This window comes from Streptomyces sp. NPDC026500 (genome assembly GCF_055567635.1).
Map to the genome: position 1 here is coordinate 264,038 of NZ_JBVHQB010000010.1, position 55,078 is coordinate 319,115.

At 70.4% G+C, this 55,078-nt stretch carries 54 protein-coding genes and 3 pseudogenes (2 of these 57 cut by a window edge); 31 read left to right on the top strand and 26 right to left on the bottom strand.

The genetic code is table 11. The features are described 5' to 3' along the window. A protein-coding gene (locus ACZ4N5_RS20505) for an ROK family protein (RefSeq protein WP_467758481.1) crosses the window boundary here: on the bottom strand, window positions 1–566 show its 5' end (the start). 616 nt of this gene lie to the left of the window's left edge; only the first 566 of its 1,182 coding nucleotides appear in the window; its start codon is at window positions 564–566; the stop codon falls past the left edge of the window. Window positions 567–765: 199 nt separating this feature from the next. Here ACZ4N5_RS20505 and ACZ4N5_RS20510 point away from each other — a divergent pair, with 199 nt between their 5' ends. Further along, window positions 766–2,220: an APC family permease gene (locus ACZ4N5_RS20510; RefSeq protein WP_467758482.1), complete on the top strand. Its 1,455-nt coding sequence runs from the start codon at window positions 766–768 to the stop codon at window positions 2,218–2,220. Window positions 2,221–2,560: 340 nt separating this feature from the next. Here ACZ4N5_RS20510 and ACZ4N5_RS20515 read toward each other — a convergent pair whose 3' ends face one another. After that, window positions 2,561–3,133, bottom strand: a complete 573-nt coding sequence (locus tag ACZ4N5_RS20515; protein WP_467758483.1) for a GNAT family N-acetyltransferase — start codon at window positions 3,131–3,133, stop codon at window positions 2,561–2,563. Window positions 3,134–3,290: 157 nt separating this feature from the next. Here ACZ4N5_RS20515 and ACZ4N5_RS20520 point away from each other — a divergent pair, with 157 nt between their 5' ends. Both ACZ4N5_RS20520 and ACZ4N5_RS20525 read left to right on the top strand, forming a co-directional pair. Continuing rightward, window positions 3,291–4,826 (top strand): AMP-binding protein, encoded by a 1,536-nt coding sequence (locus tag ACZ4N5_RS20520; RefSeq protein WP_467758484.1) that lies wholly within the window; start codon window positions 3,291–3,293, stop codon window positions 4,824–4,826. A 190-nt stretch (window positions 4,827–5,016) separates the two neighbouring features. Then, window positions 5,017–5,781, top strand: a complete 765-nt coding sequence (locus ACZ4N5_RS20525; protein ID WP_467758485.1) for an ArsR/SmtB family transcription factor — start codon at window positions 5,017–5,019, stop codon at window positions 5,779–5,781. A gap of 52 nt (window positions 5,782–5,833) precedes the next feature. On the opposite strand, the gene ACZ4N5_RS20530 is transcribed toward ACZ4N5_RS20525, so the two are convergent. Together ACZ4N5_RS20530 and ACZ4N5_RS20535 are read right to left on the bottom strand one after the other, a co-directional pair. After that, the gene (locus ACZ4N5_RS20530; RefSeq protein WP_467758486.1) at window positions 5,834–6,274 is read right to left on the bottom strand and encodes an SPW repeat protein; all 441 of its coding nucleotides are present in this window, start codon (window positions 6,272–6,274) and stop codon (window positions 5,834–5,836) included. 191 nt (window positions 6,275–6,465) lie between these two features. Beyond that, window positions 6,466–7,068, bottom strand: coding sequence for a TetR/AcrR family transcriptional regulator (locus ACZ4N5_RS20535; protein ID WP_467758487.1), 603 nt, complete (start codon window positions 7,066–7,068; stop codon window positions 6,466–6,468). Window positions 7,069–7,188: 120 nt separating this feature from the next. Between ACZ4N5_RS20535 and ACZ4N5_RS20540 the strand changes: the two genes are divergently transcribed. The 5 genes from ACZ4N5_RS20540 (at window position 7,189) to ACZ4N5_RS20560 (ending at window position 12,313) form a co-directional block, all read left to right on the top strand. After that, on the top strand, window positions 7,189–8,025 hold the full coding sequence (locus ACZ4N5_RS20540) for an MBL fold metallo-hydrolase (RefSeq protein WP_467758488.1): 837 nt from the start codon (window positions 7,189–7,191) through the stop codon (window positions 8,023–8,025). 166 nt (window positions 8,026–8,191) lie between these two features. Then, window positions 8,192–9,517 (top strand): NAD(P)/FAD-dependent oxidoreductase, encoded by a 1,326-nt coding sequence (locus tag ACZ4N5_RS20545; protein ID WP_467758489.1) that lies wholly within the window; start codon window positions 8,192–8,194, stop codon window positions 9,515–9,517. Continuing rightward, entirely contained in the window at window positions 9,514–10,245 is a 732-nt protein-coding gene (locus tag ACZ4N5_RS20550) for a DUF1365 domain-containing protein (RefSeq protein ID WP_467758490.1), read from the top strand. The genes ACZ4N5_RS20545 and ACZ4N5_RS20550 overlap by 4 nt, the downstream gene beginning before the upstream one ends. Continuing rightward, window positions 10,242–11,510: a class I SAM-dependent methyltransferase gene (locus tag ACZ4N5_RS20555; RefSeq protein ID WP_467758491.1), complete on the top strand. Its 1,269-nt coding sequence runs from the start codon at window positions 10,242–10,244 to the stop codon at window positions 11,508–11,510. Before ACZ4N5_RS20550 ends, ACZ4N5_RS20555 begins: the two co-directional genes overlap by 4 nt. Then, a complete protein-coding gene (locus ACZ4N5_RS20560) occupies window positions 11,507–12,313 on the top strand; it encodes a DUF1295 domain-containing protein (protein ID WP_467758492.1) in 807 nt (268 codons plus the stop codon). The genes ACZ4N5_RS20555 and ACZ4N5_RS20560 overlap by 4 nt, the downstream gene beginning before the upstream one ends. A 127-nt stretch (window positions 12,314–12,440) precedes the next feature. On the opposite strand, the gene ACZ4N5_RS20565 is transcribed toward ACZ4N5_RS20560, so the two are convergent. The 3 genes from ACZ4N5_RS20565 to ACZ4N5_RS20575 form a co-directional block, all read right to left on the bottom strand. Beyond that, a complete protein-coding gene (locus tag ACZ4N5_RS20565) occupies window positions 12,441–13,193 on the bottom strand; it encodes an anti-sigma factor (RefSeq protein ID WP_467758493.1) in 753 nt (250 codons plus the stop codon). After that, on the bottom strand, window positions 13,190–13,774 hold the full coding sequence (locus ACZ4N5_RS20570; protein WP_467758494.1) for a sigma-70 family RNA polymerase sigma factor: 585 nt from the start codon (window positions 13,772–13,774) through the stop codon (window positions 13,190–13,192). The genes ACZ4N5_RS20565 and ACZ4N5_RS20570 overlap by 4 nt, the downstream gene beginning before the upstream one ends. A 153-nt stretch (window positions 13,775–13,927) precedes the next feature. Continuing rightward, on the bottom strand, window positions 13,928–14,557 hold the full coding sequence (locus tag ACZ4N5_RS20575; RefSeq protein WP_467758495.1) for a sigma-70 family RNA polymerase sigma factor: 630 nt from the start codon (window positions 14,555–14,557) through the stop codon (window positions 13,928–13,930). 110 nt (window positions 14,558–14,667) lie between these two features. On the opposite strand from ACZ4N5_RS20575, the gene ACZ4N5_RS20580 reads away from it, so the two are divergent. Then, window positions 14,668–15,666, top strand: a complete 999-nt coding sequence (locus tag ACZ4N5_RS20580) for a MerR family transcriptional regulator (protein ID WP_467758496.1) — start codon at window positions 14,668–14,670, stop codon at window positions 15,664–15,666. A gap of 186 nt (window positions 15,667–15,852) precedes the next feature. Here the strand turns inward: ACZ4N5_RS20580 and ACZ4N5_RS20585 are convergent, their stop codons facing one another. From ACZ4N5_RS20585 to ACZ4N5_RS20595, 3 genes are all read right to left on the bottom strand, one after another. Then, entirely contained in the window at window positions 15,853–16,590 is a 738-nt protein-coding gene (locus ACZ4N5_RS20585; RefSeq protein WP_467758497.1) for a DUF4142 domain-containing protein, read from the bottom strand. 242 nt (window positions 16,591–16,832) lie between these two features. Then, window positions 16,833–18,206, bottom strand: coding sequence for a cryptochrome/photolyase family protein (locus ACZ4N5_RS20590; RefSeq protein WP_467758498.1), 1,374 nt, complete (start codon window positions 18,204–18,206; stop codon window positions 16,833–16,835). A gap of 209 nt (window positions 18,207–18,415) precedes the next feature. Next, window positions 18,416–19,942: an SDR family oxidoreductase gene (locus tag ACZ4N5_RS20595; RefSeq protein WP_467758499.1), complete on the bottom strand. Its 1,527-nt coding sequence runs from the start codon at window positions 19,940–19,942 to the stop codon at window positions 18,416–18,418. 175 nt (window positions 19,943–20,117) lie between these two features. Here ACZ4N5_RS20595 and ACZ4N5_RS20600 point away from each other — a divergent pair, with 175 nt between their 5' ends. The 6 genes from ACZ4N5_RS20600 to ACZ4N5_RS20625 all read left to right on the top strand — a co-directional run bounded on the left by ACZ4N5_RS20600 (window position 20,118) and on the right by ACZ4N5_RS20625 (window position 26,369). Continuing rightward, window positions 20,118–20,639 (top strand): MarR family winged helix-turn-helix transcriptional regulator, encoded by a 522-nt coding sequence (locus tag ACZ4N5_RS20600; protein WP_467758500.1) that lies wholly within the window; start codon window positions 20,118–20,120, stop codon window positions 20,637–20,639. A gap of 184 nt (window positions 20,640–20,823) precedes the next feature. After that, complete coding sequence (locus ACZ4N5_RS20605; RefSeq protein WP_467758501.1) at window positions 20,824–23,085, top strand: MMPL family transporter; 2,262 nt, start codon at window positions 20,824–20,826, stop codon at window positions 23,083–23,085. A gap of 125 nt (window positions 23,086–23,210) precedes the next feature. Next, the gene (locus ACZ4N5_RS20610) at window positions 23,211–23,378 is read left to right on the top strand and encodes a hypothetical protein (RefSeq protein ID WP_261707043.1); all 168 of its coding nucleotides are present in this window, start codon (window positions 23,211–23,213) and stop codon (window positions 23,376–23,378) included. 824 nt (window positions 23,379–24,202) lie between these two features. Further along, complete coding sequence (locus tag ACZ4N5_RS20615) at window positions 24,203–24,280, top strand: putative leader peptide (RefSeq protein WP_356242872.1); 78 nt, start codon at window positions 24,203–24,205, stop codon at window positions 24,278–24,280. Window positions 24,281–24,582: 302 nt separating this feature from the next. Next, window positions 24,583–25,137, top strand: a complete 555-nt coding sequence (ssuE, locus tag ACZ4N5_RS20620) for an NADPH-dependent FMN reductase (protein WP_467758502.1) — start codon at window positions 24,583–24,585, stop codon at window positions 25,135–25,137. Between the two features lie 89 nt (window positions 25,138–25,226). Next, window positions 25,227–26,369 carry an LLM class flavin-dependent oxidoreductase gene (locus ACZ4N5_RS20625; RefSeq protein WP_467758503.1) on the top strand — a complete coding sequence of 381 codons (1,143 nt, stop codon included), beginning with the start codon at window positions 25,227–25,229 and terminating at the stop codon, window positions 26,367–26,369. 171 nt (window positions 26,370–26,540) lie between these two features. On the opposite strand, the gene ACZ4N5_RS20630 is transcribed toward ACZ4N5_RS20625, so the two are convergent. Beyond that, window positions 26,541–27,599: an acyl-CoA dehydrogenase family protein gene (locus ACZ4N5_RS20630; RefSeq protein ID WP_467758504.1), complete on the bottom strand. Its 1,059-nt coding sequence runs from the start codon at window positions 27,597–27,599 to the stop codon at window positions 26,541–26,543. Between the two features lie 102 nt (window positions 27,600–27,701). Here ACZ4N5_RS20630 and ACZ4N5_RS20635 point away from each other — a divergent pair, with 102 nt between their 5' ends. Continuing rightward, window positions 27,702–28,055, top strand: a complete 354-nt coding sequence (locus tag ACZ4N5_RS20635; protein WP_467758505.1) for a YciI family protein — start codon at window positions 27,702–27,704, stop codon at window positions 28,053–28,055. Continuing rightward, window positions 28,055–29,254 carry an RNA polymerase sigma factor gene (locus tag ACZ4N5_RS20640; RefSeq protein ID WP_467758506.1) on the top strand — a complete coding sequence of 400 codons (1,200 nt, stop codon included), beginning with the start codon at window positions 28,055–28,057 and terminating at the stop codon, window positions 29,252–29,254. The genes ACZ4N5_RS20635 and ACZ4N5_RS20640 overlap by 1 nt, the downstream gene beginning before the upstream one ends. A gap of 22 nt (window positions 29,255–29,276) precedes the next feature. On the opposite strand, the gene urtE is transcribed toward ACZ4N5_RS20640, so the two are convergent. The 6 genes from urtE to ACZ4N5_RS20670 form a co-directional block, all read right to left on the bottom strand. Continuing rightward, window positions 29,277–29,969, bottom strand: coding sequence for an urea ABC transporter ATP-binding subunit UrtE (gene urtE / locus ACZ4N5_RS20645; RefSeq protein WP_467758507.1), 693 nt, complete (start codon window positions 29,967–29,969; stop codon window positions 29,277–29,279). Next, a complete protein-coding gene (gene urtD / locus ACZ4N5_RS20650) occupies window positions 29,969–30,772 on the bottom strand; it encodes an urea ABC transporter ATP-binding protein UrtD (RefSeq protein WP_467758508.1) in 804 nt (267 codons plus the stop codon). Before urtD ends, urtE begins: the two co-directional genes overlap by 1 nt. After that, the gene (gene urtC / locus ACZ4N5_RS20655) at window positions 30,769–31,884 is read right to left on the bottom strand and encodes an urea ABC transporter permease subunit UrtC (RefSeq protein WP_467758509.1); all 1,116 of its coding nucleotides are present in this window, start codon (window positions 31,882–31,884) and stop codon (window positions 30,769–30,771) included. The genes urtD and urtC overlap by 4 nt, the downstream gene beginning before the upstream one ends. Continuing rightward, window positions 31,881–32,777, bottom strand: coding sequence for an urea ABC transporter permease subunit UrtB (gene urtB, locus ACZ4N5_RS20660; RefSeq protein ID WP_467758510.1), 897 nt, complete (start codon window positions 32,775–32,777; stop codon window positions 31,881–31,883). The genes urtC and urtB overlap by 4 nt, the downstream gene beginning before the upstream one ends. Before the next feature lie 61 nt (window positions 32,778–32,838). Beyond that, complete coding sequence (gene urtA, locus ACZ4N5_RS20665) at window positions 32,839–34,095, bottom strand: urea ABC transporter substrate-binding protein (RefSeq protein ID WP_467758511.1); 1,257 nt, start codon at window positions 34,093–34,095, stop codon at window positions 32,839–32,841. A gap of 247 nt (window positions 34,096–34,342) precedes the next feature. Continuing rightward, the gene (locus ACZ4N5_RS20670; protein ID WP_467758512.1) at window positions 34,343–35,455 is read right to left on the bottom strand and encodes a substrate-binding domain-containing protein; all 1,113 of its coding nucleotides are present in this window, start codon (window positions 35,453–35,455) and stop codon (window positions 34,343–34,345) included. 78 nt (window positions 35,456–35,533) lie between these two features. On the opposite strand from ACZ4N5_RS20670, the gene ACZ4N5_RS20675 reads away from it, so the two are divergent. The 5 genes from ACZ4N5_RS20675 to ACZ4N5_RS20695 all read left to right on the top strand — a co-directional run bounded on the left by ACZ4N5_RS20675 (window position 35,534) and on the right by ACZ4N5_RS20695 (window position 39,905). After that, the gene (locus tag ACZ4N5_RS20675; RefSeq protein WP_467758513.1) at window positions 35,534–35,980 is read left to right on the top strand and encodes a MarR family winged helix-turn-helix transcriptional regulator; all 447 of its coding nucleotides are present in this window, start codon (window positions 35,534–35,536) and stop codon (window positions 35,978–35,980) included. 237 nt (window positions 35,981–36,217) lie between these two features. Continuing rightward, window positions 36,218–36,841, top strand: coding sequence for a hypothetical protein (locus ACZ4N5_RS20680; RefSeq protein ID WP_467758545.1), 624 nt, complete (start codon window positions 36,218–36,220; stop codon window positions 36,839–36,841). 179 nt (window positions 36,842–37,020) lie between these two features. Continuing rightward, on the top strand, window positions 37,021–37,926 hold the full coding sequence (locus ACZ4N5_RS20685; RefSeq protein WP_467758514.1) for a universal stress protein: 906 nt from the start codon (window positions 37,021–37,023) through the stop codon (window positions 37,924–37,926). 60 nt (window positions 37,927–37,986) lie between these two features. Continuing rightward, the gene (locus tag ACZ4N5_RS20690) at window positions 37,987–39,009 is read left to right on the top strand and encodes a zinc-dependent alcohol dehydrogenase (protein ID WP_467758515.1); all 1,023 of its coding nucleotides are present in this window, start codon (window positions 37,987–37,989) and stop codon (window positions 39,007–39,009) included. After that, window positions 39,006–39,905: a universal stress protein gene (locus tag ACZ4N5_RS20695; RefSeq protein ID WP_467758546.1), complete on the top strand. Its 900-nt coding sequence runs from the start codon at window positions 39,006–39,008 to the stop codon at window positions 39,903–39,905. The genes ACZ4N5_RS20690 and ACZ4N5_RS20695 overlap by 4 nt, the downstream gene beginning before the upstream one ends. A 5-nt stretch (window positions 39,906–39,910) precedes the next feature. Here the strand turns inward: ACZ4N5_RS20695 and ppk2 are convergent, their stop codons facing one another. Further along, a complete protein-coding gene (ppk2, locus tag ACZ4N5_RS20700) occupies window positions 39,911–40,714 on the bottom strand; it encodes a polyphosphate kinase 2 (RefSeq protein WP_467758516.1) in 804 nt (267 codons plus the stop codon). 86 nt (window positions 40,715–40,800) lie between these two features. Between ppk2 and ACZ4N5_RS20705 the strand changes: the two genes are divergently transcribed. Continuing rightward, window positions 40,801–43,185 (top strand): phosphoketolase family protein, encoded by a 2,385-nt coding sequence (locus tag ACZ4N5_RS20705; protein WP_467758517.1) that lies wholly within the window; start codon window positions 40,801–40,803, stop codon window positions 43,183–43,185. A gap of 123 nt (window positions 43,186–43,308) precedes the next feature. Continuing rightward, window positions 43,309–43,717 (top strand): annotated as a pseudogene (locus tag ACZ4N5_RS20710) (glycoside hydrolase family 65 protein); the annotation flags it as partial. Window positions 43,718–43,756: 39 nt separating this feature from the next. On the opposite strand, the gene ACZ4N5_RS20715 reads toward ACZ4N5_RS20710, so the two are convergent. Next, a complete protein-coding gene (locus ACZ4N5_RS20715) occupies window positions 43,757–44,212 on the bottom strand; it encodes a universal stress protein (RefSeq protein ID WP_467758518.1) in 456 nt (151 codons plus the stop codon). Between the two features lie 157 nt (window positions 44,213–44,369). Continuing rightward, window positions 44,370–44,840, bottom strand: a complete 471-nt coding sequence (locus ACZ4N5_RS20720) for a hypothetical protein (protein ID WP_467758519.1) — start codon at window positions 44,838–44,840, stop codon at window positions 44,370–44,372. A 152-nt stretch (window positions 44,841–44,992) separates the two neighbouring features. Between ACZ4N5_RS20720 and ACZ4N5_RS20725 the strand changes: the two genes are divergently transcribed. Further along, a complete protein-coding gene (locus ACZ4N5_RS20725) occupies window positions 44,993–45,811 on the top strand; it encodes a hypothetical protein (RefSeq protein WP_467758549.1) in 819 nt (272 codons plus the stop codon). A 48-nt stretch (window positions 45,812–45,859) separates the two neighbouring features. Here ACZ4N5_RS20725 and ACZ4N5_RS20730 read toward each other — a convergent pair. Beyond that, window positions 45,860–46,603, bottom strand: a pseudogene (locus tag ACZ4N5_RS20730) (DUF6000 family protein); the annotation flags it as partial. 165 nt (window positions 46,604–46,768) lie between these two features. Between ACZ4N5_RS20730 and ACZ4N5_RS20735 the strand changes: the two are divergent. Beyond that, window positions 46,769–48,361 carry an ISL3 family transposase gene (locus ACZ4N5_RS20735; RefSeq protein ID WP_467758520.1) on the top strand — a complete coding sequence of 531 codons (1,593 nt, stop codon included), beginning with the start codon at window positions 46,769–46,771 and terminating at the stop codon, window positions 48,359–48,361. Window positions 48,362–48,417: 56 nt separating this feature from the next. Here the strand turns inward: ACZ4N5_RS20735 and ACZ4N5_RS20740 are convergent, their stop codons facing one another. Continuing rightward, complete coding sequence (locus tag ACZ4N5_RS20740) at window positions 48,418–48,942, bottom strand: hypothetical protein (protein WP_467758521.1); 525 nt, start codon at window positions 48,940–48,942, stop codon at window positions 48,418–48,420. A 290-nt stretch (window positions 48,943–49,232) separates the two neighbouring features. On the opposite strand from ACZ4N5_RS20740, the gene ACZ4N5_RS20745 reads away from it, so the two are divergent. From ACZ4N5_RS20745 to ACZ4N5_RS20755, 3 genes and pseudogenes are all read left to right on the top strand, one after another. After that, window positions 49,233–50,069, top strand: a complete 837-nt coding sequence (locus ACZ4N5_RS20745; RefSeq protein WP_467758522.1) for a hypothetical protein — start codon at window positions 49,233–49,235, stop codon at window positions 50,067–50,069. Continuing rightward, window positions 50,050–50,230 (top strand): annotated as a pseudogene (locus tag ACZ4N5_RS20750) (PhzF family phenazine biosynthesis protein); the annotation flags it as partial. The gene ACZ4N5_RS20745 and the pseudogene ACZ4N5_RS20750, both read left to right, overlap by 20 nt. A 197-nt stretch (window positions 50,231–50,427) precedes the next feature. Further along, window positions 50,428–50,811 carry a hypothetical protein gene (locus ACZ4N5_RS20755; RefSeq protein WP_467758523.1) on the top strand — a complete coding sequence of 128 codons (384 nt, stop codon included), beginning with the start codon at window positions 50,428–50,430 and terminating at the stop codon, window positions 50,809–50,811. Window positions 50,812–51,208: 397 nt separating this feature from the next. Here the strand turns inward: ACZ4N5_RS20755 and ACZ4N5_RS20760 are convergent, their stop codons facing one another. Further along, window positions 51,209–51,865, bottom strand: coding sequence for an excalibur calcium-binding domain-containing protein (locus ACZ4N5_RS20760; protein WP_467758524.1), 657 nt, complete (start codon window positions 51,863–51,865; stop codon window positions 51,209–51,211). 175 nt (window positions 51,866–52,040) lie between these two features. Next, window positions 52,041–52,493, bottom strand: coding sequence for a hypothetical protein (locus tag ACZ4N5_RS20765; RefSeq protein ID WP_467758525.1), 453 nt, complete (start codon window positions 52,491–52,493; stop codon window positions 52,041–52,043). Between the two features lie 550 nt (window positions 52,494–53,043). On the opposite strand from ACZ4N5_RS20765, the gene ACZ4N5_RS20770 reads away from it, so the two are divergent. Both ACZ4N5_RS20770 and ACZ4N5_RS20775 read left to right on the top strand, forming a co-directional pair. Then, complete coding sequence (locus ACZ4N5_RS20770; protein ID WP_467758526.1) at window positions 53,044–53,529, top strand: hypothetical protein; 486 nt, start codon at window positions 53,044–53,046, stop codon at window positions 53,527–53,529. 265 nt (window positions 53,530–53,794) lie between these two features. Continuing rightward, the gene (locus ACZ4N5_RS20775) at window positions 53,795–54,274 is read left to right on the top strand and encodes an SMI1/KNR4 family protein (protein ID WP_467758527.1); all 480 of its coding nucleotides are present in this window, start codon (window positions 53,795–53,797) and stop codon (window positions 54,272–54,274) included. A 277-nt stretch (window positions 54,275–54,551) separates the two neighbouring features. Here the strand turns inward: ACZ4N5_RS20775 and ACZ4N5_RS20780 are convergent, their stop codons facing one another. Both ACZ4N5_RS20780 and ACZ4N5_RS20785 read right to left on the bottom strand, forming a co-directional pair. Then, the gene (locus ACZ4N5_RS20780) at window positions 54,552–54,860 is read right to left on the bottom strand and encodes a hypothetical protein (protein ID WP_467758528.1); all 309 of its coding nucleotides are present in this window, start codon (window positions 54,858–54,860) and stop codon (window positions 54,552–54,554) included. 167 nt (window positions 54,861–55,027) lie between these two features. After that, window positions 55,028–55,078: the 3' end of an Imm32 family immunity protein gene (locus tag ACZ4N5_RS20785; protein ID WP_467758529.1), read on the bottom strand. Its footprint extends 189 nt past the window's final position; only the last 51 of its 240 coding nucleotides appear in the window; its start codon lies beyond the right edge, outside the window; the stop codon is at window positions 55,028–55,030.

Below are 55,078 nucleotides of genomic sequence, written 5' to 3' on the forward strand. Positions count from 1 at the left end.
TCCCGCATCCGGTCGAACAGCCCCGCCCGCCCCCACCCGGGCAGATGCATCGCGTACCGCACCCGGCGCTGCTTCTCGTCGTACACGCCGGGCGTGCCCACCACCGCGTGGGCCACCTCGTGCGCGCCGACACCGGAGTTGGCGACGACCTGGTGGGCGGTGGAGACCACGAGGTCGGCCATGGCGCCGGAGGTACGGGCGCGGTTGCGCACGTCGGCGCGCGCGACCACCGCGCCGTCGAGATCGGCGACCGCGACGCGCAGCCAGCTGCGGCCGATGTCTATGCCGAGCGCGTACCCGGCCGCGGGGTCGGGGGCGTACAGGACGGCCACTCTGCCGCGCTCCGGGGCATGCGTTCCGACCTCGTGGACGAGTCCCGCCTCCAACAGTGCGGCGAGCGCGCTGGAGACCGTCGGCTTGGACAGGCCCGTCTCGCGGGCGAGTTGCGCGCGCGAGGCGGCACCGCCGGTGCGCAGCCGGTCGAGGAGCAGTCGCTCGTTGGTGCTGCGCAGCCGCCGGCGGTTCCAGGGCTGTTCGGGCTGCTCTGCGGTGTCGCTGGCGGGCATCGGACCATTCTCACTCATTCCTGACGCCCCCTTGACGCGCTTAGTAAGGCTCCTTAACTTTATCGCCCAGTCAGCCTCGCCGGGCGAACCAAGGGGAGCCCAGCGCCGGCCGGTCACCCGCCGCCCTTGATCCGTCGGCCGCCGTCGAGGCCGGCCGTCACCTCGTACCTCTCCCCGCGTCCTGTCCTGAGGAGGACCCGTGTCCGGTACCCCGCCACCGACCGGCGGTTTCGTCCGCCGAGTCGGCCTGTTCCAGGCCACCGCCATCAACATGAGCCAGATGTGCGGCATCGGGCCGTTCGTGACGATCCCCCTGATGGTCGCAGCGTTCGGCGGTCCGCAGGCCGTCATCGGGTTCGTCGCCGGCGCTCTGCTGGCACTCGCGGACGGGCTCATCTGGGCCGAACTCGGCGCTGCCATGCCGGGTTCCGGCGGCAGTTACGTCTATCTGCGCCAGGCCTTCCAGTACCGCACCGGACGCCTGATGCCGTTCCTGTTCGTGTGGACGGCGATGCTCTTCATCCCGCTGATCATGTCCACGGGCGTGGTCGGCTTCGTCCAGTACCTGGGCTATCTGGCCCCCGACATGAGCAAGACCACCGGCGACCTCATCGGACTCGGCATGGTCGCCGTCGTCGTCGTCCTGCTGTGGCGGGGGATCGAGCACATCGCGCGGATCACCGCCGTCATGTGGGCCGTGATGATCACCTCGGTGTTCCTGGTGATCGTCGCCGCCGCCACCGACTTCAGCGCCGACCTCGCCTTCACCTACCCGGCGCACGCCTTCGAGCTCTCCGGCAGTCACTTCTGGATCGGCTTCGCGGCGGGCCTCACCATCGGCATCTACGACTACCTCGGCTACAACACCACCGCGTACATGGGGGCGGAGATCAAGGATCCCGGCCGCACCCTGCCCCGCTCCATCATCTACTCGATCCTCGGCATCATGGCGATCTACCTGCTGCTCCAGATCGGCACGCTCGGCGTCATCGACTGGCACCGGATGAAGGACCCCGGCGACATCGCCTCCACCTCGGTGGCCTCGGCGGTCATGGAGGAGACCTGGGGCAAGGGCGCCGCCGACACGGTCACCGTCCTTATCCTGATCACCGCGTTCGCCTCGGTCTTCACCGGGCTGCTCGGCGGCTCGCGGGTGCCCTACGACGCCGCCCGCGAGCGCGTCTTCTTCCGCCCGTACGCCAAGCTGCACCCCAAGCACCGCTTCCCGATGCTGGGACTGGCCACCATGGGCGTCATCACGGCGATCGGGTTCCTGATCGGCCGCCACACCGACCTCGCCACTCTCATCCAGCTGCTGACCACGGTCATGGTGATCGTCCAGGCGCTGGCCCAGGTCGTCGCGCTGTCGGTGCTGCGCAAACGGCAGCCGGGCCTGCGCCGCCCGTACAAGATGTGGCTCTACCCCGTGCCGAGTTTCCTGGCCCTCGCCGGCTGGCTCACCATCTACGGCTACGCGGACAAGAACTCCCCGGGCCGTCACCCCATCGAGTGGTCGCTGGCCTGGCTCGCCCTCGGTCTCGTCGCCTTCGTCGTCTGGGCGCGCCTGGAGAAGGTGTGGCCGTTCGGCCCGAAGGAGGTCACCGAGGAGTACCTGGCGGCGCCGGCTCCGGAGACGGCGCCCGCCGGGGCGTGACGGCCCCGGGCGCCCCCGGACGCGCGACACCGAGGGCGCCCACCGGACCACCGGGCATCCGGTCGGCGGCCGCCACGGTGGACGGGGTCGGCCATGGCAGTCGTCGGCCGACAGGCGCCCCGTGACGGCTGTTCGCCGGCTTCCGCTGCGGTCCGGGGCCGATGACCCGTCCTTCGAACCGTTCGGAGGCCGTGGTGCCGTTGTGGTCGGCGGGACGTGAGCGGAAGCGGCCGGCGGCTGTCTGAGGGGTCCTCTCCCCGAGGAGGGGGCTCCTCACCGGAGGGCCCCCTCGGCAGAGGCGTTTCCCCCTCCCGAGGGGCTCTCGTCCGAGATGGTCCCCTCACCCGGGGTACGGGCCGTCGCCTTCCAGATGGCTCCACGTTCGAAGGACCACGTCCCGGCCCTTCGCCGTGCGGAGGACGGGCTCGTCACCGGCGAGGACGAAACCCGCCGACGCGGCGACACCCTCGCTCGCCGTGTTCCCGTCCTCGATGCACAGCACGATGCGCCGTCCGCCGACGTGACGGTGGGCGAAGTCCACGACGAGCCGGACCGCGCGGCTCGCGAGCCCCCGGCCCCGGTACGCGGCCCCCACGCCGTAGGCCAGCTCGACGTCCCGGTCGTCGGCCGTGCCGGGGAACAGCAGGATCTCGCCCCGGGGCCGCCGGCCGTCCGTGGTGATGGCCAGCTGTACGCCCCGCCGCTCGGCGTTCTTCTGCTCCGCCGCCGCGAGGTAGGCGAGTGCCGCCTCGGTGTCGAAGGGAGAGGTGACCGGCGTCCATCGGTCGATCTCTGGATCGTCGTAGAGCGCGACGAGATCCGCGACATCGTCGTCGGACCACTCGCGCAGATGCAGCCCCAGCCCGTCGATGCGCAGCGGCCCGGGGAAGTCGAAGCTCGGTCGGCTGTCCATCGGACGATCGTGACGCGTCGGGCGGGCGACGGCCAAGGACGCGGGGACACGCACATGGATACGGACACGGCGGTCGACGCCACTTGGGGGTTGTCCGGGTGCGCGGGCGCGTGGCCGGGATAGAACTGGGACATCGTCCGATCGTCGGGAGGCCGTGATGCTCGTCCCCTTCGGGGCCCGTGATTTCCTGGACCGCGCCGTCACCGTGTACGGCGACCGCGTCGGCGTCGTCGACGAACCGGACCAGCCGGCCGAGTCCTGGGAGGGGCTGACCTACCGGCGCGTCGGAGAGCTGGCCAGAGCCCAGGCCGCCGGGCTCGACGCGCTGGACGTCCCGCACGGCGCGCGCGTGGCCGTCGTCTCGCCCAACAGCGCCAGGCTGCTCACCTCGTTCTTCGGCGTCAGCGGCCACGGCCGCGTCCTCGTACCGGTCAACTTCCGTCTGACGGCCGACGAGGTGAGTTACATCGTCGAGCACTCGGGCGCCGACGTCCTGCTCATCGACCCCGAACTGACCGACCGCTTCGCCGGGGTCGGCTGCAAGCACCGCTTCACCCTCGGCGCCGCCGCGGACGCCGAGCTGTACCGCTTCGACACCGAACCCCGCGCCTGGGAGGCGGACGAGAACGCCACCGCGACGATCAACTACACCAGCGGCACGACGGCCCGGCCCAAGGGCGTACAGATCACGCACCGCAACATCTGGGTCAACGCCACGACCTTCGCCCTGCACGCGGGTGTCACCGACCGCGATGTGTACCTGCACACCCTGCCCATGTTTCACGCGAACGGGTGGGGGATGCCTTTTGCGATGGCGGGCCTCGGCGTCCGGCAGATCGCCCTGCGCAAGGTCGACGGGGCGGAGATCCTGCGCCGGGTGGCCGAGCACGGGGGGACGGTGATGTGCGCGGCGCCTGCCGTCGTCAACGCGGTGCTGGCCGCCGCCGAGTCCTGGGAAGGAGAGATCCCCGGCCGCGACCGGGTCCGCATCATCGTCGCCGGAGCGCCCCCGCCCACCAGGACCGTCGCCCGCGTCGAGTCCCTGCTGGGCTGGGAGTTCATCCAGATCTACGGGCTCACCGAGACCTCACCCCTGCTCACCGTCAACCGCACCCGCTCCGAATGGGACGACCTCGACCCGCAGGCCCGCGCCGAGAAACTGGTGCGCGCCGGCGTCCCCGCGCTGGGCGTGACCCTGCGGACCGCCGGCGACGGCGAGATCCTCGCGCGCTCCAACGTCGTACTGGAGGGGTACTGGGAGCAGCCCGCGGAGACCGAACGGGCGCTGGCCGACGGCTGGTTCCACACCGGCGACGGTGGATCGATCGGCGAGGACGGATATCTGACGATCAGCGACCGCAAGAAGGACGTGATCATCACGGGCGGTGAGAACGTGTCCTCGATCGAGGTGGAGGACGCGCTCTTCAGCCATCCCGCGGTCGCCGAGGTCGCGGTGATCGGCGTGCCGCACGAGAAGTGGGGCGAGACCGTCAAGGCCCTGGTGGTCCTCGCTCCGGACGCGGAGGCGACCGAGAGCGAGCTGATCCAGTACTGCAAGGAGCGCCTCGCCGGGTACAAGGCGCCGACCTCGGTGGAGTTCCGGAGCGGGCTGGCCCGGACGGCCACCGGCAAGCTCCAGAAGTACAAGCTGCGCAAGCCGTACTGGGAAGGGCGCGACCGGGACGTCAACTGACCGTTTCCCCCGGTCTCCCGCCACCTGCCCTGCGACAGCCGGGCCGCAGGCTCCGCCGAAGGGCCGGCCCACAGGCGTACCGCCGAACCCCGGGCGCGTCGGCGACGGCAGGTCCTCGGATCTCCCGGAGTTTGACATGCAGGTGATTGCCTGCATAACTTTGGGTGTGCGATCAGGAAGCGACTCCGGAATGGACCAGGTCTTCAAGGCGCTCGCCGACGTCACCCGGAGGCGGCTGCTCGACCGGCTCCACGGCCACAGCGGCCAGACACTCGGCGAGCTGTGCGAACACATCGACATGACACGCCAGTCGGTGACGCAGCACCTGGCCGTCCTGGAGGCCGCCAACCTCGTCAGCAGCGTGCGGCGGGGGCGGGAAAAGCTGCACTACCTGAATCCGGTGCCGCTCCACGAGATCCAGGAGCGGTGGATCGACAAGTTCGAGCGCCCGCGGCTGCGCGCGCTCGGCGCCCTCAAGGAACGAGCCGAGGAAGCCATGACCGACAAGCCGAAATTCGTCTACGCCACCTACATCCGGAGCACCCCCGAAAAGGTCTGGGACGCGCTCACCGACGCCGATCTCACCGCCGCCTACTGGGGCCACAGCAATGTCTCGGACTGGCGGACCGGATCCCGCTGGGAGCACCGGCGCACGGACGGCTCCGGTATCGCCGACGTGGTCGGGACCGTCGTGGAGAGCGAGCGTCCGACCCGCCTCGTGACGTTGGCCGCTCCCGAGGGGGAGGGCGACGCGGACAAGCACTCCCGCGTCACCTTCGACATCCAGCCGCACGCCGACATCGTGCGGCTGACGGTGACGCACGAGGATCTGCCCGACGAGGACGCGCTGCGCGACGCCACCTCCGGCTGGGCCGCGGTGCTGTCCAACCTGAAGTCCCTGCTGGAGACCGGCAGTCCGCTGCCCCAGGAACCGTGGCTCATGCCGAGCCGCTGAACCGGACGCGGGTTCCCGGCCCCGGAGGCCGGGCGCCCGTACTGCCGCGGGTCTACCTCCGGCTGCCGTTTCTCTCCGCCGTGAGCGCGCACACCGCACCGAGCGCCACGGCCAGCGCGCCGATGATGATGCTGTTGAGCGCGACTCCGGTGTCCGGGCTGCTGCCGACGATCCACGGCGAGATGATCATCCAGGTGCCCATCGCGCAGATCGCCCAGCTGAGGCCGTACATCCTTCCCGGCGTGGCGGTGAATCCAAGAGCCAGCACACCGATCGCGATCCCCATGATCAGGTTGTGCGTCGCCAGGTCCGGCTGGCTCGTCGTGTAGTGGAGTATCCACGGGGACGCGGCGCAGTACAGGCCGAGCAGGAACACCGGCCCGTCCACGAGCGGCACGTCGCGACCACTGATCACGCGCTCGTACCGGGCGCGCATTTCGGATGCATCCGGGTGGCTGGTGATGTCGCCACGGGGATGTGAGACGTCGGCCATGACTCGGCTCCTTCGATCTGTTCCGATCCCACGGCCGGACCGCGCCCGAACCGGTGTGCGGTCGAGACCGCGTAGCACCATTCTGCGCTTATTTCATCCTTATGTGTAGAGAAGTCGCATAAGTGATGTCATGGCCGATCGGCTCGGCGAACCCGTCGTTCCGCGGGTTTCGCCGGTCCCGTGAGGTCGCGTCAGGGGGCGATGAGCAGGCGGGCGATGGCGCGGCGCGCCCGGGCCGGGGCCTGTGGGTCGCGGTGCAGCTTGATCGACTGGCCGGCCGCGAGGATCACGCCGCCCAGTTCGAAGGCGAGCTGGTCCACGTCGGTGCGTTCGGGGAGCTGGCGGGTCTCGACCGCCGTGTTCAGTTCCGCCAGGATGTACGCCGTCCACGCGCCCAGCGCGGCCAGGACCGCGTCGCGGACCGGGCCGGGGCGGCCGTCGAACTCGCTCGCCACCGAGGTGAGGAAGCAGCCCCCGTGCCCCTCGCCCTCGGCCATGTAGGCGATCCATTCGTCGTACGTGCGGGTCAGCCGCTCCGTGCCGGGCCTGGCCCCGACGGCCCGTGCGGGCACGCGCCGGGTGAACCGCTCGACCGCCGATTCCAGGACGGCGAGCTGGAGCGCCTCCTTGCTGCCGAAGTGACCGATCACGCCGGCCTTGCTCATCGCCAGGTCGGTGGCGAGGCGTCCGATGGTGAGGCCTTCGAGGCCTTCCGCGGAGGCCAGCGTGAGGGCGCTGTCGATGATCCGGTCGCGGGTGGCGGCGGTTTCGGCGACGGACTTGCGCGGGCTCATGCGGCCAGCTTAACCTAACGATCGTTCGCTATTAGCTTACGAACGTTCGTTATCTATGTTCGACGCGGCTCCGTGCCGCCGCCCAGGGGCATCCGAGGGCGGCGCCTGAAGGGACTCATCGTGAAGATCCACCACCTGAACTGCGGCTCCCTGCGGACGATCGACAGCGAGGAGGGAAGCCTGCCCGCTGTGTGCCACTGCCTGCTCGTCGAAACCGACCGCGACGGCCTCGTCCTGGTCGAGAGCGGCATCGGTACGACCGATGTGGCGCGCCCCGAGGAGAGCCTCGGCGTGGACTTCCTCGGCCGCGCCCAGCCGGTACTGGACCTGGCCGAGACCGCGCTGCACCAGGTCACCGCGCTCGGCTTCGGGCCCGAGGACGTACGGCACATCGTGCTCAGCCATCTCGACCTCGACCACGCCGGCGGCCTTCCCGACTTCCCCTGGGCCAAGGTCCATCTGAGCGAGGCCGAGCATCGCGCGGCCATGGCGGCACCCGGCGCCCACCCCGAGGACCGCGTCCGCTACCGCCCGGCCCAGTGGGCGCACCGCCCGCACTGGGTCACCTACGCGGAGCCCGCGGGGGACCCCTGGTTCGGCTTCGACGCGGTCCGCCCGCTGGAGGGCCTGGACGCGGAGATCCTGCTCGTCCCGCTCGGCGGGCACACCAGGGGCCACAGCGCGATAGCCGTCGAAGACTCCGGACGATGGCTCCTGCACTGCGGAGACGCCTACTACTTCCACCGCGAGATCGACCCCGACCGCCCCACCGGCCACCCCGGCATGGATCTCCTCCAGCAGATCACCGAGGTGGACCGGCCCCTGCGGCTCGGCAACCTCGCCCGGCTGCGGGAACTCGTCCGCCTGCACGGCGACGAGGTCGACGTCTTCAGCGCCCACGACCCCTGGGAACTGGCCCGGTACACGGGCGGAGCCGGGGACGAGGGCGTTCGGTAGCCACTGGTCCGGCAGGACGGCCCGGCGCCCTTCGGCGTTCGCCCGCGGTGCTGTCCGACCACCTCCCCGTCCGATCGGAGAAGATCGCGCCCCGGCCAATCCGAACGGACCACTGCTTCGGAATACCTCCGAGAGCTCCGATCGGGAGCCGGCCGGGAGGAAACCGATGAGGCACAGGTCCGCAGACGCTCCGGACAGCGGCGCGGGGCGCACCGAGCGGGAGAAGCGGGGGGCGCGCCGACGTACGGCCGTGATCGGCGGGGGAGTGGCCGGGCTCACCGCCGCGTACGTGCTGAGCCGTGAGCGGCCCGTGGCCCTCTACGAGGCGGACGACCGGCTCGGCGGACACGCGCACACCCATGACCTGACCTCGTCCGACGGACGCCTGCACCGCGTCGACTCGGGCTTCATCGTGCACAACCACCGCACCTACCCGAACCTGTTGCGACTGTTCGCCGAACTCGGCGTCGCCACCCAGGAGTCGGAGATGAGCATGTCGGTGCGGTGCGAGGGGTGCGGGCTGGAGTACGCGGGCGCGCGGGGCCCCGCCGGCCTGTTCGCCCAGCCGCGCAGCGCGCTGCGCGGCCCCTATCTGCGGATGCTCGCCGAAGTGCCGGCCTTCCACCGCGCCGCCCGCCGGCTGCTGGCCCAGGGCGGCGAAGACACCCTCACCCTGGGCGAGTTCCTCGCCCGGCAGCGCTTCTCGCCCTATTTCACCCGGCACTTCATGACCCCGCTCGTCTCCGCAGTCTGGTCCTGCGACGCGGCCACCGCCCGCCGCTACCCGGCCGCCTATCTGTTCCGCTTCATGGACCACCACGGCATGCTGTCGGTCGGCGACTCGCCCGTCTGGCGGACGGTGACCGGCGGTTCCCGCTCCTACGTCGACCGGCTGGCCAAAGAGCTCGACGCCGTGCACACCTCCACCCCGGTCCGGGCCGTGCGCCGTCATGCGGACGGTGTGGAGATCACCACCGAGGACGGCACGACCGCCTCGTACGGCTCCGTGGTCGTCGCGGTCCATCCCGACCAGGCGCTGCGACTGCTCGCGGACCCCACCCACCTGGAGCGCGAGGTGCTGGGCGCCTTCCGCTACTCGCGCAACAGCACCCTGCTGCACACCGACACGGCGCTGCTGCCGCGCGCCCGCGGGGCGCGGGCCTCCTGGAACTATCTGATGCCCGACTGCGAGTCCGACGCGGACCGGGTCCGGGTGAGCTACGACATGAACCGCCTCCAGCGGCTGGACGCCCCCGAGACCTACGTCGTCACCCTCGGCGGCGAGGACCGCGTCGACCCCGCCCGGGTGCTGGCCCGCATGGAGTACGAACACCCGGTCTACACCCCAGAGTCGGTCGCCGCCCAACGCCGACTCCTCGCCCTGAACAGCCCGGTGACCGCGTACGCCGGCGCCTACCACGGCTGGGGCTTCCACGAGGACGGCTGCCGGTCCGGCGTCGAGGCGGCCGAGGCGCTGGGGGTGACCTGGTGACCCACACCTCCGCCCTCTATCCCTGCACGGTCGCGCACATACGGACGACGCCCACCCGCTACGCGCTCCGCCACCGGACGTACATGTGGCTGACCGACCCCGACCACCCGCCCGAACTGCCCTACCCGCTCCGCCCGTTGGCCCGCTTCGATCCCCGCGACCACTTCGACGGCGACCAACCGAGCATCCGGGCGGGACTGGACCACTTCCTCGCCTCGCACGGCGTCGACCTGCGCGGCGGACCCGTGCTGATGCTCGCCCACGCCAGGGTCCTCGGCCACGTCTTCAACCCGCTGACCCTGTACTGGTGTCACGACCTCGACGGCACCGCGCGCTGCGTCGTCGCCGAGGTGCACAACACCTACGGCGAACGGCACTCCTATCTGCTGCACCCCGACGACAGCGGTACCGCGCGGACCCGCAAGGAGTTCTACGTCTCGCCGTTCTTCCCCGTCGACGGCGCCTACCGCATGCGGCTGCCCGAGCCCGACAGCCGCCTCGATCTGACGGTGCATCTGGAACGCGAGGGCTCCCGGCCCTTCACCGCCACGGTACGCGGAACGCGCGGGGCCGCGACCGTCGGCGCGCTGCTGCGCCAGGCGCTGCGCCACCCGTGGTCCACCGCCGCCGTGTCCGCCGCCATCCGGCTGCACGGCATCCGCCTGTACCTGCGCGGACTGCCCGTCCAGCCGCGCACCCCGCAACGAGCCCAGGAGAACGCGAAATGAGGACAGCCGAGTTCTGCCCCGTCGAGGCACCCCGACAGGACATCGACCCGCTCCGCTGGCCGGACGTGGTGACGCGGCCGCAATCCTCGCGAGCCCGCACCGCCGTCACCCGCGCCGTGCTGCGGCGAGCCCTGGAACGCCTGCCCCTGCAAGCACGGTTCGCCGACGGAACCCGCGTCGGCCTCGGCGGCCCCGTGATCGAGATCCACGATCCGTCCGCCTTCCACCGCCGGATCGGCGCCCAGGGCCTCGTCGGCTTCGGCGAGTCCTACATGGCGGGGGAGTGGGACGCACCGGACCTGGTCGCCGCGCTCACCGTGCTCGCCGGCAACGCGGCCGAGCTGATCCCGGCCCCGCTCCAGAAGTTGCGGGGACTCTGGGTGATGCGCCGGCCGGACGTCCAGCGCAACACCCCCACCGGTGCCCGCGACAACATCAGCCGCCACTACGACCTGTCCAACGACCTGTTCACGCTCTTCCTCGACGACACCCTCAGCTACTCTGCGGCGCTCTTCCGGGGCTTCCCCGCCTCCTGGCCGCTGCTGAGCACCGCCCAACACCGCAAGATCGACCGGCTGCTGGACCTCGCCGAGGTCGGACCCGGCACCCGACTGCTCGAAATCGGCACCGGCTGGGGCGAGTTGGCGATCCGGGCCGCCGTGCGCGGCGCCCGCGTCACCTCGCTCACCCTCTCCCGGGAACAACAGGCTCTGGCCCGTGGGCGGGTGCGCGACGCAGGGCTCGACGACCGGGTGAGCATCGAGCTGTGCGACTACCGCGAGGCCGCCGGAACGTACGACGCCGTCGTCAGCGTCGAGATGATCGAAGCCGTGGGCGAGGAGTTCTGGCCCGTCTACTTCGCCACCCTCGACGCCCGGCTCGCCCCCGGCGGCCGCGTCGCGCTCCAGGCGATCACCATGCCGCACGACCGTATGCTCGCCTCCCGCGACACCTTCACCTGGATCCAGAAGTACGTCTTCCCCGGCGGACTGCTGCCCTCCGTGGAGGCGGTGGAAGAGGCGACCCGGGCTCACACCGGCCTGCGCACCACCCGCAGGGACGCCTTCGGGGCGCACTACGCGGAGACCCTGCGCCTTTGGCGCGAACGGTTCACCGAGCGGGCCGACGAGGTCGCGGCGCTCGGCTTCGACGAGACCTTCCGCCGGATGTGGACCTTCTATCTCGCGTACTCCGAAGCCGGATTCCGCTCCGGCTATCTGGACGTCCAGCAGTACCTGTTCACGAAGGAGGACCCGGTCGGATGAGCGGTTTCCCCTGGGGAGCGTTCGCCCAGAACCTCGCACTCGCGGCCGTCGCGGCGTTCGCCGTCATGCTCGCCACCTTCGCCGTCGCCGTACGCAGGGGCCTGCACCGGATCGTGGACGTCGCCTGGGGGATCGGCTTCACCGCGGTGGCCCTCGTCACCTTCCTGGCGTCCGCCGGTGAGGGCGACGAGGCCCGGCGCGTGCTCGTCACCGTCCTCACCGCGGTGTGGGGACTACGGCTGGCCGCGCACATCGCGCGGCGCGGCCGCGGACACGGCGAGGACCCGCGCTACGACGCCCTGCTGGCCAAGGCCCCCGGCAACCGTGACCTCTACGCCCTGCGCATGGTGTACCTCCTGCAAGGGGCGCTGGTGTGGCTGGTGTCGTTGCCCGTCCAGGCCGCGCAGTACATTCCCGGGCCCCTGACCGGCTTCGCGTGGGCGGGCACCGCGCTGTGGGTGTTCGGCCTGTTCTTCGAGGCGGTGGGCGATGCCCAACTGGCCCGCTTCAAGGCCGATCCGGCCCACCGCGGCCGCATCATGGACCGCGGCCTGTGGAGCTGGACCCGCCACCCCAACTATTTCGGCGACTTCTGCGTGTGGTGGGGCCTGTTCCTGCTCTCCTGCGACAGTCCGCAGACGGCCGCGGTGACGGTGGTGTCGCCACTGGTGATGAGCTACCTCCTGATCAACGGCAGCGGGAAGCCCATGCTGGAGCGCCAGATGGCACAGCGCCCTGGTTTCACCGAGTACGTGGCGCGCACCAGCGGCTTCTTTCCGCGGCCACCGAAGCGTCGCGGCTGACCGGTCAGGAGTTCCCTCATCGGCACCGCGGCGTCGCCTGTGGGTCCCCTCCCGCCGGAGGGGACCCACAGGCGGTACGGCGAGCACCTCGTGCCCTCACCGGTGCAGCGAGTGAGGGCACGAACGCTCAGGCGGGGAAATTCAGCAGAGCCAGCGGATCGGAGGTGGGTTCGGCCGAACCACCGGCCGGCTCCACCGTGATCCCCATGCCGGACGCGCCGTCGACGGAACCGTCCATCAGCACCGCCTCGGTGGTGCTGCCCGGGTCCATCAGCCCGGCGGACCGCATGGTGCCCGCGTCGTCGAACCACAGCTGGTAGACCCTGCCGCTCGGCGGCTTCGCCATCCGTGCGGCGATGAACACCGCCTGGTCCCGGCTCTTGGACACGACGACCGTGCCGCTCGCCCCGCCCGCCAGCGTCGTCGTGCGCGACTTGGCGTCGGGAGCGGCGAGGACCGCGGCCACCTCGTCCGTACGCCGTTCGGCCTGCCGGGCCTGCTCCTGGGCGTCCTGGGCGCGCTCGTGCTGCCACACCGCCGTACCGCCCAAGGAGGCGGCGGCGGCCAGAGCGGCGGCGAGCGCCCATCGCGCGGGCCGGCGCCGACGGATGCCGATGCCTCGCGGCGCCGTGCGGGGAATCGTGCGCGGCGACTCCTGCCGGACCGTGGCGATCCGCCGCATGACGTGGTCCTTGAACGCCGGACTCGGCGAGGCGGTGACGGCCAGGCCCAGCCGCGCGGCCGCGGCGGTCAGCTCACTGACCTCCAGGGCGCAGTCGGCGCAGTCCGCGGCGTGCCGCTCGAAGCGCTCACGTTCGTCGTCGGCCAGTGCGTGCAGCGCGTACGCGCCGGTCAAGGTGTGCAGGTCCACCGTGGTCACGCCGTCACCCCCAGGCAGTCGCGAAGCCGGATCAGACCGTCGCGCAGGCGGGTCTTGACCGTGCCGAGCGGAAGCGCCAGCAATTCCGCCACCTCCCGATAGGTCAGCCCGCGGTAGTAGGCCAGCGTCACCGACTGACGCTGGAGCTCCGTCAGCGTGCGCAGACAGCGCCGTACCTGCTCACGCTCCAGACGCGCCTCGACCTGCTCGGTCACCTCGTCGAACTCGGGCGTCCGGTCGAGGAGAGCGGCCCTGTGCTCGCGCGCCGCCGAGGCCTCGACCGAGCGCACCCGGTCCACGGCCCGCTGATGGGTGAGGGTGAGGACCCAGTTCATCACCGACCCGCGCTCGGGCCGGTAGCGGGCGGCGGTCCGCCACACCTCGACCAGCACCTCCTGGGCGACCTCCTCGGACTGTGCCCGGTCGCGCAGCACCCTGCGCACGATGCCGAGGACGGGACCCGCCACGACGTCGTAGAGCGAGGCGAACGCCTCCTGGTCGCCCCGGGCGACCCGGGCCATGAGATCCGGCAGGTCCGGCTCCGCAGACGGGTTTCTCCCGATCTCCACGGCTTCCTTCACGGTGTGGCCCTCCAGGACGCTTTGTGGTTCGGATGTGATCCGAAGCCGGTCGGGCCGCGGATTGGCCCACGGCCCAGGAAAGTCCGGATCCGACGGAAGACATCGGCGCGGTGCGGTCCGGACGGCCCGCGGCCCGCGGCGAGCCGTCGGCGCTCAGACCTCCGCCGCCGACCGCAGACCGTGGCGCAGCTGGTGCAGAGCGCGTCGGGAGTGGCTCTTGACCGTGCCGAGCGGCCAGCCGGTGCGCTGGGCGATCTGTGTCTGCGTGAGGTCCTCGTAGAACGCGAGATGCAGTACCCGGCGCTGCGGTGTGGGGAGTTTGGCCAGCTCGTGCCGGACGAGGACACGGTCGAGCCCCGCCTCGGGGCGGGTCCGTGTGTCGTCGGCGAGGACGAGCAGGGCGCCGGCCGCGCCGACCAGTTCGGTGCGCCGGGTCCGCGCGGACAGCGCGTCGGCGATCTTGCGCCGGGTGATGCCCACGAGCCAGCCGGCGACGGGTCCGCGTTCCGGGCGATATCCCCGACCGCCCCGCCACACGGCGAGGAACACCTGCTGGGTGACGTCCTCGGCCTCGCGCGGGTCCCCCAGCGAACGCCGGGCGAGCGCGTGGACGAGGGGCGCCCAGCGCTGGTACGCGGTGGCCAGCGAGGTCTCGTCCCCGTCGATGATGCCCCGCGCCAGGTCCGCGTCCGTGACGGTGACTGTGTCCGCGATCGTGTCCGTGCCCGTGATCGTGTCCGCAGGCTCGGCGGCCCGCTGTTCGGCGGTCGGATCTGCGCTCATGGCCACGGCTCCTTGCTCCGGGCCTCCTACGACGGGCCCCGTGAACCCATCGTGTGAACCAGGGGACAGAGGCGACAACTCGCATCGTTTCTGCGTCGTATAGTCGCCGTATGGGTGAGAGCCGGTCGGATCAGGGGCGGGAACCGGGCACGGGATCCGCCGAAGCCGCCGTCACCACAGGTGCGCTGGCCCGTCGCCTCGGAGTGTCACCGACCACGCTGCGTTCCTGGGACCGCAGGTACGGCGTGGGGCCCGCGGTTCGTTCCGACGGGCGGCACCGCCGCTGGACGCCCCAGGACGTGGCGATGATCGAGGAGATGTGCCGGATGACCTCGGCCGGAGTGCCGCCCGCCGAGGCGGCCAAGGCGGCCAAGGGCGGGTCCGACCCGGTCGCGTCCGAGGTCGGGACACCGGCCCGCGAGCTCGATTCCCCTTCGCGAGTGGCCGGAGCGGAGCCCCTCGGGGATCCCCGGCAGGAGTGCAAGGGCCTCGCGCGCGCCGCCGTACGCCTCGACGCGCCGTCCGTGGAAGACCAGTTGACCTCACTCGTCACGCGCCACGGCGTGGTCGTCGGCTGGGAGGAGGTGATGGTGCCGACCCTGCACGCGGTGGGCCGCAAGTGGGAGTCCGCCGGGGACCGTTACGTGGAGGTGGAGCACCTGCTGTCCTGGCACATCGCCCGGGTGCTGCACCGGGCCTCCGGACCGACGGGGCCCGGAGTGCCGGCCACCGGCGCGGGACCCGTCGTGCTGGCCTGTGTGCCGGCCGAACAGCACTGCCTGCCGCTGGAGGCGCTGCACGCCGGGCTCGTCGAACAGGGCCTGCCCACCCGGATGTTCGGCCCCGCGGTGCCGCCGGAAGCGCTGACCGCGGCGGTACGGCGGCTGGGGCCGGTCGCCGTTGTGCTGTGGTCCCAGACCCGTTCCACCGCCGACCGCCCGCTGGCCCGGCACATCGCCGCCACCACCTGGGGAGTCAAGGGCGCCCGCAGCCATCCCGTCGTCCTCCTCGGCGGCCCCGGCTGGGCCGGCCGCCCGGAACCGGGCATGCTCCGGCCGCCGACACTGCGGGACGCGCTCACCGCGCTGATGGGCCTGGCCGGCGGCTGAACCGACCGACGGTCACCGCGCGGCAACGCGTACGCCGCCGCATCCCCGCAGCTCCGCGTACGCGGTCCTCCAGCCCCTCTGCGCAGTCCGGCAGCCCCTCGTACGCGGCCGCTGTCTTCCCCTACCCGAACGCGGTCGCTGTCTCACCCAACCCGTACGCGGCCGCCGTTCCCGTCGTCGCGCCGATCAGCCCACCGTCGGCGTCGGGGAAGGGTTCACGGGGAGCGCGGCACCGCTCGCGGGCGGCGTCAGGACGACCTCCGGCTCGCCGGGCTGCGGCGGCGGAGGAGTCAGGTTGACCGCGGGCACCTTCGGGAGGGTCGTCTCCTGGATCACCACCTGGTCGAAGTTGACCAGTCCGGTCTTCTCCATCACGGTGATGTGGTCCAGCACGGTGTCGTTGGCCTGGTCGGCGAGTTGACGTACGAGGGTGTTCTCGGTCGTGGCGCGGATCTTCGCGACGGTCGAGAAGATCTGTCCGTGCGTCACGCGCAGGATGTTGGCGAAGTCGGTGTCGAACTTCTTGCCGGTGTCCGCGCTCAACGTCGCCACGAAGCCCTGCTGCTGCGGAGACGGCTTGTTCGGCAGCGCCACGCCGAGCTGCTTGGCGATCTTGCGGTCCGTGTCGTCGAGCCCGGCATGGCCCGAGATCAGGTGCTGCCCCGCCGTACGGACCGCCGGTATGGTCCCCTTCTGCAGGGCCAGTTGCCCCACCGGGTACTCCCACAGTCCCGCCGCGCGCACCTTGACGAGGAAGTCGCGGTCGGCCTCCGTCAGCGGCCCCGACGGCGGATTGGCGATGATGCGGACCGGGGCGGCGGACGTGGTCTGAATGCCCAGCATGGCCGGGTAGGCGAGCGCGGCCAGAGTCAACGTCAACGCGCCGCACACGAAGAGTGTTCCCGCGTTCCGTGCAATGCGCATCGAGCAGCCTCCTGGGGGCGGGGCGGCGGGCCCGGAGCTGTTGGCTCCGGTCGGCCGCGCGGTGGATCCGGTACGGACGGATCCGGTACGAGTGGTTCGGACGACCACCTATACGGCGGCAGTCCGGTGAGAAATCTCTACAACGGGTAAAATCCCTGGCAGTTTATAGTCGGTCCGAGCCTCCCGATCACCGGGTCACGGCCCCGAGTCGGTCATGTGCCCGAGCCGGTCACGGCCCCGAGTCAGTCACGGCCCCGGGCCCTCTTGAACCGGGCCAGCCCCTCGGACAGATCGACGATCGGGTCCGGGTAGGCGCAGGCCGCCCGGTCCAGGCCCCGGAGCTTCCACGGCTCGTGCACCGCACGCCCCGCGACTCCCGCCAACTCGGGCACCCAGCGCCGGACATATGCCCCGTCCGGGTCGTAGCGCCTGGCCTGGATCACCGGATTCAGGACGCGGTTGGGCCGGCTGTCCGTGCCCGTGCCCGCCATCCACTGCCAGTTGAGCTGGTTGTTGGCGACATCGCCGTCCACCAGCAGGTCCAGGAAGTGCCGGGCCCCGACCCGCCAATCCACGTACAGCGTCTTGGTCAGAAAGCTCGCGGTGAGCAGGCGCCCCCGGTTGTGCATCCAGCCCTCGTGGCGCAGCTGTCGCATCGCGGCGTCGACCACCGGATAGCCGGTGCGCCCCTCCCGCCATGCCTCGATGTCGTCCCGGGCCTCGGTGGGCGAGCGCCAACGATCGTGCTGGGTCCGGTAGTCGGCCGCGGAGGCGTCCGGCCGGGCGGCCAGCACCTGATGGTGGAAGTCCCGCCACGCCAGCTGCCGTACGAACGCCTCGGCGCCCGGACCGTCCGCGCCGCGTGCCCGGTGGACCAGCTCGACCGGCGACAGCGTGCCGAAGTGCAGATGGGGGGAGAGCCGGGAGGTCGCGTCGCCGGGGAGGTCGTCATGGCCGTCCTCGTACGCCCCGATCCCGCCGCGCAGCCAGGCCGTGAGCAGTTTCCTGGCCTCCCTCTCGCCGCCCCGGGCCAGTCCCTCGGACACCTGGGACACCTCCGAGCGGGACGGGATCTCCGCCGAGCCGACGCCGTCCGGCACTCGGACGAGCGGGGGAGCGGCGACCGCGTCCCGCAGCGGCTGCCGCGCCCAGTGGCGGTAGTACGGCGTGAAGACGGCGAAGTGGTCGGAGGACGCGGGAGTGACGGCGCCGGGAGCCAGCGCGGTGACGACGGTCTCATGGACGTGCAGTCGGCACCCCTCCGCCTCCAGCGCCGTGCGCAGCCGCTCCTCGCGGCGATGTGCGTAGCCGCTGACGCCCGCCGCCATGTGCACTTCGTCGGCGTCGGCCTCGGCGACCGTCCTGACCACCTCGGTCACCGCGTCGCCGGAGCGCACCACCAGACGACCGCCGCGTTCCCGGAGCCCGGCGTCGAGATCCGCCAGACAGTCGGCGAGGAACGCCATCCGGTTGGGGGCGGTGAATCCGGCCCTGGCGACTGCCTCGTCGCGGACGAAGAGCGGCACCACCGTGTCCGAACCGTCGAGGGCGGCCCGTAGCGGCGGGTGGTCGTGCAGGCGCAGGTCCGAGGTGAACAGGACGATCGACACGGTCATGGGGGTGGCTCCGGGGCAGGGCTGCGAGGGGTACGGCGTCGGACTGCTTCGGCTGGACCGACCGGTGTGGATGCGTGATCCGGCCGGTTCGTGCGGAGGCGCGGTCGGACCGGCTCGTGCGGATCCGTTGTCCGGGCGGTTCCTGCGGACGCGTGATCGGGTCGGGTCCCGCTGACGCGTGATCAGGTCGGCCCACGCTGATGCCCTGGTCAGTGGGTGAGCGCCGGTTCTTCTCGGCCGGCGGGAGTGTTCTTGGCGGCCCGCGCGATGTTGCGGGCCATGCCGCCGAACACGACGGAGTGGAACGGCGAGACGCTCCACCAGTACAGCTGGCCGAGCAGCCCGTGCGGATGGAACAGGGCCCGCTGCCGGTAGCGCGTCCGCCCGTCGTCCGTCACCTCCGCGTACATCTCCAGCCAGGCCAGGCCCGGCAGTCTCATCTCGGCGCGCAGCCGCAGCAGATGCCCCGGCTCGATCTCCTCGACGCGCCAGAAGTCGAGCGAGTCGCCGACGCGCAGCCGGGCCGCGTCCCGGCGTCCGCGCCGCAGCCCCACCCCGCCCACAGCACGGTCCAGCCATCCGCGGACCGCCCAGGCCAACGGGAGGGAGTACCAGCCGTTCTCGCCGCCGATGCCCTCGATCACCCGCCACAGCGCCTCGGGCGACGCGTCCACGGTCAGCTCGCGGTGGTCGGTGTAGAGACTGCCGCCGGCCCAGTCGGGGTCGGTGGGCAGCGGATCGCTGGGCGTGCCGGGATACGAGGCCGACGACCACCGGGTGGTCACCTGGGCGTCGCGCACCCGCTGGAGCGCCAGGGTCACCGCCGCGTCGAACCCGATCGGCCGTCCCGGGGGATCGGGAACGTAGCGGACGATGTCGTGTTCGCGGCACACGACCTCGTGGCGCAGTGACTCGGTGAGCGGCCGGGCGATGGACGCGGGCACCGGGGTGACCAGTCCGACCCAGTGACTGGACAGCCGGGGAGTGAGCACCGGCACCGGGAAGATGAGCCTCCGGGGCAGCCCGGCGATGGACGCGTAGCGCCGCATCATCTGCAGGTACGTGAGGACCTCGGGGCCGCCGATGTCGAAGGCGCGGTTGACCTCCGCGGGCATCCGGGCGCTGCCGACCAGGGTGCGCAGCACATCGCGTACGCCCATCGGCTGGATCCGGGTGTGCACCCAGCTCGGCGTCACCATCACGGGCAGCCGCTCGGTGAGATAGCGCAGCATCTCGAAGGAGGCCGAGCCGGAGCCGATGATCATCGCGGCGCGCAGCACGGTGGTCGGTACACCCGACTCCAGCAGGATGCGCCCCACCTCGGCCCGGGATCTGAGGTGCGGTGACAGTTCACTCTCCGGTACGCCCGCCGGAGTGAGGCCGCCCAGATAGACGATGCGCCGCACACCCGCCGCGCGGGCCTGTTCGCCGAAGATCCGGGCAGCCCTGCGGTCGGTCTCCTCGAAGTCGTGGCCCGTGCCGAGGGCGTGCACGAGGTAGTACGCGACCTCGCAGCCGCGCATCGCGTCGGCGACCGAGGCGGCGTCCATGACATCCCCGCGCACCACCTCCGCCTCGCCGGCCCAGGGGTAGTCGCGCAGCTTGGCGGGGGAGCGGGCCAGACAGCGCACCCGGTACCCCTCGGCCAGCAGCTCAGGGACCAGCCGTCCGCCGATGTAGCCGGTGGCGCCGGTCACCAGACACCTCGGGCCGGTACGGGCGTCGTCGTCGCTCATGGGTCCTCCGTCGTTCGCCGTCGTCGCCCCCTGGGGTCCCCTCCCCTCCCTGATCCCTCCTCCTCCCTATCTGATTCCTTCCACGTCGGCACCGCGCGCGGATGCGCCGGACGGGACGGCCTGCGCGCGAGACGCCCGACCGGGGGATCTGTCAGGACTTCTATAGGCTGATCACGTGGCCATACGAGACGACCGTGACGACCGGACGGGTGAAGCGGACCCCGGCGCGGGCCCGGAACGGGAGCAGACCACGGCCACGGATCTCCAGGCCTTCGCGGTTCAGTTGCGCCGCATGAACGGCGAGATCAATCGGCTGGTCCACGGCTTCGCGGGGGAACACGGTCTGCACGCCACCGACGTGCAGGCGCTCGCCGCGATCCTCGACGCACCCGAGCCGCTCACACCGGGCCGGCTGCGCGAGCACCTCGGACTCACCTCGGGCGCCGTCACGGCGTGTCTGGACCGGCTCGAACGCGCCGGCCACATACGGCGCGTCCGGGAGAGCCCCGACCGCAGGGTGGTCCACCTCCACTATGTTCCCGACGCCAGGTCGGCCGCGCGCGCCCACTTCCGGCCCCTCGCCGAGGTCACCGCGAACGTGCGGTCCGGCTTCAGCGAGGACGAGCTGTCGGTGGTCCTCCGCTTCCTGACGACGATGAACGAACAGCTCTCGGGCGTACGGTCGCCCGGGCGCTGAACCACTTCCGCCGACCGGTTCGATCCGCGCATCCGTGCGTCCCGGTCGTCGTCCGGCGCATCCGGGTGGGTGCCGGGGTCCGAAGTCCGGGCGTGGTCTACGATCTGCGAGATATCTCAATCATTGAGATTGTCATTCATTGAGGCACCTGCACGTGAAATCTGCACGTGAAATCTGGAGAGCGATGTCCCTCACCCCGCGACGAGCCCTGTGGCTGATCCCCGTCGTCCTGCTCGTCGCCTGGCTCGGTATCGGAGGCACCCTCGGCCCCTATGCCGGCAGGCTCGGCGAGGTCTCCACCAACGACCAGGCCGCCTTCCTGCCGCGCAGCGCCGAATCCACGAAGGTGGTGGCCCAGCAGCGTGCCTTCCGGCAGGCCGGGACGCTGCCCGCGATCGTCGTCTGGACCATGGACGGCGACGGTTCCACGGCCGCGGCCCGGCAGTCCGCCGCGACCGGCGCACTCGCCTCGCTCACCGGCGCCCCGGGCGTGGTGGGCCAGGCGTCACCCGCCCTGCCGTCGCGGGACGGAAAGGCCCTGGAGGGTGTCGTCCAGCTCAGGCCCGACCTCGGCAAGCAGCTGCCGGACGCCGTCGAACGTCTTCGTACCGCCGCCGAACGGGTCCCCGGAACGACGGTGCAGATCGCCGGACCGGCAGCCAGTCAGGCGGACCTCGCCGACGCCTTCGCCGGAATCGACGGACTGCTCCTCGGGGTGGCCCTGGCGACCGTCCTGGTGATCCTGCTGCTCGTCTACCGCAGCGTGCTGCTGCCCTTCCTCATCATCCTCGGGGCGGTGTTCGCGCTCGGTCTGGCCTGCGCCGTCGTCTACGTCCTCGCCGACCACGACGTCGTACGCGTGGACGGGCAGGTGCAGGGCATCCTCTCGATCCTCGTGATCGGCGCCGCGACCGACTACGCCCTCCTGCTGACCGCCCGCTTCCGCGAGGAACTCGCCCTGTGCGCCGACCGGTTCACGGCCGTCCGGGCGGCGCTGCGGCAGTCCTGGGGCGCGATCGTCGCGAGCGCCGGAACCGTCGCACTCGGACTGCTGGCGCTGCTGCTCAGCGACCTGACGAACAACCGGTCACTCGGCCCCGTGGGCGCCATCGGCGTGGTCTGCGCCGTGCTGAGTTCGCTCACCTTCCTGCCCGCCGTCCTGGTGCTGCTCGGCCGCGCCGCCTACTGGCCGGCCAAGCCCCGCCCTGCGGCCGCCGTACGAACCGGCGCCGCACGAACCGGCGCCGCACGAACCGGCGCCGTACGAACCGGCGACGCGCGGACCAGTGACGTACGAACCGGTGACGCGCGGACCGGCGAGGCACGGACCGGCAAGGCACCGACGGGCAGTGGCATCTGGAACCGGGTCGCGGACCTGGTGGACCGCGCGCCGCGCAAGGTCTGGGCGATCGCCCTGGCCGGTCTCCTCGCCTGCGCCGCCTTCTCGCCCACCCTCACCGCGAAGGGCGTTCCGCTCGACGAGCTCTTCGTCAACGACGCGCCGTCCGTCGCCGCGCAGCAGACCCTCGGGCGGCACTTCCCCGGCGGCTCCGGGAACCCCGCCGTGATCATCGCGAACGCGGACAGCGTCACGCGGGTCACGGCCGCGGCGCGCGCGACCGACGGTGTCGCGTCGGCCGCCGCGGTGACGGAGTCCGGGCGGCCCGGCGGGGGAGCACCCCAGGTCGTCGACGGCCGGGTGCGCGTCGACGTCACCATGCGGTCCGCCGCGGACAGCGACGCGGCCAAGGACACCGTCGCGCGGCTGCGCGAGGCGGTGCACGCCGTGCCGGGCGCCGACGCGCTCGTCGGGGGCTACACGGCCCAGCAGTACGACACCCGGCAGACCGCCGAACACGACCGCACGCTCATCGTGCCGGTGGTCCTCGCCATCATCCTGGTGATACTGATCGGCCTGCTCCGCTCGCTGCTCATGCCCGTGCTCCTGGTGGCCACGGTGGCGCTCAACTTCCTCGCCACTCTGGGGATTTCGTCGCTCGTGTTCCGGCACGGGTTCGGCTTCACGGGCACCGACGCGTCCGTGCCGCTGTACGGCTTCGTGTTCCTGGTGGCCCTCGGCGTCGACTACAACATCTTCCTGATGTCCCGGGTCCGCGAGGAGTCGCTGCGCCACGGGGTGCGCCAGGGCGTACTGCGCGGACTCGTCGCCACCGGCGGGGTGATCACCTCGGCCGGCGTGGTGCTCGCCGCGACCTTCGCCGCCCTCGGCGTGATCCCGCTGGCCTTCCTGGTGCAGATCGCCTTCATCGTCGCGTTCGGTGTCCTGCTCGACACCCTGGTGGTCCGCTCCTTGCTGGTGCCCGCCCTGGTCCGTGACATCGGCCGCCGCGCCTGGTGGCCGGGGGCGCTGAGCCGCGAGCCCGAAGCCGATCCCGAGCCCGCGCCCGAGCCGGAGGCCCGAGGGGGCGAGCGCGTCGAGGTATGAGAGGACCGGGCGTTCGCCGTCGACGGACGGCGAACAGACCTGACATGTCTCGGAGAAACCCGGGCAAGTGCATTCCACGGGACTCGTCGCTCCGGGTCCGACGTCAGAGCTGGAGGTGTGCCGCCATGGGCACAAAGGTGCTGGAACGATTCCCCGCCGGTGCTCCGCGCGGATCCTGGACCGCGGAGGAGTACGCGGCACGACGTCGTACCGAGGGCCTGGCGGCGACGGTCGTGATGGACCTGAAGTCGGACGCCTTCCTCGTGGTCGTTCCGCTCGGCGACGAGGACTGATCGGGGACCGGGCTGACGCGGACCACGAGCGGTCGGCCCGGCTCACCGGCCCGCCCTGCCGCCGATCGCGACCAGAGACGCGCCGTTGCGGCGGGCATGCGTGAGACACGGCAGCCGCACCGGATCGCCCCACCCATCGACGAGGGCGCGCTCGGCCCGGTCGAACGCGGTCCTTCTACGGCGGACCGCGCGCGGAAGCAAGGGGATGGCGTCAGCCGAACCTGCCCTGGACTAGGGTCCCGCCAGACGCCGATGCCACCAGCCGGCCCCGAGCCGCACCGGCGCACTCGGATCGGGGAGGGTCCGCCGCTCGAATTCCTGGTCCAGTCGCGCGACGATCTCTCTCAGCTCACGACGAGCACGCGGGGGCAACGCGTTCAGCATCGCCTCAACGGTGTCTCGGGCGTCCAGTGGGTCGTGGCACGGACAGTTCGCCAATGGCGGGTAGAGCAAGCGGCCCGGGCTTCGAAGGAACTGCTCGAACTGGTCGAGTGAATCGCGAAGGCATCCTGGCCGGAACCGGTCGGCCTCCAGGCGCCGGACAGCAGCCTGGGCAGAACGCCCGAGCCCCGAGATCTGACTGAACCGCCGGGATTCACCCCGGACCAACCGCTTCTGGGCGCGCAACGCGCCGGGCGACCTACGCGGCATCGCCCTTTCGGATCAGAGTCACCTCGGCATGATGGCATGGCGCAGTCTCTGCCCACCTCCCATTACAACGGCCCCTGCCAAGCGTTCGTGCAAGGCGGTGGTCCGGGATGCGAGATCGGTCTGTCATTCCTTGACTGCCCGGACCGGGGGCTGCGACGATCGACGGCATGAAGATGCGACTGGACCTCACGCGGCGACGCCACGTCGACCTCGCGCGTGTCTCCAGTTCCTTCTGTTGCCGCGAAGCCTGACGATCCCGACGGCGGGGTCCCCTTCGCACGGGACGGTTCGCCCGCAGTGATTTCCTCTCTGTCGCGATCCAGCGCGCCTCCCGCCTCTCGCCCGTGTTTCGTCGGCTGAACTCCGGCTGAATTCCCGGACCTCGACGCGTCCTCCAGCAGCCCGCCCTCCTGCCCACAGAGCGTGCGCATGGGCCAAACGCCGCACAGGGGACCGGAGTTCGTCGCGGCATGCGTGGCCTTGACGCGGAGTCCGACGCGCCCGTCTCCGTACCCCGCCCACCTCTCCGCACCCCGTTCACGAAAGAGGACTCATGGCCACCGTCCTGTCCGTCTCCGGCAGCCCCTCGATCTCCTCCCGCACTGCCAAACTCCTGCGCCACCTCGATGCCCGGCTCGCCGCGCAGGGGCACGAGGTGATTCCCCTCGACGTCCGGACGATCCCGGCCGATGCCTTGCTCGGCGCCGACTTCCAGCATCCCGCCATCGTCGAGGCGACCGAACTGTTCGCCCGCGCCGACGGGGTCGTCATCGGCACCCCTGTCTACAAGGCCGCCTACTCCGGAGTCCTCAAGGCCCTGCTCGATCTGCTCCCGCAGTACGCCCTGACCGGGAAGACCGTGCTGCCGTTGGTGACGGGAGGCAGTACCGCCCATGTGCTCGCCCTGGACTACGCCCTCCGTCCGGTCCTCAACTCCATGGGGGCGGCTCACATAGTGCAAGGGTGGTTCACGCTCGACAAGGACATCATCACGGGACAGGACGGGAGCGTCACCGTCGCGCCGGGCACCGCCGAGGCCCTGGCCCAGGTGGTGGACCAGTTCTCGGCAGCCCTGGGTCGTACACCCCTGCTGGCGGTGGCCGGTTGATGCCATCGGCCCCCAAGTCGTAGCCGTTGAAACCGAGTTGACAGCCACCGCCGTCGCCGCCCGGCCCCGCTCGATCGGAGAGCTCCGCCGTGTCCCTCACCTTCCACTGGTTCCTGCCCACCAACGGCGACAGCCGTCATGTCGTCGGCGGCGGCCACGGCACGCCCGCCACCGCCTCCGGAGGGGACCGGCCGCCGACGGTCGCCTACTTGAGCCAGATCGCCCGTGCCGCGGAGGACCTCGGCTTCGTCGGCGCCCTCACCCCGACGGGTGCCTGGTGCGAGGACGCGTGGCTGACGACCGCGATGGTCAGCCGGCACACCGAACGCCTGAAGTTCCTCGTCGCCTTCCGGCCGGGCTTCGTGTCGCCCACCCTCGCCGCGCAGATGGCCTCCACCTTCCAGCGCCAGAGCGGCGGACGGCTGCTGCTCAACGTGGTGACCGGCGGCGAGAGCCACGAGCAGCGCGCCTACGGCGACTTCCTCGACAAGGACGCCCGGTACCGCCGTACCGGCGAATTCCTGCGGATCGTCCGGGACTTGTGGGACGGCAAGACCGTGGATCTGTCCGGTGAGCACCTCCGGGTCGAGGACGCCCGGCTCGCCCGGGTCCCCGACCCGGTCCCGGAGGTCTACTTCGGTGGCTCCTCACCCGTCGCCGGTGAGGTCGCCGCCCGCCACGCCGACGTCTATCTCACCTGGGGCGAACCACCCGCCCAGGTCGCCGAGAAGATCGCCTGGATCCGCGGGCTCGCGGCGAAGGAGGGGCGGACCCTCCGGTTCGGTATCCGGCTGCACGTCATCACCCGCGACACCTCCGAGCAGGCCTGGGCCGAGGCCCACCGGCTCCTCGACGGCTTCGACCCCGAGACCGTACGGTCCGTGCAACAGGGGCTCGCCCGCAGCGAGTCGCAGGGCCAGCAACGGATGCTCGCGCTGCACGGCGGCGGCCGGGACGGCCTGGAGATCCAGCCCAACCTCTGGGCCGGCATCGGCCTGGTGCGCGGCGGAGCGGGCACCGCCCTGGTCGGCAGCCACGAGGAGGTCGCCGAGCGGATCAGGGAGTACCACGCCCTCGGCATCGACGAGTTCGTGCTCTCCGGCTATCCGCACCTGGAGGAGGCCTACTGGTTCGGCGAGGGCGTCCTGCCCCGACTCGCCGCGCAGGGCCTGTGGCAGCACCCGTTCGCGACCCCGCCCGCGCCCGCCGCCCAGGTGCCCTTCACCGGCTGAGCGGACCGGTCGCCCCGGTGACCCGAGCGCCCTCCGGGTGACCCCGTCCACGCGGTCGAACCCGGCGGCCGGGGTGATCCGGGCTCCAGGCGAACCCGTCGACGCCGGCGAACTCGGCGACCAGGGTGGACCGCGCGGCCCGGGCCGATCCGGCGGCCCGGGCGATCGGGCCTACCCGGGTGAACCCAGCGACCCCAGATGCGCCGCGCGCACCTGGGCCGTCTGCCCCTGCACCAGCAGGAACATCCCCTCACGCGCCAGCCGCTGCGCCGGGCTGCGCAGATCCATCGCCCGCCCGCCGCCGGCCACGACCGCCGCCGTGGTGGCCGCCCGCATCACGTCGTACGCCCGTGTCTTGCAGGCCAGCCGCTCGTCGATCCGCTCGGTCGGCACCGGGTGGTCGGCGAGCTCGTACGCCTGCCGTCTGACCTCGTCGAGACGCGCCCGCAGAGCGCCCGCGGTCTCCTTCGCGGAGTCGGCGGGACCGTCCTCCAGCAGGTCGATCGCCGTCGCCGTCACCCCGAACACGGCCGGTGAGGCATTGGTGTTCTTGGGCCGGTCGGTGACCGCCCAGGACTCGTACGGGGTGCGCAGCGCCACCGCGTCGTCGGGGAGCCACAGCCCGTCCAGCTCCAGCGAGACCGTCCGGGACGCGGTGAGCGCGGCGAGCCGCATCGGCGGGGACGGGCGCAGCCCCGGCTGCTCGCGCGCCTCGGTGAACGCGAACAGCGCCTCGGACGCGTCCGTCACTCCGGCCAGCAGCATGACGTCGTTCAGTCCCCAGCCCGTGTACCAGGGGACCGTCCCGTCGAAGCGCCAGCCGCCGCGCTCGCGCGCGACCCGTACCGGGATCCTCGGGTAGGCACGCAACTGGGCGTACGCGACCCCGGAAAGCAGCTCCCCGCGCGCGAGCGGACCCAGTAGGCGCTCCCGCACCGGAAGATCACTCTTGGCCAGCGTCGTCACCGGTGTGTGGTGCTGGGTCTGCACGAACCACGTCGAGCAGCACGCCCCGGCCAGGATCTCCGCGATCTCCCGGACCACCGCCGCGGGCGCCGCCGACCCGCCGTACGCCGCCGGGGCGACGGCCCCGAGCAGCCCCGAACGCTTGACCGCCTCGACGCTGCTCGCCGGGACTCCTTCCTGGTCCACGCGCTCCGCCAGGGGCGCCAGCACCTCCGCCGCCAGACTCCGGGCCGCGGTGACGAGCGGATGCGGTGGGATGGTCATCGAAGAATCTCCCGCTGTCGTCGTGGCGTGTGTCGATCCGGCGCGTTCTCGTTCGTGTAGTCAGTGAGACGCCGAGTGAGAGACATCCGAGGAGGACACATCATGAAGTACTACCTGCTGAGCGTGATGCAGCCGCAGGGCGAGCGGCCCGCACCCGAGGTCCTGGAAAAGATCATGCACAACGTGGACGTGTTCCACGAGGAGCTGCGCGAGGCCGGTGCCTGGGTGTTCGCCGGCGGACTGCACGGGCCGGACACGGCGACCGTGCTGCGGGCCCGCGACGGTGACGTCCTGGTCACCGACGGGCCGTACACGGAGAGCAAGGAGTTTCTGGGCGGGATCTGTCTGATCAAGGCGCCCGACCTCGACGCGGCGCTGATGTGGGCGCGGAAGGCGGCGCTGGCGACCACGCTGCCCATCGAGGTACGCCCGTTCATGCACGAGACGGAGGACTGATGGCCGTCGGCGCCGCCGAGATCGAGGCCGTCTTCCGCGCCGAGTACGGCCGGGCGGTCGCCGTCCTGATCCGCTTCCTGGGCGATATCGACCTCGCCGAGGAAGCGGTCCAGGACGCGTTCATGACGGCCGTGGCGAAGTGGCCGGAGACCGGCATACCGCCGAGCCCGGCCGGCTGGATCATCACCACAGCCCGCAACCGTGCCGTCGACCGGCTGCGCCGCGAGTCCACCCGCGCGGCCCGGCACGCCGAAGCGGTCCGGCTGCACGCCCCGGACGAACCCGTGGAGGAGGGCCCCGTGCGCGACGACCGGCTCCGTCTGATCTTCACCTGCTGCCACCCCGCGCTCGCCCCCCAGGCCCAGGTCGCCCTCACGCTACGGCTCCTCGGCGGCCTGACCACCCCGCAGATCGCGCGTGCCTTCCTCGTCCCCGAAACCACCATGGCCCAGCGGATCGTCCGCGCCAAGGCCAAGATCCGCGACGCGGGCATTCCCTACCGCATCCCGCGCGACGCGGACCTCCCGGACCGCCTCAGGGGTGTGCTGGCCGTCGTCTATCTCGTCTTCAACGAGGGCTACGGCGGCCGCGAGGACCTCTGCGCCGAGGCCCTGCGTCTCGGCCGCCTCCTCGTCGAGCTCATGCCGGACGAGCCCGAGGCGCTCGGCCTGCTCGCGCTGATGCTGCTCATCGAGGCCCGCCGGCCGGCCCGCGCGACGGCGGACGGTGACCTGGTCCTCCTCGCCGACCAGGACCGTACGCGGTGGGACCGGGACCTGATCACCGAGGGCCAGGCCTTCGTACGACGCTGTCTGCGCCGCAACCGGCCGGGGCCGTACCAGATCCAGGCCGCGATCAACGCCGTCCACAGCGACGCGCCGACCGCGGCCGCCACGGACTGGGGCCAGATCCTCCAGCTGTACGACCAGTTCATGGAGCTCGCCCCCAGCCCGGTCGTGGCCCTCAACCGCGCCGTCGCCGTGGCCGAGGTCGAGGGACCGGAGACCGCTCTCGCCCTCGTCGAGCAGCTCGACCTGGACGGTTACCACGCCTTCCACGCCGTGCGGGCGGATCTGCTGCGCCGGCTCGGACGGCACGCCGAGGCACTACGGGCGTACGACGCGGCCATCACCCTGACCGGCAGCGCACCGGAACGCGCCCACCTCGAACGGACCAGAGCGGCCCTGGCGGGGAGCTGACCGCGCGGAGGATCACGGAGGATCACACGCTGAGCGCTTCCCGCACCGTCCGTTCGGCGTCCCGGCCGCCCTCGCCGGACGACGTGACCCGGCCCGCCTCCAGGACGTAGTAGCGCTGCGCGGCCCGCATCGCGAAGCCGACGTGCTGCTCGACCAGGAGCACCGACAGACCGCCCCGGGCCGCCAGGGCGAGAATCGTCTCCTCGATCTCGGTGACCACGGAGGGCTGGATGCCCTCGGTCGGCTCGTCGAGGAGCAGAACCCGAGGCTCCGTCACCAGAGCCCGGGCGATGGCCAGTTGCTGGCGCTGACCGCCCGAGAGGAGACCCGCGCGGCGGCCCGACAGGGCGCGCAGCGCCGGGAACACGTCCAGCGCCTCGGCGATCGCCTCCTTGCCGCGCCGCCGTCCGTCCGCGACCAGCCGGAGATTCTCGGCGGTGGTCAGGTGCGGGAAGACCTGCTGGCCCTGCGGGACGTACGCCATACCGCGGGCCACCCGTTCGTGGGGTTTGCGGCGGGTGATGTCCTCCCCGTCGAGGCGGACGGATCCGCTCTGCGGGCCGAGCAGTCCGACAGCCGCCCGCAGGAGGGTGCTCTTGCCCGCTCCGTTGTGCCCGAGCACCGCCGCCACCCCGTTTCTCGGCACGTCGATGGAGACGCCGTGCAGCACGCGACTGCGGTGGTACCCGACATGGATGGTGTCGATCTCCAGCATCACGCCTCCTGTACGGCGGTCGGTCCGGGCACGGCCGCCGTGGTGTCCTCTGTGTGGGTGTGCCCGAGATACACCTCCTGGACCCTCGGATCGGCCTGCACCTCGGCCACCGTTCCCTCGCTCAGGACCCGGCCCGCGTGCAGCACGCTGACGCTGCGGGCGAAGGACCGCATGAAATCCATGTCGTGCTCGATGACGACGACGGTCCGCTCCCCGCTGATGCGCTCCAACAGCTCGCCGGTGGCCTGCCGTTCGTCATGGCTCATGCCCGCGACCGGCTCGTCGAGCAGCAGCAGCCGGACGTCCCGCACGAGCAGCATGCCGATCTCCAGCCACTGCTTCTGGCCGTGCGCGAGCGTTCCGGCCGGGTTGTCGGCCAGGTCGGTCAGGCCCACCGTCTCCAGCGCACGCGCCACGGACTCGGGCACGCCCTTGCGGCGCCGCAGCATCGTCAGCGGGCCCCGGCCGGCACCCGCCGCGATGTCCAGGTTCTGAAGGACCGTCAATTCCTCGAAGACGGCGGCGGTCTGAAAGGTGCGGCCGATCCCCGAGCGGGCGATCCGGTGCACACTGCGGCCGAGGATGTCGGCACCCGCGAAGCGCACCGATCCCGTCGCCCGGACCAGTCCGGTCACCGCGTCGACCAGGGTCGTCTTGCCCGCGCCGTTCGGCCCGATGAGGAAACGCAGATCCCCCGGCCGCACATCGAGGTCCACCCGGTCGACGGCGGTGAAACCGTCGAAGGTCACCCGCAGTTCCCGAATTTCGAGCCCTGCGGGCGTGCTGTCCGTGAATTCCGTCATGCTGTGTCTCCAGCGAGTCCCTGACTCGCCCGGCGCCGCCTGACGATCGCGGCCAACGAGGCGAGACCGCCCGGCAGGAACGCCAGGGCGACGATGAACAACAGCCCCTGGAAGTACGTCCAGGCCGCGGGGAACTCCTCGGACAGGGCCGTCCTGGCCCAGGCGACGCCGATCGCGCCGAGCACCGCGCCCGTCAGGCTCGCCCGGCCGCCGACCGCGGCGCCGATGACGAGTTCGATGGACGGCACGATGCCGACCAGAGCGGGGGAGATGATGCCGACGGCGGGCACGAACAGCGCACCCGCGAGTCCTGCCATGCCCGCCGCGACGACGTACGCCACGAGCTTGACGTTCGCGGGGTCGTAGCCGAGGAACCGCACCCGCTCCTCCGAGTCCCGGACGGCGACGAGGAGTTCGCCGTAGCGGCTGTGCATCAGCTGACGGGCGAGCGCGATCAGCAGGAGCAGTGCCGCGGCGATGACGAAGTACACCATCCGCTGATTGACCGGGTCGTTCAGGTCGTAGCCGAAGAAGCCCTGGATGTCGGTCAGCCCGTTGGTGCCGCCGGTCGTTTCCTGCTGGCCGACCAGCCAGATCGCGAAGGCCGCGGCGAGCGCCTGGCTGAGGATCGCGAAGTAGGCGCCCTTGACCCGGCGCCGGAAGATGAACGAACCGAGGATCGCGGCGACGGCCATCGGCAGCAGGACGGTCGCGGCGATCGCGAACACAGGATTCGCGAACGGCCGCCACCACCAGGGGAGTTCGGTGGCGGTTCCGTACAGCTGCATGAAGTCGGGGAGGTTGCCGGGTCCGGCGTCCGCGATCTTCAGGTGAATGGCCATGGCGTAACCGCCCAGCCCGAAGAACACCCCTTGGCCGAGTGTCAGTAGACCGCCGCGCCCCCAGGCCAGACAGATGCCGACCGCGACCATGGCTGTGCACAGGTACTTGGCGAGCAGCCCGAGCCGGAAGTCGGACAGGGCGAGCGGGGCGACGGCGAAGAGGACGAGGGCGGCCGCGACGAAGCCGGCAGCGGGGCGAGTCGCGGCGAACCGGTTCCGCCCGCCCGGCAGTTGCCTCGGCTTCGGAGCCAGGGGAGTGGTGGTGGTCATACGAGGCTCCTCGTGCGCAGCGTGTACAGGCCCTGCGGCCGCCACTGGAGGAATGCGACGATGGCCACCAGGACCAGCACCTTCGCGACACTGACGGTGGTCGAGTACTCCAGGACCGACTGCAGCGCGCCCAGCACGAAGGCGACGATTACGCTGCCCTTGAGCTGCCCGATGCCGCCGACCACGATCACCAGGAAGGCGTCGATGATGACGTTGGTGCCCATCGTCGGCCCGATCGGACCGACCAGGGTCAGCGCGACCCCGGCGACCCCGGCGAGTCCGGAGCCGATGAAGAAGGCGGTGCGGTCCACACGCCCGGTGGAGATGCCGGACACCTCCGCCAGGTCCCGGTTCTGCACCACCGCGCGGATCCGCCGCCCGAGCGGGGTCAGCCGCAGGGTCAGGGACAGCGCCACGACCGCGGCGACCGCCAGCCCCAGGATGAACAGTCGGCTGTTGGCGAAGGTGAGCGGGTCGTCGCCGCCTATGACCGTGATGTTCCCGGTGAGGACATCGGGCGCGCGGGTCTGCACATTCGGGGCACCGAAAATGTCACGGGCGAGTTGCTGAAGCATCAGCGAGACACCCCACGTGACAAGAAGGGTGTCGAGGGGGCGGAGATAGAGGCGGCGAATCAGCAGCCATTCCAGCAGCGCGCCGAGCGCCCCCGACACAAGAAATGCGACGGGCAGTGCGACGATCAGTGAAATTCCTGCGCCGGAAATGGACTTCTGCAGCACGTACGTGGTGTAGGCGCCGGCCATGATGAACTCGCCGTGGGCCATGTTGATGACATTCATCTGGCCGAAGGTGAGCGAGAGGCCGAGCGCGATGAGGAGCAGGACGGCACCGATGCTGACGCCGGTGAACAACTGCCCGAGGATCACGGTCATACGGCGGCTCCGGGGAGTGGGGACGCGGGGCCTGTGCGCACAGGCCCCGCGCGACGGGTGGTCAGGAGAGGCCGGAGGCCCAGTCGTAACCCTTCAGGTAGGGGTCCGGCTTGATCGGCTTGCCGGAGTCCCAGACCTGCTTGATCAGCCCGTCGGAGCCGATCCTGCCGATGCGGGCGGTCTTGTAGATGTGCTGGGTCGCGCCGTCCACCGTGACCTTGCCCTCAGGCGCGTCGAAAGTGATGCCGTCGGACGCGGCCTTGACCTTCTCGGGGTCGAACGACTTCGCCTTCTCGACCATCGCCTTCCACAGGTAGACCGAGGTGTACGCGGCCTCCATCGGGTCACTGGTCGGCTTGTCCTGGCCGTACTTGGCCTTGTAGGCCTTCACGAACTTGGTGTTCGCGGCCCCCGGGGTGGTCTGGTAGTAGTTCCAGGCCGTCAACTGGCCTGCCAGGTACTGCGCCCCGATGGACTTGACCTCCTCCTCGGCGATCGACACCGAGACCACCGGCATGCTCTTGGCAGTGAGTCCGGCGGACTTGTACTCCTTGAAGAAGGCCACGTTGGAGTCGCCGTTGAGGGTGTTGAAGACCGCGTCCGCCTTCGAGGCCTTCACCTTGTTGGCGATCGTGCTGAACTCCGTGGAGCCGAGCGGCGCGTAGTCCTCGCCGAGCACCGTCATGCCGTTGGCCTTCGCGTACGCCTTGATCTCCTTGTTGGCGGTGCGCGGGAAGACGTAGTCGCTGCCGACCAGGTAGATCCGCTTCTTGCCCTGGGACTTGAGGTAGTCCAGGCCGGGGACGATCTGCTGGTTGGTGGTGGCTCCGGTGTAGAAGATGTACGGGGACTGCTCGAGCCCCTCGTACTGCACGGGATAGAAGAGCAGGGACTTGTTCTTCTCGAAGACCGGCTTGACGGCCTTGCGGCTCGCGGAGGTCCAGCAGCCGAAGGTGGCCGCGACCCGGTCCTCCCGGATCAGCTTGCTCGCCTTCTCGGCGAACGTCGGCCAGTCGGAGGCACCGTCCTCGCTGATCGGTTTGATCTGCTTGCCGAGCACCCCACCCGAGGCGTTGATCTCGTCGATGGCCAGTTTCAGCGAGTCGCGTACGGTCACCTCGCTGATCGCCATCGTGCCCGACAGCGAGTTGAGCAGGCCCACCTTGACGGTGTCGCCGCTCACGTCCGCCTTCGCGGCCTTGTCGGACGTACCGCCCGCGTCGGTCTTGGCGCCGCATGCGGAGAGCGCGACGACGGCCGCCAGCGCGACGGCACCGGCTGCCGTCCGGCGTCGCAGAATTCGGAAACCGCTGGACAATAGAACCCCCTCGGGCTGTGGAGGAGACAACCTCCTGAAGTGCGGTCCACAGCCTCAAGTCGCCCTGTTTCCATGGTGTTTCGCGGTACTTTCCCGGCCGTATCTTCCCGCTCTCATGAAGCGTTCGGGGGCGCTCGGCAGGGCAACAAAAAATGCCCGGGGCGGAATTCGGCATCCGAATTCATGACACGCCCGAGGCATTCCGATTACTTCCTGCGGGAAGTATCTTGGCGTCGACGAGTCGATGTCAAGAGCCGGGTTCGTGAAGGTCGAGCTCGGCGACCACGTCGAAGTCCAGTCCCTCCGCCCGGGCCAGGTAGATGCGTTGGCGCACATGGCCGCCGCGCAGATGCAGCAGCCCCCGGGGCCCCTCGTACGACACGGTCTCGGCCGCCGCCCCGATCGCGGACACGTCGAGGGTCCTGGCCCGGCCGACGAGCGCGGCGAGCAACAGCACGCCCTCGTAACAGGACTCGCCGAGACTGCCGAGGGCCGGCGCCTCGATCCCGAACCGCCCGGCGTACAGGCCATGGAAGTCGAGCGTGTCCTGGTTGGCGAGGGAGGCGAAGAACCCGGCCGTGCTGTAGAGGTCCACGGTGGCCGAAGGGCCGCTGGCCAGCAGCATGTTCTCGTCCATCAGGGTGCTCAGCCGAAGGCAGCGGGTGTCGAGCCCGGCCGCAGCGAACGCCCGGTTGAAGCGCACCGCGTCACTGCCGACGAGCAGCATGATGACCCCGTCCGCCTCCGTGCGCTCGATCCGGCGCAGCACCGCCTCGAAGTCATGGGTCCCCAGAGGCAGATAGACCTCCCCTTGGACGCTGCCGCCGGACTCGCGTGCGTACGCGTGCGCGGCTCGGGCCGTACGGCGCGGCCACACATAGTCGTTGCCCACCACGAACCAGCGGCGTAACCCCCGTTCGTGCGCCAGCAGACCCATGGCCGGGCGCAGTTGGTCGCGCGGGGTCTCGCTGGTGAGGAAGACGCCCGCGGTGTGTTCGCCGCCTTCGTACAGCGCGGTGTAGACGTAGGGGACCCGGTGCGCGACGCGCGGCGCGAGTGCCTGGCGCACCGAGGAGATGTGCCAGCCCGTGACGCCCCGCACGACGCCCAGATCCACCAACGCCTCCACGTGGTCGGCGACTTCGCGTGGTGCGCCACCCCCGTCCACGGGCAGCAGCCGCAGCTCCCTGCCGAGCACCCCGCCCGCGCGGTTGACCTGTTCCGCCGCCAGTCGCGCGCACAGTTCGCAGGTGGGCCCGAAGATGCCCGCCGGTCCCTGCATGGGGAAGACGAGGGCCACGCCGAACACGGAGTCGTCTGCCGTGAACCAGTCGGGCACAGGCGAATCGGGCCGGAACATGGCGTCATGATTCCGGGTCCTCCCGGTGAACTCCAATCCGTCTCGTAGCATGTACACCCTCCGGGAGCGAGGAGCACGATGCCGACCCCATCGCCGCGTCAGCCCCAGGATCTGATGCAGCTGCTCACGCGGGCGGAGCGCCTGGCCGCGCGGCGGCTGCAGGCCGTCCTGGACGAGGACGGCTGTTCCCTCGACGCCTGGCGGGTGCTCGCGCTGCTCTCCGACGACGCGGGCCACTCCATGAGCGCGATCGCCGAGGCGGTCTTCCTCCCGCCGGCCACGCTCACCAAACTCGTCGACCACCTCGTGGACCAGAACCTTCTCTACCGTCGCGTCGATCCGCACGACCGGCGCCGCATCCTCGCCCACCTCACCCCGCGCGGCCGGACGTACTGGCGGCGCCTGGACCGCGAGGTCCGCGCGCGCTGGCCGGTGCTGAGCGACGGGGACGACGAACTGCTGCGGTCACTGCTCGGACAACTGGCGGAGAGTCTTGGCACGGCGGGCGAGCGGTCCACGGTCTGAGTCCGGGCCGTGCCAGGGGACGTCCGGCCCGGGAGCGGCAGCCTCGGCCAAGGCCGCACACCGACGGGACCTCGCCGCCCGCGCGCCGGGCTGTCGGCCAACAGGCCTGCGGGATGGGGCCGTTCAGCCCTGGAGGGACGGCCCTTCGGCATCGGGCACGGCGGGCGCCGCGAGGAGAGAGTGATCCGTGTCGGGCAGCGGCCCGGCATCCTCGGTAGCCTCGAAGGGATCACCACCATGGCCGTGCACGAGCACTCCCACCGGCGCACAGGATTCCGCCTTCCGACGCCGAGCGGGGCGCGGACCGCACAGGCGCCGGGCGAGGCCGCGGCCACCTCGGCGACGGCGGTCGGCTCGTACGCCCTCGCGGGTCTGCGTCTGCTGACCGGGTTCGTCTTCCTGTGGGCCTTCCTCGACAAGATGTTCGGGTTCGGCTATGCCACCCCGTCAGGGAAGGGCTGGATCGACGGCGGTTCGCCCACCAAGGGTTTCCTCGGCGGGGTCGCGGCCGGGCCGATGGAGTCGACGTTCCACTCCTGGGCCGGCGCCGGCTGGGTCGACTGGCTGTTCATGGCCGGCCTGCTCGGGCTCGGGCTGGCCCTGATCGGCGGTATCGCGCTGCGTATCTCCGCGCTGGCGGGCACCGTGATGATGGGGCTGATGTGGGTCGCCGAATGGCCGCCCGCCCGGCACCTGTCCGACGGCTCGCCGAGCATGTCGGTCAACCCGTTCGTCGACTACCACCTCGTCTACGCCGCCGTCCTGATCGTCCTCGCACTGGCCTCCGCGGGCGACACCCTGGGGGTCGGCGGGCTCTGGGCCCGGCTCCCGGTCGTCCGCACGCGCCGCTGGCTGCGCTGACCCCGGACAGGAGGCGGGACCCCCTCCGGGGTTCCGCCGCACGGCCGCGCGGCCCGCGTTGGGCCGATCGGCCCCCATCGGGGACCTGCGGCCCCTGCCCCGACCGACCGTTTCGATACGACGCTGGAACCGGACCCCGATCGGACCTCCGATTCACCCCGATTCAAGAGGTGGACATCATGCCCCGCACTGTCACCGTAGGCCTCGACGGATCTCCCGAGAGCCTCGCCGCCGCCGACTGGGCCGCCCGCGAGGCGCGGCTGCGCGCCCTGCCGGTCAGGCTGGTCAACGTATGGGAAGCGGTCCCGGACCCCATGGTCCAGGCACCGCTGCTCGGCGCCGAGACCCATCAGCACTGGAGCGAGCGGATCCCGCGCGAGGCGGCGGAGGGGATCCGGGCGCGCCACCCGGGAGTCGACGTCACCGCCGAGCAGCTCACCGGCCGGCCGGCCGAGGTGCTGCTGAAGGCCGCGGACGACGCCGAAATTCTTGTCCTGGGCACCCGTGGGCTCAGCGGCGTGGGCGGTTTCATGGTCGGCTCCGTCGGTATGTCCGTCGCGGCGCACGCCGGGCGTCCCGTCGTGTTCGTACGCGCCGGTGAACAGGCCGCGGACGAGCACCTGATGGATCCGGCGGGCATCCCGTCCGCCCTCGCGCCCTTCCACCCCGTCGTGCTCGGGCTCGACACCAGCGGCCCGGACGACGCGCTGATCGGCTTCGCCTTCGAGGCGGCCCTGCTGCGCGCCACGGCGCTGCGGGTCGTGCACTCCTGGAACGAGCCGCCCTACATCGCGTACGGGCTGCCCCCGGACCTGAAGATGAACGCCCGACTGGCCGCCCAGGACGCCGCTTCCATGACGGACGCGCTGCGCCCGTGGCGGGAGAAGTTCCCGGCCGTGGAGATCATCGAGGACTCCCTGTCCGGAAAGCCGGCCAACCACCTCGTCGACGCCTCCCGCGAGGCCTCGCTCGTCGTCGTGGGCCGCCGCGTCCGCCGCGCCGCGCTCGGTGCCCACCTCGGGCCCGTCACCCACGCCGTGCTCCACCACTCCACCGCCCCCGTCGCCGTCGTACCGCACCCCTGATCACCACGGGCCGCCCGCGGCCGTGCTGATCAGGCCTCGATCGCGCAAGGAGAGACATCCATGAAAGCAGCAGTCGTACGAGCGTTCGGTGAGCCGCTGGTCATCGAGGAGCGGCCGGACCCCGAGCCCGGCCCCGGCCAGGTCCGCATCCGGGTGGAGGCCTCCGGGCTCTGCCACACCGACATCCACGCCGCCAACGGCGACTGGCCGGTCAAGCCGAGCCCGCCGTTCGTCCCCGGACACGAGGGCGTCGGCCTGGTCGAGGCGCTGGGCGACGGCGTCACCCATCTCATGGTGGGTCAGCGCGTCGCCGTGCCCTGGCTGGGCAGCGCCTGCGGACGGTGCGAGCACTGCCTCTCCGGCTGGGAGACGCTGTGCGAGCAGCAGATCAACACCGGCTACGGGTGCGACGGCGGCTACGCGGAGAAGATGCTCGCCTGGGCCGACTTCGCCCAGCCCGTGCCCGAAGGGATCTCCCCGCTCGACGCGGCCCCGCTCACCTGTGCCGGCGTGACCACGTACAAGGCGCTGAAGGTCGCCGGAGTCCGGCCGAGCCAGCTGGTCGCCATCTCCGGGGTGGGCGGACTCGGCCACCTGGCCCTGCAGTACGCGAAGATCGCCGGTGCGACCGTTGCGGCGATCGACGTCACCGACGACAAACTCGAACTCGCCGCGGAACTCGGCGCCGACATCGTGATCGACGCCCGCAAGGAGGACCCGGGTGAGGTCCTCAAGGGCCACGGCGGCGCGCACGCCGCGATCGCCCTCGCGGTGAACGAGGACGCCTTCTCCGCGGTGTACAAGGGACTGCGGCGCGGTGGGAAGCTCGTCCTGGTCGCGATGCCGGCGCACGGCACCATCCCGGTCCCGATCTTCGAGACCGTGCTGAACGGGATCTCCGTGATCGGCTCCATCGTCGGGACCCGGCAGGATCTGGCCGAGGTCTTCGACCTGCACGCCGCGGGCCGGACCCGGGTCATCCGCGAATCCCGGCCCCTCGCCTCCGTCAACGAGTCCATCGACGACGTGCTGCACGGCCGGATCCAGGCCCGGATCGTCTTCGACTTCACCGAAGGGAGCTGACCGCGGTGGAGGAGCTGCCCCTCGTCGTGGGCGTCGACGGGTCCGAGCCCGGTATGCGCGCCGTGGACTGGGCCACGGACGAGGCCGCCGTACGCGGTCTGCCGCTGCGTCTGGTGTACGCCTCGCTCTGGGAACGCTACGAAGGAGCCGCCCTCGCCGAGGGGCTGGGCAGGTCCTCCGAGCAGATCATGGCCGACACCGTCGTCGAGGTCGCCGCCGAGCGCGCCCGGCGGCGCGACGCCGCGGTGCGGGTCACCACCGAGGTGGTGCCCGACGACGCGGTGGGCGCGCTGCTCCGGGAAGGCCTGAACGCCACCGCGCTGGTGCTCGGATCGCGGGGCCGCAGCGGTATCGCCGAAAGGCTCCTCGGGTCGGTGAGCCTCACGGTCGCCGCCCGTGCCCACTGCCCGGTGATCGTGCTGCGCGGCAGCCACGACAACCAGGCCAGAGACAGCCGGTACGGGCGGATCGTCCTCGGGGTCGGGGACCCCTCGCACGGCTCGGCCGCCGTCGGCTTCGCCTTCCGGGAGGCGGCCGAACGCGGGGTCGCGCTGGAGGCCGTACGGGCCTGGCGTTGGCCTGCCCACGAGTCGACCGATCACCCGCTGATGGCGGGCGAGCCCGCCCGGTTGCACGAACAGCAGGCGGTGGAGGTGTTGGACAAGGCGCTGAGCGGCACGGCCAAGGAGTATCCGGCCGTGGAGTTGCGCCAGCGCACCGTCGAGGGGACCGCCCGTACGGTGCTGCTGGACGCCTCCACCGAGGCCGATCTGCTCGTCGTCGGGGTCCAGCGGCACGACAGCCACGGGCACATCGGGATGCAGCTCGGCCGGGTCGCCCACGCCGTCCTGCACCACGCGGCCTGCCCCGTCGCCGTCGTACCCCAGCGGGTATGAGCGATTCAGAGGCTCGCCGCGTGATCGGGGACGTAGGTCTGCAGATCGCGCGCCGGGCGGATGTAACCGGTCGACGGCGGCCGGGCGGGCAGTTCCAGCACCGGCGGCGGCACATCGTGGTAGGGAACGGAGGAGAGCAGATGGGCGATCATGTTCAGCCGGGCCGCCCGCTTGTCATCGCTCTCGACCACGAACCACGGCGCTTCCGAGATGTCCGTGTGCACCAGCATCTCGTCCTTCGCCCGGGAGTACGCCTCCCAGCGGGTGATCGACTCCAGGTCCATGGGGGAGAGCTTCCAGCGCCGCGTCGGGTCCTTCAGCCGGCGCCGGAACCGCTTCTGCTGCTCCGCGTCGCTCACCGAGAACCAGTACTTGCGCAGCAGCACACCCTCCTCCACCAGCATCCGCTCGAAGATCGGGCACTGCCGCAGGAAGAGCTGGTGCTCCTCCTGCGTGCAGAAGCCCATGACCTTCTCGACCCCGGCGCGGTTGTACCAGCTCCGGTCGAACAGCACGATCTCCCCGGCCGCCGGCAGATGCTCCACGTACCGCTGGAAGTACCACTGGGTGCGCTCGCGCTCGGTCGGCTTGGGCAGCGCCACGATCTGCGCGACACGCGGGTTCAGATGTTCCGCCACCCGCTTGATCGTGCCGCCCTTGCCCGCCGCGTCCCGGCCCTCGAAGACCACCACCACACGAGCGCCCTCGGTGCGCACCCACTCCTGAAGCTTGACCAGCTCCGTCTGCAGACGCAACAGCTCCCGCTCGTACGCCGCAAGCGGCACCTTCGCCGTCTTCCTGTCGGCCATGCCGTCTCCTCCGCCCAGTGACGCCTCCCGCGAAGCGCTCCGATGACCCGCCTCGCCGACGTACCCCGATGACTTACGGAGTCACCATGCCCAAGGTCGAACACCAGGACAGCACCGTACTGACCGACGACGAACTGCGCACCCTGGACGCCCATTGGCGGGCCGCCAACTACCTTGCCGTGGGCCAGATCTATCTGCTCGCAAACCCGCTGCTCACCGAGCCCTTGACCCCCTCGCACATCAAGCCCCGGCTGCTCGGCCACTGGGGTACCTCGCCCGGCCTCAACCTGGTCCACACCCACCTCAACCGCGTCATCAAGGCGCGCGGCCAGGACGCGCTGTGCGTATGGGGCCCTGGGCACGGCGGCCCTGCCGTTTTGGCGAACTCCTGGCTGGAGGGCACCTACAGCCAGACGTATCCCACCGTGTCCCGCGACGCCGAAGGCATGGGGAAACTGTTCCGGCAGTTCTCCTTCCCCGGCGGGGTGCCCAGCCATGTCGCTCCGGAGACGCCCGGCTCCATCCACGAGGGCGGCGAGCTCGGCTACTCCCTCGCCCACGCCTACGGCGCCGCCTTCGACAACCCGGAGCTGCTCGTCGCCTGTGTGATCGGCGACGGCGAGGCGGAGACGGGACCGCTCGCCGCGTCCTGGCACTCCAACAAGTTCCTCGACCCGGTCCACGACGGCGCCGTCCTGCCGATCCTGCACCTCAACGGCTACAAGATCGCCAACCCGACGGTGCTCTCCCGGCTCCCGGAGGCCGAACTCGACGAACTGCTGCGGGGATACGGCCACGACCCGATCCATGTGACCGGCGACGACCCCATGCAGGTGCACCGCGCCATGGCCGCCGCGTTCGACGACGCCCTGGACCGCATCGAGCTGATCCAGCGCACCGCCCGTGAGGAGGGCGTGGTCGAACGGGCCCGCTGGCCCATGATCGTGCTGCGCACCCCGAAGGGCTGGACCGGCCCCGCGGTAGTCGACGGCCTGCCCGTCGAAGGCACCTGGCGAGCCCACCAGGTGCCGCTGGCCGCAGTACGCGAAAACCCGGAACACCTGCGGCAGTTGGAGACCTGGCTGCGCTCGTACCGCCCCGAGGAGCTCTTCGACGCCGAGGGACGGCCGGTGGCCGACGTACTGGCCTGCGTACCCGACGGCGCCCGGCGCCTCGGCGCCACCCCGCACGCCAACGGAGGCCTCCTCGTCCGCGATCTGCCGCTTCCGCCCCTGGAGCGCTTCGCCGTCCCCGTCGACAAGCCGGGCGCCACCCTGCACGAGCCGACCCGGGTTCTGGGCGACCTCCTCGAACACGTCATGCGGGAGACCTCGGAGCGCCGCGACTTCCGGCTGGTCGGCCCCGACGAGACGGCCTCCAACCGCCTGGACGCCGTCTTCGACGCCAGCGGCAAGGCCTGGCAGGCACAGACCCTGCCGGTGGACGAACACCTGGACCGGCACGGCCGCGTCATGGAGATCCTCTCCGAACACCTCTGCCAGGGCTGGCTGGAGGGCTACACCCTCACCGGCCGGCACGGTCTGTTCTCCTGCTACGAGGCGTTCGTGCACATCGTCGACTCCATGGTCAACCAGCACATCAAGTGGCTGAGGACCTCACGCGAACTGCCCTGGCGCGCCCCGATCGCCTCCCTCAACTACCTGCTCACCTCGCATGTATGGCGCCAGGACCACAACGGCTTCTCCCACCAGGACCCCGGCTTCGTCGACCACGTCCTCAACAAGAGCCCCGAGGTCGTGCGCGTCTACCTCCCGCCGGACGCCAACACCCTGCTCTCCGTGGCGGACCACGTGCTGCGCAGCCGCGACTACGTGAACGTCGTCGTCGCCGGCAAACAGCCCTGCTTCGACTGGCTGTCCATGGACCAGGCCCGCGCCCACTGCGCCCGCGGTGCCGGCATCTGGGACTGGGCGGGATCGGCCGGCGGGGACCGCGACCCCGACGTCGTCCTCGCCTGCGCCGGCGACGTACCCACCCAGGAGATCCTGGCCGCCGCCGACCTGCTGCGCCGCCATCTGCCCGAGCTCGCCGTCCGGGTCGTCAACGTCGTCGACATGACCCGGTTGCTGCCCCGCGAGGAACACCCGCACGGGATGAACGACTTCGAGTACGACGGGCTGTTCACCACGGACAAGCCGGTGATCTTCGCGTACCACGGCTATCCCTGGCTCATCCACCGCCTCGCCTACCGCCGCACCGGCCACCAGCACCTCCATGTGCGCGGCTACAAGGAGATGGGCACCACCACGACCCCCTTCGACATGGTCGTCCGCAACGACATGGACCGCTTCCGCCTCGTCATGGACGTCATCGACCGCGTCCCCGGCCTCGGCGTCCGCGCGGCCGCCGTCCGCCAGAAGATGGCCGACGCCCGCTCCCGGCACCACACCTGGATCCGCGAGCACGGCACCGACCTCCCCGAGGTCGCGGACTGGACCTGGACCGGCTGAGGACCCCGCACCGCAAAGGAGCGCAGGTCATGACCGTACGCGCCCGCGGCTGACGCCCACGGGAGAGGTCGGCCGTCCCCCAGCCGGGGGGACGGCCGGCTGCCCGTACCGCCGGATGCAGGCATGCGCGACGGCACCTGGGAGTACGAGGGCTACGAACCGGCGCAGAAGCCCTGCGCGAGTCGCTGTGCACCCTCGGAAACGGGTACTTCGCGACCCGGGCCGCCGCCCCGGAGTGCGCCGCGGACCCCGTCCACCACCCGGGCACGTATGGGGTGGGCTGCTACAACCGACTGACCTCGGAGGTGATCGGCCACCGGGTCGAGAACGAGGACATGGTCAACCTCCCCCCACTGGCTGCCGCTCAGGGCGCGGACCGCAATCGGGACCCGGCTCACCCCCGGCTCACCCCGAGTCCCGCCGGCTACTCGTCCTCGTAGCGTAGGAGGGTCGGCGCCTCGCCGCGTCAGCGCGCTTGGTCCACGAGGCCGATCCCCGCCTCGCGCTGCTGCGCACGGAGGTGACGAGTGACGGGTGACGGGTGACCGGGCGACGGCCACGGTCGGCGCTGTCAGTGCGGGACCACCGTCACCGGGCACATGGTGCGGCCCAGTACGGCCTTGAGCGTGGGCCCGAGCGCCGTACCGCCGCGGCCGAGGACCAGGAGCCCGGCCGAGTCGGAGGCGTGGACGAGGGCGGTCGCCGGGCTCTGGAGCCGGACGTCCTCGTAGACACGCACCCTCGGATACTCCTCCCGCCACGGCCGCAGCGCGTCCGCCAGCAGCTGGACCTCCTGGTCCTCCCAGGCACCCCGGTCCTCCTCGGGCGGTGCGACCGGCAGCGACGGTCCGGCGGGAGCGGGGAGGCGCCAGGCGTGGACGGCGTGCAGCGGCGCGCCGCGCCGCACCGCGGCCTCGAAGGCGAAGCTGGTGACGGCATCGCACGGACGGCGGGCGTCGATACCGAGCACCACCGGCCGGAGCCCCTCGGGCCCGGGGTCGTGACCGTCAACCATCTTCTGCGCCATGGCAGTTCACCCTTCGTCGTCCGTACGGGAAGCAACACCGATATGGCTCTCATGCTGCATGGTGCCTTCAACCGTGCCCTCAACTGCGGCACCCTGCTTCGCTACGGGTACAGCAACCGGTGAGGTCCGACCGCTTCGCTGCGGGTACAGCAAGCGCTCAGACCTCCAAGGTGGTCAGATCCCGACGGAGAACCGTACGAGCCGCCCGAGTCGCATCTCCGTGAACCTGCCTGACGATCTGATACTCCTCGGACGTCACGGTGGAGCCGGAGGCCAGCGTCTCGCGGACCCGACGGAGCGAGAGGTACGAAGCATCGATGGCGTCCGCCACATCGGCGGCCGCCGTCAAAATGAGTCGTTCCCGTGCCTCGTCGCATCCGGATGTCTGGAACGCCTGACGTATGTTGGCCGCCCGAGTCTGCGGGTCCGTATGGTCCTCGTCGGCGGCCAGTCGCATGGCCTCGTGCGCTCGGCGCAGGGCGACCAGACAGTCCACATACATGGTCCGGCGCTCCTGCAGCCTGTTGTCCCTGACGGTGCGTCGCCAACGCAGGTGCTCGCCGGCCAGAGTCGCCCCGACCCCGAACACCGCCCCAAGACCCGTCCCTACGAGAGTCGCCCACTCCACGCCGAAGATCGTGCCACACGGGTGCCCCCCGTTGTGACTCCCGTGCACTCCCGAACGGCCCTGCCACGCCAATCCGGTTGATCACGGTTGCGCCATAAAGCTTGGCACGAGCAGCGGCTCGATCAATGATCTGGTGTACCTCGGGAGGAATCATGATCGGCAGACAATTGAGTCTGTTCGCTGCGGCCGCGGCATTAGCAGGCACCCTCACGGCGTGTGCTTCGTCGACGCCATCGGCCACCAGCACCAAGAGTGGATCGGGAAGGCCGAGCGCCACCGCCCTGACATCGCCGCCAGGCGCTCCTGCATCAACGTCGGCGATCCGGTCGCTGCCCCTGGCTCGACTCAAGGCGGGACTGCTCCGCGCCACGGATCCGCCGCACGGCCCGTTCACGACGGACGACGCCATGGGCAGCAACCCCGGTGGTGTCTACAGCGAGCGTCACAGTTCGATCAGCGACCAGCCGCCCGTCGACGGCCCGTTCGGAATCGTCCTGGACGCGGACACGCAACCGTGTTCGCGGCTGCTCAACGCGATCGGTTACGGGAAGAAGGCACCCGCCGCCGATGCCTATGCCGGGATCGGCCTGATCAGGTCCGATCGTGTGACCTTGATATCCGAGATTGTGGCCGGCTACCCACGAGGCGTCGCTGCCAAGATCGTGTCCGATGTGGCGACCGCCGGCTCGACATGCCAGACCGTCCACAGCAGGCGGGCAACCGGCACCGTGGCAACCGAACCCCGGCCCCTCACCGTTCCGGGACTGGGTGATGCGAGCGCAGGAATCGAGTGGTCCATGGGCAGCACGGTCGGCTCCTCCGACAATGTGCTGGCCGTGGTTCAGGTCGGAGACAACGTGGTTGAGATCGAGGGCGTGCTGATCGCATCGACCAGCACGGTCAAGTTCGATCGAACGATGCTGAACCAAACATTGGCCAAGGCCGTCGCAAGACTTCAAGCCGCGGGCTGACTCTGCCCTGGAGATGCCGTCATCGCCGTGCATGTGGGGCGCACTCTGGAACCACTGCCGCCACAGGCCGCCCTCGTGAAGGAAATGGCTGGCCCGGTCGCTGTGCAAGACGGAGTCGGTGTATGCCAGCGCGCCCATGGCTGTCGGCTGGTCGTAGGCAAGGTCAGGCCGACGCAGGTACCGATCCAGGTAAGCGGCGAGCAAGTCGGCGTCCCCTGCGGTGCCGAAACTCGCCAACGCCACACAGTAGGCCCCACCCGCGCAGCAGACCTCGCTCTCCAGCAGCAGCGCTCCCAGGCGTTCGCGGAAGTGGTCACGGCCCGAGACGGCGGCGAGCCATGCCGCGGTCCGACGCTCGCGCCAGCTGCCTTCGAAGAGGATGGTGAGCTCGGCGTCGGTAACAGCCCTCGCATCAGCGGCCAGGGCATGAACGAAAGGCTCGTACTCCTCGCGCGACATGCGAAGTACCGCTCCGCCGAGCTTCAGGTAGCGGCGCGCGGGGAGGCAATAGCGGCGGTACAGGACCTGTATCTCGGGGTCGTAGCGGATCACCACTCCATCCTCTCGCGACGAGCACGTAGCTGAGGGCGTGGGGCGACGCCTGCGGTGGCCCCGAGATGGGTGGGACGCCACCGGGGACCCAGGTCGGGTGAGCAGGGTTTCGACAGCACGCAGCGTTACTGCTCCAGAGAAGTTGATCCAGATCCCGAGGTGGGACGTCGGTTGTTCGCGACTTTGGGAGGCACCCGGATCTACGGTCGGGTGATGTTCACGAGTTCTGGGTTCTGGCACAGATCTTGGGGAGCGGTCGCGGAGCGTTACCCCGATCGTCGATTGTGAGGAGTCGGGTTCGCGTGAGACCGCGTACGCCTTGGCCTTGGACGGTCAGAATTGACGCTCCCTCAGGTGTCTGTCGACAGCTGCTGCGGTCGGTTGTGGACGGTGATGGTGCTGGTCATGCAGACCGATGCACCGTTCTGGCACTCGCTGGTGTTCGGTGGAATCGACGAGGTGGATGTCGAGGCGGTCACGGCCGCGTTGGGCACGGTCGAGGTGGTGGCGAAAGGCCGCGCGGCCGGGGCGGCATGTCCGGACTGCGGCTGCTTCTCAGACCGAGTCCACGACCGTTACCAGCGCAGGCTGAAGGATCTTCCACTCGCTGAGCAGGGCCTGGCGATCCGGCTGACGGTCCGACGCTTCATCTGCGGGTCGGCGGACTGCCCACGCCGAACGTTCGCCGAACCGTTCTCCCAGCTGACCGCCCCGTACGCACGGTTCACCACGCGGCTCAACCACGCCCTGGAGCGAGTGGGGCTCGCCTTGGCGGGGCGGGCCGGCGCCCGGCTGGCGGCCCAGCTGGGCTTCGGCGCCGGAAGGATGACCTTGTTACGCAGGGTCATGGCATTGCCTGATCCGCAGTTCAGCACGCCGCGGGTGCTGGGCGTAGACGACTTCGCGATCCGCCGCGGCCAGACCTACTCCACCGTCTTGACCAGCGTCGAAGACCATCAAGTGGTCGATGTGCTCCCGACACGTGAAGCCGGGCCACTGGCCGCCTGGCTGATCCGCCATCCCGGCGTGGAGATCATCTGCCGTGATCGGGCGGGCGCATACGCCGAGGGCGCCCGGCGCGGCGCCCCCGACGCTCTGCAGGTCGCCGACCGGTTCCACCTGTGGCAGGGCCTCGGCCGAGCCGTGGAGACGTGCGTCGCCGCCCACCGCGACTGCCTGCGCAACCCGTCGCCCAACGGCATGCCACCCCAGGACACCCGCCCAGCTCCCGGCCGGTCGCAGGACGACTCGGAGCCCGTCGGTCGGCGGGCCGAACGGAAGAAGGCAGCGCACGCCCTGGTCCACGAACTGCTTGCCCAAGGCCACTCGCGCCGGGCGATCGCCCGGCACCTGAGCTGGGGCCTCAACACCGTGCTTCGATATGCGAGCGCCGCCCGCTGGCAGGACACCATCCGCGAGAACCAGCCCCGGCCCAGCAGACTGGGCCCCTACAAGCCCTACTTGGAACGGCGATTTGCCGAGGGATGCACCAGCGTCACCCGACTTCACGGCGAGCTGATAGCCGAGCAAGCTCCTGTCACCTACGGCATGGTCCGCGCGCACATCGCCACATTGCGCGGGGCTCCATCCGGGGCGCCGCCCCGGCCGCCGACGGTGCGGCAGGTGACCGGCTGGATCACCCGGCACCCCGCGACCCTGACCGAGGAAGACCGCGCTGGCCTGAAGGAGGTCCTGGCGCGCTGCCCCGAGCTGGACAAGGCCGGCGAACATGTCCGCGACTTCGGCGAGATGTTCACCGACCGCCTCGGCTCCACGCTCCCCACCTGGATCGACGCCGTCGACGCCAGCCAGCTACCCGGTCTCACCGGCTTCGCACTCCACCTGCTCCGAGACCTCGACGCCGTGACAGCCGGGCTCACCCTCGACTGGAACTCCGGCGGCATTGAGGGTGCCGTCAACCGCATCAAGAAGATCAAGCGGCAGCTCTACGGCCGAGCCGGATTCGAACTACTCCGCAAAATGATCCTGCTTCAGTGACTCTCCGCGATCGCGACCCCAGATGTTTCGCCAGAAACGCCTTCTGACCTCACTCGTCAGAAGCGCGGCCCGACACTGGGATGTGAGACCAAGGCACAGGCCGCGATCTGCAGTTGCGCTTTCCATGCCGCCTCGTCGAGTCCCAGCGTGTACTCGATGCAGCACGCGCATGGCGGGAGTAGCGCCACGAATGCCTGCTCCTCGGCGGTCTCGACCTCCATCTCCGACCACTCGTCCGATGCCAACTCGGCAAGATCCACCTCCCCGGCGCTGAATCGCGCGGCCAGCCTGCGCAGTGCGTATCGTCGGGCCACGTGGTGATCGGGCAGAGTGATCCCCAATTCTTCAAGAGCCTGCTCGAATGTGTCACGGATGTCCCGGGGGTCCGCATGACGCGGCAGACCGGCGAGCTCACACAGGGTCGGCGTGTCCATTCCCATTGCGAGTGCCTGGGCAGCGGTCATCGGCAGGTCTTCCGGACACACGTGATCCGCCTGATACAGCCACGCTGTCTCCACCAGGGGCGGATAAGCGCTGCGGACAGGGCTGTCGGGTTCGGATGTGTCGTCTATCGCTGCCATGATTCATACGATGCCAGCACGGCTCGCGAGAGTGCCCGGCAATTTCGACTGTCCCGGCAAACCGCCCACGGGATGACCCAACCCATGCGGTTGCCCCGGTGACGCTCCGCGACCGCACCCCAAGATCTGTGCCAGAGCCGAGTTTTGACAGCACCGGGCTCCTTGCCAGGGCGCCATCGGGTTGCTCCTGGTGAAGCGCACTCCCCGAGGCCTTCTGCCAGCAGGTTTCGGCGCACGGCGTCGGAGTAATCCCTTGCCGGGAAGGGGCCCCTCGTGCTGACACTGATCCCATGGCCAGGGCAACGAGGGAACCTCTACCGGGAGGCGGTGTCGTCCTGGCCGTACCGGACGGCCTGTCAGGCCCGCCCCTACTGCGCTTCGAGCGGGTTACGGACCGCAAGTGGATCCTCCGGCAGGGTGAACGGCCGCTGATCCAGGTCCGATCGGAGGGCGACGGCTGCTGCCGCGACCTCCACCTGCGCCGCCTGCCCGGCCACCGCTCCCCACTGCCGCCTCTGACCGCCGCGGCGATGCGGGCCGGGGCCGACTGGCCGCACCGATACGCGCTGTGGCTGGAGGAGACGGGACTGGGCCCACTGCACTACGGGCGCTGGCTGCTGACCCCGCGCTCCACTTTCGCTCCGGGTATCTGGGATTGTGACCTCGTTCAGGACTGGCCGGACGCCACCCTTGAACTGCTCTGCGGGGGTGGCTGGCACGGTGTCTTGCCGCTGCGTCCGCTGCCGGCACCGGACGCCTCGCGCGTGAAGGCGTACCGCAAGCACGCCCGGGAGGGCACCCTCGCCCCGGTCCTGCTGTGGTGGGTGTCCTTTCTGGACGGGTGGTTGCTCCTCGACGGTCATGACCGGGCTGCTGCCGCTCTGGCTGAGGGCATGCAACCGGCCTGCGTGGAACTGGTCCGCGTACCGGACGACGCCGACTGGCGGGCGACCGCCGAGAAGATCACCGAGGCGCACGAGGAACAAGTGGCGCGACTGGCCGAGCGCCCCGCGGGCCCGCACACTGCACGTGAACGGCAGGTGCTGGAGCGGGGCTACGCCGACGTGATCTCCACCCTGGCGTACGACGCGAACGCCACTCCCGTGTTTGAACGTCCCCGCGACTGACCACGTCGTGCTGTGCCTCTGCGCGCCAAAGGGCGGATGCGGCACCGAACTCGGCGTCGTCTGGGGCGGCTCTGTACTACCGGACCCGGAGGAGCGCCAGGTGTTTGCCTCCAGCTCGGCTTCCGCGAGACGGTATCGCCGACGACCCCGAGCGGGGTCTCTGCTCGATGGCCTGCTGGCCGAGGGCGGCAGGCCGACACCATATGACGACGTCGTTTCTCGTGAATTTTTATCGCCCTCAAGATCGCTACGTGCTGCCCAACCCGGTGTCCAAACGCTGCTGCTTCAAGTGAATGGAGCCACCAGTCGAAGGGTGGACACGTGATCAGGCGGGCGGAGGTCCTGGCAACATGGGCCCGTGAACATCGCGAACGACTCGGACGACCCGCTCAAGCTGCTCATGGGCTTGGAGGTCAGCGCCGTGTCTTTCGTGCGCGACTTTGTCGAGCTGCACTTCGACGGACCGGTATTGCGGGCCCTGGGCGACCCGTTCGGGGTGTACGGGGGCCGTGAGTGGCGCTTTCCCGAACCGGAGTCGCTCGAGCCCATGCGCTGCTACATCGGCAAGACCGTCGACGGTTGTGAACTGGTTCCGGACCAGATCCTCGTCCTGCACTTCGGGGAGCACCGCTTCGTCATCCCGGTGGACGGCGAATCGAGCCGGGGCCCCGAATCGGCCCACCTCGTCGGCGTCGACGAGAGCGGCCGGCCTTCCGTCCTCGGCGGGATGTGGATCTGGTAGCGATCGGCGACGCCGATCGCGGTGGCCAACTGTCGTTCGCCAGACTGGCCCTTGAGGACACCTACGGCAAGGTCGTCCACGGATCGACGGAGCTCTCGTTCCGACAGCGACTCCCTTGCCACGGCGAGAGGATCACATCGGCACTGTGGCCGGTTCCGTAATGATGGTCGTTACGGGTCGAACAGCGAGCCATCAGCTTGGGAAGCTGCGAGCATTTGAGGCCAGATTCGGGTGCTGACCTGGGCGGACGGCCGGTGAGCGGTCCCGTCGTGCCTGGCCGCTTTTACCGTGATTCCTCGCTGTTCCTCGCTCGATCTGGTGCGCTGATTGATCTGCTGTTCTGGTCCGTCGGTCGTCTGGGTGCTGTGGACGCCGAGATCCTGTGGCTCACGGTGGATTACGTTTCGCAGGCAACTCCGTCGCCGTCTCGGTCGAGATGGGGTGCGTAGCCAGGCTCGCCCTGATGGATGTTCACGGCGCCCGCAGCTCGTGCCTCGTCGCAGTTCTCGTAGTAGGGGGAGGCTTCGCTGGGTGGCGGCTCCGGCGCGGTCACCTCGCGTACGTCAGCCGCGACGATGGTGCCGCTGTGAACCGTGTAGGTGCCTTCGAAGACCCTCAGTGAGCCGTCGGTCTGCGTGGCCTCCAGCCTGACCGAGACGGTATTGCGGTCCGCGCTGAGGATGTGAACTGTGTCGTGGGTGGTGGTGGCGAACCCGTTTACGAAGGCTGTGTAGGAGTCTGAGAGGTTCTTGCCCCCGAGGCCCCAGGCTCGCCGATAGTCGTGAGCGTTGATGGCGGCGTAGTACTCGCGGACGACGGACGACGCGTCGGCGACCGTCGGGGGAGTCGTCGGCCGGGGGGACACGGGCGCCGGCGTTGTTGGCTCGGGCGCCGATGACGTGGACTCGGGTGGTGGAGTCGTCGGCTCAGGGACGGTTTTGGTCACTGAGCCGGGGCTCTGCGTCGGGGTTGAGTCGTTGTCCCCACAGCCGCTCATGCCTATCACTGCGGCTACTAGCAGCGGCACGACTCCCACATGGACGAGGCGGCTCATGGCATCACCTCACAACATGAGGCTTCTCCCCTTCAGCCTGCGCCGCCATCCCCGGAACAGCAACGCGTGGTGGACAGGGCACCCGGGCGGACCGGAATTACCTTGGCACGGTCCCAGGGCCTGTCTGGCGATTCTCGCCGTGCGACAGCTGACGCCGGAGCCTCGGCCGGCCGTGTCAGCCGATGGCGTCGATCATGCTCGTGAGGCGGTCCCACTGCGTAGCGGATAGCCGGTGCGGGTTGCGCCCACCGGGCATGGTGACGATGGTCGCGGTGGCGAACGTCGGCTCGGCCCGTACAGTGTGGGCCGGAAGGGGAGTGGACAGCCAGCGTTCGACGGTCAGCGGGACGAAGTGGGCAGGCGCGGGCGGCTCGGCCCAGAACGCGGGGTTCGGGTTCCCCTCCCAGCGGGCGGGGCCGGTGAGACTACCGCGGGCCACCACGCCCCCGCGCGGCCCGGAGAGCCAGAGTACGAACGGATCGCCGGCGGCCAGCTCGCCCCACAACTGCGAGACTCGCCACGAGTCCAACTCGTGTCCGGAGCGGCGGAACGCCCCCAGGTCAAAGGTCTTCGGATTACAGGTCAGCAGCCACCCGGCGGTGGTTTCGTCTCCTCGTCGTCCGTGCATGTTCTGATGGCCCTCCGCTCGGCGCCGGATCGGCGCGCGGCCTGACCTGCGACTTCGATACCTCATGAGGCGATCGTCAGTTCAACCGTAAGGCACCCTCGTTGACCGTGGCTGACTCCTGCATCTGGCACGTTTGTGGCACGGTTCTGGCACGACTGGGCGGGTGACGCTGGCCGACGCCAAGACGTTGTCAGTGGTGGATGTTAGCTTCTGGCGATGGGCCGGTTCGATGTCCCCATTGACGGGCACGGCGGCCAAGGGGGGCGGGAATTGAAAGGTCCCCGGGTTCGCCTCGGGGCTCCAGTGGCGCCAGCGCACCGCCCCCCTCCCACCGCTCCTTGGTGACGAGACTTCTTCGTCCCGAAGCAACTTGGGTGGGGCCTCCACCTTGGGCCGTTGTGCTGCTCGCCTGTGCTGATGGTCCGCAGGAGTCCGTGCTCGTCCGCCGTTGTGCGTCGGCGTTGTCACGCAGCTAGACACTCACCGCATGCCTACACGATGCGGCACAGCCGTGGCATGGTCGGCATTGGCCGGGTGGAACGATGGCTCAGTGGACATAGCTTCGGAACTGCGCGCCCTGATCGGCTCTTTGTCGCGGGAAGAAGGGCTCTTCGGCCTCGTGGTCGACAAGGCCGGCGGATCCGTTCCGGAAGTTGTCCACCAAGTGGCCGCCAAGGCGGAACAGGTATGGAAGGACTATGCCGTAGAGGGGGCGGTGGGCCCCGACACGCCCTCGGAGGTCGAGGGTGCACTCTCGCCGATTGACGATGAACGCGCCGTAGAGCTCCTGACCTACCTGGCGACCGATGACCTTGTGTTCCCGGGTACACGACGCCGAGACCGTCCCCACGCCCATCGAGCGGCGGAACGTGTGGTGCGCCTGCTGGGCTACCAGTCCGTCTGGTACACAAACATCAGCGACCTCTCGCCGGGGGCACGGGCATGGGACCCGGTCACTCGGCATACCTTCGATGGGGTCGTTGCGGGCACCGGCGGCAACTTCACCGTGGTGTTGTTGCAGGTGGGTGAGGACTGAGCCCCGCTGGAGAGAAACACCCCATCTTGCCTGACGGCTAGCCCTCGGGGGAAACCCGTTCGGTCACGGGGGCCTGACCTGGCCGTTCGCCGCCCCTGCTCGTAGCTCACCTGTCACTGGCTGTCGCCGTCGATCGCTGACGAGCGCCCTCGCACGGCCCAGGGACGGCCCAGCGATCGAGCGTCGGCCGACATCGCCGAGTGATCGTCTGACTCCACCCTTCGAAGGCATGGCCTCCATCGCTCCGGGTTGAGAGGCTGAGCCGGTGACTGACGATGAGGTTGTCGAGGCGTTGAGGCCCGTGGCCCGGACGGGTACCTTGCCGCCGCCCGCGACAACGGAGGCTGTCGCCGAAGCGGAACGGATCATCGGGTTCCCCCTGCCTCCCCTCCTGCGACGCCTGTACCTCGAAGTCGCCAACGGCGGCTTCGGCCCGCGCGAGGGAATCCTGGGAGTGAGCGGGGGGCCTGTACAGGCCAATTTCCGGGACATCGCCGAGCTGTACCAGGACGGTTTGGATCCATCCGGCTGGATCCCCGCCGGCCAGGTGCTCATCTACGACCGGGGCTGCACCATCTGGTCACTGGTCGACTTCGGCGACCCCGCGGGCACCGTGTGGTGCACCCATGACGGAGAGCACTGGCTCCAGGGCATCACCCTCGTGGAATGGCTGGCCGGCACGGTGACAGGAACCCTGGAGCTGGACGCATTGCTGGAGAGTCAACCCGCCAGGCAGATCGACTGACCCACTGCCCCGGACCGGTACTGCTCTATCGGGTGGCAGCGTTTCAGCCCGCGACCTCTTCGTCCCGAAGCAACTTGGGCGGGGGCGGTTCCTTGGGGTGGCGTGGCTCTGAGCTGCTGGGCTGGTCCGTGAATGTCCGTGGGCGTCCGCCGTTGTTCGTCGCCGTTGTCACTCAGTTACTGATGATCTTAGCGTCATGTCGCCGGACGGTTGACGAGACCTCCAGGTCAGACACGCCTTCGTCGGGCGACATCACGCCCGGAATCTCAGTAGACACTCATGTCGAGTCCGGCACAGTCGTGTTTCCCGGCCGATCTGACATCTGTGGTGCGGCCGCCGCCATGAGCGCCCGACGAACCCCGCGCCGGCTGTGCTCCCTTTCCAAGCCGCTCTCCTCGATTGCCTTCCGAAGCGCGAGCTCGGCCGCTTCACTGGCCTGCTGAAGTCTCGCACCTTCAGCATTGGCGTCAGGGCTCCAGTCACCCACCGGCCCGTGCGCACGAACATGCTCGACCACCCTCAACCGAGCGGCATACACACCGATTTGCAGAGCGATCAAGGCCCGCGGAAGGGGAATGTCGACCATGAGCGGAGGCTAGTTGCCAGAACCTCAGCTTGGGAAGCTGAGGTGCTCTGGCGCCTGGTGCCTTACTGACCTGCAGCTAAAGGGTGTTGGAGTTCCCAGCGGCCGCTGATTCAGTGCCCGCTGTTCCCCGTGGTTCCCCGCACGACCTGGCACGCGTCTGGCACGCGTCATTCGTCGTCGCACCTCTCCAGAACCAGACTCGCGGACCCCTCTTCGAA

Excerpts from the sequence above, each read along its gene's own strand:
- urtC (WP_467758509.1), bottom strand. The coding sequence starts at position 31,884 with ATGACCACCACCACTCCCCTGGCTCCGAAGCCGAGGCAACTGCCGGGC.
- ACZ4N5_RS20670 (WP_467758512.1), bottom strand. The coding sequence starts at position 35,455 with ATGTTCCGGCCCGATTCGCCTGTGCCCGACTGGTTCACGGCAGACGAC.
- ACZ4N5_RS20635 (WP_467758505.1), top strand. The coding sequence starts at position 27,702 with ATGAAGTACTACCTGCTGAGCGTGATGCAGCCGCAGGGCGAGCGGCCC.
- ACZ4N5_RS20705 (WP_467758517.1), top strand. The coding sequence starts at position 40,801 with ATGCCCAAGGTCGAACACCAGGACAGCACCGTACTGACCGACGACGAA.
- ACZ4N5_RS20515 (WP_467758483.1), bottom strand. The coding sequence starts at position 3,133 with ATGGACAGCCGACCGAGCTTCGACTTCCCCGGGCCGCTGCGCATCGAC.
- ACZ4N5_RS20590 (WP_467758498.1), bottom strand. The coding sequence starts at position 18,206 with ATGACCGTGTCGATCGTCCTGTTCACCTCGGACCTGCGCCTGCACGAC.
- ACZ4N5_RS20780 (WP_467758528.1), bottom strand. The coding sequence starts at position 54,860 with ATGGTCGACATTCCCCTTCCGCGGGCCTTGATCGCTCTGCAAATCGGT.
- ACZ4N5_RS20640 (WP_467758506.1), top strand. The coding sequence starts at position 28,055 with ATGGCCGTCGGCGCCGCCGAGATCGAGGCCGTCTTCCGCGCCGAGTAC.
- ACZ4N5_RS20595 (WP_467758499.1), bottom strand. The coding sequence starts at position 19,942 with ATGAGCGACGACGACGCCCGTACCGGCCCGAGGTGTCTGGTGACCGGC.
- urtB (WP_467758510.1), bottom strand. The coding sequence starts at position 32,777 with ATGACCGTGATCCTCGGGCAGTTGTTCACCGGCGTCAGCATCGGTGCC.
- ACZ4N5_RS20725 (WP_467758549.1), top strand. The coding sequence starts at position 44,993 with ATGATCGGCAGACAATTGAGTCTGTTCGCTGCGGCCGCGGCATTAGCA.
- ACZ4N5_RS20735 (WP_467758520.1), top strand. The coding sequence starts at position 46,769 with ATGCAGACCGATGCACCGTTCTGGCACTCGCTGGTGTTCGGTGGAATC.
- ACZ4N5_RS20580 (WP_467758496.1), top strand. The coding sequence starts at position 14,668 with ATGGGTGAGAGCCGGTCGGATCAGGGGCGGGAACCGGGCACGGGATCC.
- ACZ4N5_RS20760 (WP_467758524.1), bottom strand. The coding sequence starts at position 51,865 with ATGAGCCGCCTCGTCCATGTGGGAGTCGTGCCGCTGCTAGTAGCCGCA.
- ACZ4N5_RS20745 (WP_467758522.1), top strand. The coding sequence starts at position 49,233 with ATGGCCAGGGCAACGAGGGAACCTCTACCGGGAGGCGGTGTCGTCCTG.
- ACZ4N5_RS20535 (WP_467758487.1), bottom strand. The coding sequence starts at position 7,068 with ATGAGCCCGCGCAAGTCCGTCGCCGAAACCGCCGCCACCCGCGACCGG.
- ACZ4N5_RS20675 (WP_467758513.1), top strand. The coding sequence starts at position 35,534 with ATGCCGACCCCATCGCCGCGTCAGCCCCAGGATCTGATGCAGCTGCTC.
- ACZ4N5_RS20530 (WP_467758486.1), bottom strand. The coding sequence starts at position 6,274 with ATGGCCGACGTCTCACATCCCCGTGGCGACATCACCAGCCACCCGGAT.
- ACZ4N5_RS20765 (WP_467758525.1), bottom strand. The coding sequence starts at position 52,493 with ATGCACGGACGACGAGGAGACGAAACCACCGCCGGGTGGCTGCTGACC.
- ACZ4N5_RS20740 (WP_467758521.1), bottom strand. The coding sequence starts at position 48,942 with ATGGCAGCGATAGACGACACATCCGAACCCGACAGCCCTGTCCGCAGC.
- ACZ4N5_RS20525 (WP_467758485.1), top strand. The coding sequence starts at position 5,017 with ATGGACCAGGTCTTCAAGGCGCTCGCCGACGTCACCCGGAGGCGGCTG.
- ACZ4N5_RS20680 (WP_467758545.1), top strand. The coding sequence starts at position 36,218 with ATGGCCGTGCACGAGCACTCCCACCGGCGCACAGGATTCCGCCTTCCG.
- ACZ4N5_RS20615 (WP_356242872.1), top strand. The coding sequence starts at position 24,203 with ATGCGACTGGACCTCACGCGGCGACGCCACGTCGACCTCGCGCGTGTC.
- ssuE (WP_467758502.1), top strand. The coding sequence starts at position 24,583 with ATGGCCACCGTCCTGTCCGTCTCCGGCAGCCCCTCGATCTCCTCCCGC.
- ACZ4N5_RS20560 (WP_467758492.1), top strand. The coding sequence starts at position 11,507 with ATGAGCGGTTTCCCCTGGGGAGCGTTCGCCCAGAACCTCGCACTCGCG.
- ACZ4N5_RS20690 (WP_467758515.1), top strand. The coding sequence starts at position 37,987 with ATGAAAGCAGCAGTCGTACGAGCGTTCGGTGAGCCGCTGGTCATCGAG.
- ACZ4N5_RS20630 (WP_467758504.1), bottom strand. The coding sequence starts at position 27,599 with ATGACCATCCCACCGCATCCGCTCGTCACCGCGGCCCGGAGTCTGGCG.
- urtD (WP_467758508.1), bottom strand. The coding sequence starts at position 30,772 with ATGACGGAATTCACGGACAGCACGCCCGCAGGGCTCGAAATTCGGGAA.
- ACZ4N5_RS20715 (WP_467758518.1), bottom strand. The coding sequence starts at position 44,212 with ATGGCGCAGAAGATGGTTGACGGTCACGACCCCGGGCCCGAGGGGCTC.
- ACZ4N5_RS20610 (WP_261707043.1), top strand. The coding sequence starts at position 23,211 with ATGGGCACAAAGGTGCTGGAACGATTCCCCGCCGGTGCTCCGCGCGGA.
- ACZ4N5_RS20520 (WP_467758484.1), top strand. The coding sequence starts at position 3,291 with ATGCTCGTCCCCTTCGGGGCCCGTGATTTCCTGGACCGCGCCGTCACC.
- ACZ4N5_RS20575 (WP_467758495.1), bottom strand. The coding sequence starts at position 14,557 with ATGAGCGCAGATCCGACCGCCGAACAGCGGGCCGCCGAGCCTGCGGAC.
- ppk2 (WP_467758516.1), bottom strand. The coding sequence starts at position 40,714 with ATGGCCGACAGGAAGACGGCGAAGGTGCCGCTTGCGGCGTACGAGCGG.
- ACZ4N5_RS20545 (WP_467758489.1), top strand. The coding sequence starts at position 8,192 with ATGAGGCACAGGTCCGCAGACGCTCCGGACAGCGGCGCGGGGCGCACC.
- urtE (WP_467758507.1), bottom strand. The coding sequence starts at position 29,969 with ATGCTGGAGATCGACACCATCCATGTCGGGTACCACCGCAGTCGCGTG.
- ACZ4N5_RS20685 (WP_467758514.1), top strand. The coding sequence starts at position 37,021 with ATGCCCCGCACTGTCACCGTAGGCCTCGACGGATCTCCCGAGAGCCTC.
- ACZ4N5_RS20605 (WP_467758501.1), top strand. The coding sequence starts at position 20,824 with ATGTCCCTCACCCCGCGACGAGCCCTGTGGCTGATCCCCGTCGTCCTG.
- ACZ4N5_RS20585 (WP_467758497.1), bottom strand. The coding sequence starts at position 16,590 with ATGCGCATTGCACGGAACGCGGGAACACTCTTCGTGTGCGGCGCGTTG.
- ACZ4N5_RS20555 (WP_467758491.1), top strand. The coding sequence starts at position 10,242 with ATGAGGACAGCCGAGTTCTGCCCCGTCGAGGCACCCCGACAGGACATC.